The following is a 55,104-nucleotide window of genomic DNA, read 5'->3' as shown; positions in this document are numbered from 1 at the left end:
GACGGGTCAGGGAGAATGGCCAGAGGCTGTAGAGAGGACGGAGATGGACGATTTCAATCCGACGGCGGGCGCGCCCGAGACACTGGCGCCGGGGTTGCGCCGCATCGTCGCACCGAACCCCTCGGCCATGACCTATCGCGGCACGAACACCTACCTGCTGGGTGAGGGGCGCGTGACGCTGGTCGATCCCGGCCCCGACGACGAACGCCACCTTGCCGCGATCCTGGAAGCCCTGCGGCCCGGAGAGCGGATCGAGCGGATCCTCGTCACCCACAGCCATGTCGATCACTCCGCGCTCGCCGCGCGGCTGGCGGCGGAAGTGAGCGCCCCTGTCACCGCCTTCGGCGACAGCGCAGCGGGCCGGAGCGAAACGATGGAGGGGCTGGTCGCGGCGGGCATGTCCGATGGCGGTGAAGGGGCGGATCCGACCTTCGCCCCGGATGAGGAATTGGCCGACGGGGCGGAAATCCTTGCCGGCGGGCAGCCGCTCCGCGCGCTGCACACGCCCGGACATTTTGGCAATCACCTGAGTTTCCTGTGGGGCGGGTTCGTGTTGTCGGGCGATCAGGTGATGGGCTGGGCCACCTCCATCGTCTCGCCGCCGGATGGCGACATGGGGGCCTACATGGCCTCTCTCGACCGGCTGATGCCGCAGGCGGAGGCGGTGTTCCTGCCCGGCCACGGCGCACCGGTCACCGACGCCGCCGCGCGGATCGGCTGGCTCCGCGATCATCGCCGGATGCGGGAGCGGCAGATCCGCGCGGCGCTGGAGGCAGGCGAGAGCACCGCCCGCAGCATCGCCGCAACGATCTATACCGACACGCCCGCCCCCCTCATGCATGCGGCGGAGCGCAATGTCCTCGCCCATCTGATCGACCTTGCGGAGCGCGGCGTGGCCCGGCCGGAGGGCGCGATCAGGCCGGACACCGCCTTTCACCTCTCCCGGAAGTGACCACGAGGGCCGATTCGGGGAAATCTGCTTGACCTTTGCCCGGTCGGCCTGTTGAACCGGCCCTGATTCCAAAGGCACGACAGGTGGAAGTCCGTGATGGACGATCAGAACAAGAACCTCATCATCGCATCCGTCCTGAGCTTCATCGTGATCGTGGTGTGGTTTCTGCTGTTTCCGCCCGCCGATCAGGTGCAGCCGACCACGCCAGATGCGGTGACGCAACAGGTGGAAGGGGTGTTGCCCCCGCCGACAGCCCAACCCGGCACCACGCCGGGCGTCGCTCCCGGCACCGCACCCGGCACGTCCGCGCAGGCGACGCCGGAGACCGCGCCGCGGCTGGCGATCGAGACGCCCCGCCTTGCGGGCAGCGTCTCGCTGGTGGGGGGCCGGATCGACGATCTGGAACTGACCGGCTATCGTCAGACGCTGGACGAGACCAGCCCGTATGTGCGGCTGCTCTCCCCGATCGGCGCGCAGGGGGCATACTACGCGCTCTACGGCTGGGCGCCGGGCGGCACGCTCGACTATGCGCAGATGCCGGGACCGAACACGCCCTGGACGCTGGCCTCCGGCGACAGGCTGGGCGTCGGAGCGCCGGTGGAGCTTGTCTGGGACAACGGTCAGGGCCTCGTCTTCCATCAGAAGATGGCGATCGACGAGAACTACATGTTCACCGTCACCCAGTCGGTCGAGAACAATACCGGGGCGGAAGTGCGGCTTGCCCCTTACGGCATCGTCGCGCGCCACGGGCTGCCGGCCGATCTGCAGAACTTCTTCATCCTGCACGAAGGCGTCGTGCAGATGGCGGACGGCAAGCTGACCGAGATCAAATACAAGAAGATGGCCGACCTGCCCCGCTCCGACCGTGAAGGCGGTGCCCGGGCAGAAACGGTCGATGTCAGCGCCAACGGCTGGATCGGCTTTACCGACAAATACTGGATGACAACGCTGGTTCCCATGCCGGGGCAGAGCTTCACCGCCGTCGCCAAGTATTCCGATCAGTCGAGCGTCTATCAGACAGAGGCCCGCCTCCCCACGCTGACCATCGCGGCAGGGGAAACCGGCAGTTCCTCCACCATGCTCTTCGCCGGCGCGAAGGAGTGGGAAACGATCCGTCATTATCAGAATGACGTCGGCGTTGACCGCTTCATCGACGTGATCGACTGGGGCTGGTTCTTCTTCCTGACCAAGCCGATCTTCTGGCTGCTGCACTGGCTGCACGGTTTCATCGGCAACATGGGCTGGTCCATCATCGCGCTGACCTTCGTGCTGAAGGCGCTGGTGCTTCCGCTCGCCTACAAGTCCTACGTCTCCATGGCCCGGATGAAAGAGCTTCAGCCGGAGATGGAGAAGCTGAAGGAGCAGGTCGGCGACGACCGGATGAAGCTCCAGCAGGGGATGATGGCGCTCTACAAGGAGAAGAAGGTCAATCCGGCGGCGGGCTGTCTGCCCGTGCTGGTGCAGATCCCGATCTTCTTCTCGCTCTACAAGGTGATCTTCGTCACCATCGAGCTTCGCCATGCGCCCTGGATCGGCTGGATCCGCGACCTCTCGGCCCCGGACCCGTCGTCGCTCTACAACCTGTTCGGTCTCCTGCCTTGGGCGGCACCCATGCACGGGACCCTGATGGCGACGATCTTCCTCGGCATGCTGCCGATCTTCCTCGGCATCTCCATGTGGTTCCAGCAGAAGCTGAACCCGGCGCCGCCGGACCCGACGCAGGCGATGATCTTTGCCTGGATGCCCTGGGTGTTCATGTTCATGCTGGGATCCTTCGCGAGCGGTCTTGTGCTTTACTGGATCACCAACAACGTCATCACCTTCGTCCAGCAATATGCCATCATGCGCAGCCACGGGGCGAGAGTGGACCTGTTCGGGAACATAAAGGCGAGTTTCAGGCGAAAGAAACCCGCCACCCCCGTCGCGAACAAGTCGGCGAAACCGGCGGACAAGAAGCCCGCCAAGAAGTAGGACCGGTATATGGCGACCATCGCCCATCTCTACCGCCACCCCATCAAGGCTCACGGACGCGAAGAACTCGCGTCCGTTCTGCTTTCGGAGGCGGAGTGCCTTCCCTTCGACCGGCACTGGGCCGTGACCCACGGCATGTCCAAGTTCGATACCGGCGCTCCGAGGTGGATGCCCTGCGCGAACTTCGAACGCGGCGCGCGCACGCCTGCGCTGATGGCGATCACCGCGCGGTTCGATGAGACGACGGGGCGGCTCGCGCTCGACCATCCCGACCTTGGCCCGATCGACTTCGACCCCGTGACGGAGGCGGAACGCTTTCTCGACTGGGTGCGCCCGATCAGCCCGGAGCCTCCGATGCAGCCGGTGGCGCTCGTCTCCGCCGGACGGGGGATGACGGACAGCCAGCTCCCGACCGTGTCGCTGAAGAACCTCGCCTCCAATGCCGCCCTGTCGGCCCATATGGGCACGGACCTTTCCATTCACCGCTGGCGCGGCAACGTCTGGCTGGACGATCTGCCCGCGTGGGAAGAGGTGAACTGGATCGGGCGCGACCTCCGCATCGGTTCCGCCCGGCTCCGCGTCGTGGACCGCATCGGGCGGTGCAAGGCGACCACCGCCAACCCCGCCACGGGCAAGGTCGATGCCGATACGCTGAAAGGCCTCCGCGAGTTGGTGAGCGTGCAGGACTTCGGCGTCTATGCCGTGGTGCTGGAAGGCGGCACCGTCGGGCCGGGCGACCGCGTGGAACTGACCTGACCGCATTCTGATCGAGAGTTTCCCATGACCGACCTGACCTTTACCCTTGCCCCGGAGCCGGAAGACGCGGCGCGCGAACGCGGGCGTCTGCTTTTCGCCGGACCGGTGGATTTCCTGAAGGGCGTCGTCGCGATGGACGGGTTGCCCCCCGCCGACCGGCTGGAAGTGTGCTTTGCCGGGCGGTCCAACGTGGGCAAGTCCTCCCTCATCAATGCGCTGACCGGCCGCAAGGCGCTGGCGCGGGCCTCCAACACGCCGGGGAGGACGCAGGAGATCAACTATTTCACGGCGGGAGAGGATCACTACCTCGTCGATCTTCCCGGCTATGGCTTCGCCGAGGCGCCCGTCGCCACGGTAAGAAAGTGGCAGGCACTGCTGAAGGCCTATCTGTCGGGCCGCGCCACCCTCCGCCGCGCCTTCGTGCTGATCGACGCACGCCACGGCATCAAGGCGGTGGACGAGGAAATCCTGACGCTGCTCGACCGCTCCGCCGTGACCTTTCAGGTTGTGCTGACGAAGGTGGACAAGATCCTTGCCCCGGAGCGAGAAAAGGTGCTGGCCCAGGTGCGAAAGGCGCTCGCCAAACACCCTGCCGCCTACCCGGAGATCATCGTCACATCCTCTGAAAAGGGTGAGGGAATAGAAACGCTTCGCGCAATCATCGCGACGCTGGAGTAGCAAGACGCGGGTCTTGGCACGCTGCCACGAAACCACTAGGCAGGGCTCGAAGCCTACGGGAGACAGGAATGGTGAGGAAACAGGTGGTCCGCGATCCCATTGCAACCGCGCAGACGCTTTCGGAAGCGCTGCCCTACCTCCAGCGCTACAACGACGCCATCGTGGTGGTGAAGTTTGGCGGCAACGCCATGGGCGACGATGAGGCGATGGCGGAATTCGCGCGCGACATCGTGCTGATGCGGCAGGTGGGTGTGAACCCCGTCGTGGTGCATGGCGGCGGCCCGCAGATCAACGACCTGCTGAAGCGTCTGGGCATCGAATCCCGTTTCGTGCGGGGCAAGCGGGTGACGGACAAGGCCACCGTGGAAGTGGTGGAGATGGTGCTCTCCGGCCTCGTCAACAAGCGGATCGTGCAGGCGATCAATGACGAGGGCGGTCGCGCGGTGGGTCTGTCCGGCAAGGACGACGACCTGATGGTCTGCGTGGCCGATGACCCGGAACTGGGCTTCGTCGGCCGTCCAGTGGAGATGAACGTGCAGGTGCTCCAGGACCTGTTCGCCGCCGGGATCATCCCGGTGGTGGCTCCTGTCGCGACGGGCACCGACGACAACGAGACCTTCAACGTCAACGGTGATACAGCGGCGGGGGCGATCGCGGCGGCGCTGAAAGCGGATCGTCTGCTGCTGCTGACCGATGTATCGGGCGTCAAGGATGCGAACGGCAACGTCCTGACCCAGCTTTCGCCCGAGGATGTGAAGCGCATGACGGATGAGGGCGTGATCTCCGGCGGCATGATTCCCAAGACCCAGACCGCGCTGGAGGCCATCGAGGGCGGCGTCCGCGCGGCGGTGATTCTGGATGGGCGGCAACCCAATGCCTGCCTTCTGGAACTGTTCACCGAACACGGCGCGGGCACGCTGATCCGCTCTACGGAACCGCGCTTCAAGCCGCGTCGGCGGTGACAACCCGGGCCGAGGTGGCGGAGATCGCGGCCCGGCATCGGCTTGCGATCTTCGGCGGCTTTCGACCGCTGCCGGAGGACGGCCTGCCCGACGGGACCGGCACGCTGCTGCTGCTTGGCCCGGCAGAGCCCGGATTCTGGCGCCATGTGACGGCGGAACCGGAGTTCGGCGACGGTCGTCCCGATCCTCTGGACCGCTGGTCGCGGCGGGTCATCGGGCGGATGGCCTGCGATCTCCGGGCCAAGGCGTATTTCCCCTTCGGCGGGCCGCCATGGAAGCCGTTCACCCGCTGGGCGCTGCGCTCCGGGCGTGCCTTCACCTCTCCCGTCACCCTGCTTGTGCATGACACTGCGGGACTGATGGTGTCCTATCGCGGCGCGCTGGCGCTGCGGGAGCCTGTCGCGCTGCCGCCGCCCTCCCCCCGGCCCTGCGATGCCTGTGAGCGGCCGTGCCTCACCGCCTGTCCCGCACGCGCACTGACGGGAGAGGGCTATGATCTGGATCGCTGCCACGCCTATCTCGACACGAAGGAAGGGCAGGACAATCTTGCCAGCGGCTGCGCCGTCCGGCGCTCCTGCCCGCTGTCGCAAAGTTACGGCAGGCTCGCCGAGCAATCCGCCTATCACATGATGCAGTTCCATCCTTCCGCTTTTCCGCGGGCAGGATATGATCCCCAATCATGACGCTCCGCCTGATCCTCACCCGCCACGCAAAATCCAGTTGGGGAGACCCGACCGCCGCTGATTTCGACCGCAAGCTCAACAACCGGGGGCAGCAGGCGGCCACGGATATCGGGCAGTGGCTTGCCGAAACCGGCTATCTTCCGCAGCAGGTCCTCTGCTCCACCGCAATGCGCACCCGGCAGACATGGGAGCGGATGGCCCAGCATCTGCCGGAGCCGGAGGCGCTGCATCTTGTACCGGAACTCTATCATGCGGAGCCTGCGTTGCTTCTCTCCCTGCTCCGTCAGGCGGAAGCCCCGGTCGTCGCTTTGATCGGCCACAATCCCGGGATTGGCGAGTTTGCCCAGCGGATCGTTTCGGATCCGCCGGTGCATCGCGACTTCGGTCGTTACCCCACGGGCGCGACGCTGATCGTGGACTTTGAGGAGGACCGCTGGAAGGACATAGTGCCCCGCAGCGGTCGCACCGTGGATTTCGTCACGCCCCGTGATCTGGAGCGATAGCCGGGTTCATCGGCCTAGGATTCATCGGCCTAGGATTCAGTGGCCGAGGATCTGGCTAAGGAACAGCTTCGTCCGTTCCGACTGGGGATTGTTGAAGAACTCCGTCGGGTTGTTCTGCTCCACGATCTGCCCCTGATCCATGAAGATCACCCGGTCGGCCACTGCCTGCGCAAAGCCCATCTCATGGGTGACGCAGAGCATGGTCATCCCCTCGTTCGCTAGTTCGATCATGGTGTCCAGCACCTCCTTGATCATTTCCGGGTCGAGCGCTGAGGTCGGCTCGTCGAACAGCATGATCCGCGGCCGCATGCAGAGCGAGCGGGCGATGGCCACCCGCTGCTGCTGACCGCCCGAAAGCTGGCCGGGATACTTGCTCGCCTGCTCAGGGATCTTCACCTTGTGCAGGAAGTGCATCGCCGTCTCCTCCGCCTCCTTCTTCGGCACCTTGCGCACCCAGATCGGCGCGAGGGTGCAGTTCTCCAGAATGGTCAGGTGCGGAAACAGGTTGAAGTGCTGGAACACCATGCCGACTTCCGAGCGCACCTTGTCGATGTTCTTCAGGTCGTTGGTGAGTTCCGTGCCATCGACGATGATCTTGCCTGACTGATGCTCCTCCAGCCGGTTGATGCAGCGGATCAGCGTGGATTTGCCGGAGCCCGATGGGCCGGCAATCACGATCTTTTCCCCCTTCGCAACGGTCAGGTCGATGTCGCGCAGAACGTGAAACTGGCCGTACCACTTGTTCATCTTGACGATCTGGACGGCGATGTCGGACGCGGGCTGCCGCGCGGGCGTGGCGCACATGGGGTCTCTCCTAGCGGTGGTCCGTCTTCAGCCGCCGCTCCAGATACAGGGAGTAGCGCGACATGCCGAAGCAGAAGATGAAGAAGCAAAGGCCGATGAAGATGAACAGCTCCCAATAGATGCCGTTCCAGCTCTGGTTGGCCCGGATGGAGTTCGACAGCCCGATCGGATCGAGCAGACCGATGAAGACGACGAGCGTCGTATCCTTGAACAGCCCGATGAAGGTGTTGACGATGCCGGGGATGGAGATCTTCAGGGCCTGCGGCATGATGATGAGCCGCTGGGCCTGCCAGTAATCGAGCCCGAGGGCGTCCGCCGCCTCATACTGCCCGCGAGGCAGGGCCGCGAGCCCGCCCCGGATCACCTCCGCCATATAGGCGGCGGCGAAAAGCGTCACCATGATGACGACGCGCAGGATGATGTCGAAGTTCGTTCCGGGCGGCAGGAAGTAGTTCAGCAGCAGCGATGCCGTAAAAAGCAGCGTGATGAGCGGCACGCCACGAATGAACTCGATGAAGCCCACGCAGATCGTCTTGACGATGAACAGATCGGATTGCCGTCCCAGCGCGAGCAAGATGCCCAGCGGCAGCGAAAGCGCGATCCCCGTCACACCGATGATGATGGAGAGCATGAAGCCGCCGAAACTGTTGGAGGGCACATAGGTCAGCGTCAGAGGCAGAACGGAGGAAAGCCCCGCCACCACCCACTGCTGCGCGAACCCCCACCACAGCAGCGGCACCACGACCGCCGCCAGCAGACCTGTCGGCGTACTGAACCGCTCGCCCAGCCGGAAGGCAGGTATGACGAGCGCCAGCCCGGCCATCACCGCCAGCGGATACCACAGCGTCCCGCCCCACAGCAGCCAATAGGCGACCGCGGGATAGATCGGCGTGAAATACAGCAGCGCTCGCGGCATCCGATTGAAGAGGATCGGCGCGATGGCGACCAGGAGCAGCATCATCGCCAGCGTCGGTCGCCAGTAGAGCTGTCGCGGATAGAAGCCGAACAGAAGCTGGTTCCAGCGTTCGCTAATCACCGCAAAACAGGCACCGGTGACGCCGGGACCATAGCGTTCGGCGATGATTTGCCGGCACTCCGTCAGAGAGCTGCCGTGCCAGACGGAACGCGCCAGCCAGGGGCCGACCGCGGCGAGGATCAGGTAACAGATGTAAAGCGCGATCACCGTAAGGATGATGTTGACCGGGCCGGAGAACAGGTTCTCCCGCAGCCATTTCACCGCCCCCCGCTCCCGCGCGGGGGGATGCTCCGGCTCCAGCATATGCTTGCGGACGAAGGAAGTGTCGCTCATCCTATCGCTCCTTCAGCTTGACGGTGCTGTTGTAGAGGTTCATCGCGCCCGAGATCACCAGAGAGATCACGAGATAGATGAGCATCATGAGCATCATGGCCTCCAACTCCCGCCCCGTCTGATTGAGGGTGATCCCCCCTAAGGTGGAGCGAAGGTCCATGTAGCCGACGGCAAGTGCCAGAGAGGTGTTCTTGGTCAGGTTCAGATACTGGGAGATCAGCGGCGGAATGATAACCCGCAGCGCCTGCGGAAGGATCACGAGCCGCATCGTCCGCGACGGGCGCAGACCGAGGGCGGCTGCCGCTTCCGACTGGCCGCGTGGCACGGCCAGAATACCGCCGCGCACCGTCTCCGTGATGAAGGCGCCGGTATAGAGCGAAAGCGCGATCCACATGGCGATGAGCGAATCCCGCATGTAGATGCCGCCCTGAAAGTTGAACCCCTGCAGCGACGGCCGGTCTAGGTGAAAGCCGAGCGCGTAGAGCACGGCGACGAACGGCACCACGAAACCCAGCAGGCTCTTCCACCAGATGACAGGTCTGCGGCCCGTTGCGTTCTGCACCGTCTCCGCATTCCGGCTGAGCGCGCGGTGGATCAGCCAGCCGATGACCAGCGCCGCCAGCACGGCCAGAAAATTGAGGCTGATCGTGAACGGCCCGAGCGTAAGGGCGCCGAGGCTGCGGTCGAACATCGGCCCGGCGATATAGATGCCCCGGTTGGTGATTGCCATGGTGTCGAACAGCTTCATCGTCGCCGCCGGATTTTCGCCCCTGAAAGCGTTCGGCGCGGGCATGCTCTCGCTGAAAATGGCGAAGACCACGAGGATCCAGATCAGGAGCGGCACATTGCGGAAAATCTCCACATAGATCGCCGCCAGGCGGGAGACGAGCCAGTTGTTGGAAAGACGCAGTACGCCGCCGATGACGCCGATGACCGTCGCTGTCACGCAGCCCATCACCGCCAGCAGCAGCGTGTTCATCAGCCCGACCAGCAGGGCGCGGCCATGGGTGCTGTCGTTGGTATATTCGATCAGGCGCTGGTTGATGTCGTAACCCGCGCGGACATTGAGAAAGCCGAAGTTGAAATCCTTGCCGAGCGCCCGGAGGTTGTCGACCGCGTTGTGGACAAGCCACGCAGCCCCCGCCATGAACGCCATGAGGAAAATGATCTGTATCGTCAGCGCGCGGTAACGCGTGTCGTAGAGCAGCATGCTCAGACGAAACGTCCCTCGCGGCGGCTGTTCTGTGGTCGTCACCATATTATGGGCTGTCTCCCTGGATTTTGGCCCGGCGCTCTTCGGCGTCGTGGTCCTCAAATCGAAAGGGGCGCCTCCGGTTCCGGAAGCGCCCCCACCGAGATCAGCGGAACGGCGGAGAGTATTGCAGGCCGCCCTGCGTCCATTGCGCGTTCAGCCCGCGCGCAAGGCCGATCGGCGTCGACTCGCCCAGGTGTTTCTCGAAGATCTCGCCGTAGTTGCCCTCGGCCTTGATGGCGCGGTAGGCCCACTGATTGTCCAGCCCGAACATCGCGCCGAGGTTGCCTTCGGTACCGAGCAGCCGGTTGATCTCCGGGTTGTCGCCCGCCGCTTTCGACAGCTCGTCGATATTGGCGGAGGTCACGCCGTATTCCTCGGCCGCGACGAGGGCGTTCTGCGTCCAGCGCACGATGTCGGCCCATTGATCATCGCCCTGCCGCACCAGCAGCGCCAGCGGTTCCTTGGAGATGATCTCGGGCAGGATGATGTGATTTTCCGGGTCAGGGAACGTTCCCCGCATCGCGGCAAGGCCGGAGGCATCCGTCGTATAGACGTCGCAGTTGCCGGCGAGATAGGCCTGCTGGCCTTCGGCCTGCGTCTCGATCGGCTTGGCCTCATAGGTCATGTTGTTGGTCTTGAAATAGTCGGCGAGGTTCAGTTCCGTCGTGGTCCCGGTCTGGATGCAGACGCGCGCGCCGCCCAGTTCCTTGGCCGAGGTCACGCCCATGTCCTTGCGGATGAGGAAGCCCTGTCCGTCGTAGTAGTTGGTGCCGGTGAAGGTGAACTTCAGGTCCACATCGCGCGAGAAGGTCCAGGTGGTGACGCGGGCCAGCACGTCGATCTCCCCGGAAGCCAGCGCGGTGAAGCGGGTCTGGCCGGTGGTCGGGACGAACTTCACCTTCATCGGATCGCCAAGCACCGCGGCAGCCACGGCACGGCAGAACGCCACGTCGAAACCTTGCCAGACGCCGTTCGCATCCGGGGCGGCAAAGCCCGCAAGGCCGGTGTTCGTTCCGCAATTCAGTTCGCCGCGCGACTTCACATCGTCAAGCGTCGCGGCGGAAGCGGCGCCAGCGAGCCCGATCCCTGCCAGCCCGATCCCTGCCAGCGCGCCGAGAAATACCTTCGTTTTCATGGATTACCTTTCCTGATGGTCAGCCCCTTGCGGAGCACTGGCCCCGGAATTCCTCCCGGTGTCCGACGGCGTTGCGAGAACCGCCGCCCAGCAGGCAAATCTTGCGCGGGACGTCCTGAAAACGTCAATAGGATCGTCGTTTACGGACGATGTGCCGCGAGTGGACATCAAACTCACGGTTAAAATGCTTAAAAAATGTGCGAAAAGTTTAATCAGCCTGACGGTAGAGGCTCAGGAATCGGGCGGCATCCAGGAAATCGGTGCGCCGTCGCGCGGCCTGCGCTTCCGCCTGCGCGTCCCTGCCCCAGATCTCGGCCTGCCAGTCTTCATCGAGGCGCGACAGATCCCATGCTTCCTCCGGGGCGAGCCGTCCTTCCGCCACCGCCAACCCGAGGATGAGAGAGCCGCTGAGCGCCACGAGATCATGGAGCGCAGTAAGCTCGAACGGATCGAGCGCCGCCACGCGCGCCTCCAGCCGGGCGAGCGTCGCCTGCGGCTGCGCGTTGAACATTACGCCGACCGTCACGGACAGCGGCGCCGCCAGTGCTTCCTCCGCCCAGAGGAGCAGCGGATCCCAGCGATCGGCCTGCCGCGCCACCAGTTCCGCCGGCGCTTCCGCCCGGTAGGCCAGCAGGTCCGTTCCGCCGTAGTCGCCGACGATCTCCGCCACCGCGTCCCGTTGGCCCGTCACCTTGTCGATCGCGGAATTGGCCATCCGCGTCAGCGGCATCGTCTCCGGCGCGACATGCTCCCGCTGGGCCTCCCATTCGGCGGCAAGCGCCTCGGCAAGCGCCCGGCTCTGCACACGGAGCGGCTGGCGCGCGGGTGTCCGCAGGGGCCGGTCATCCAGCGTGACGCCGTAGCCATCGCCCTCCGCCCGAACGGATGTGGCCTTCCAGAAACGCTTCGGCCGCCACTCGCTCATGCCGCCACCCCTCTCCGCTCCAGCGCATGCGCGAGTTCGGCATAATCGCTCACGATCAGGCCCGCCCCGGCGGCGCGCAGCCGGTCGGGACTGTGATACCCCCAGGTGACACCGATGGCCGGAACGCCCGCGGCAGCGCCCATCTCCATGTCGAAGCTCGTATCGCCGATCATCACCGCCTGTTCCGGCGCAACGCCGGCTGCTGCCAGGGCGGCCTCCAGCATGGCGGGATGCGGCTTTGACGGATGGTCGTCCGCGACCTGCGTCGTCAGAAAATGCCGGGTGAGGCCGTGCCCCGCCAGCAGCTTGTCCAGCCCCCGCCGCGCCTTGCCCGTGGCAATGCCGAGCAGCGTGTGATCTTCCGCCGCAAGCCCGTCCAGCACTGCGCGCGCGCCGGGATAGAGGGGGGAGACACCGGGCGCATCGTCGCCGTGAAACACGCCGCGATACCCCTCGACCATCCGTGTCACATCGGCCCCGGGTGCCAGCCGCGCCAGCGCGACCGGAAGCGACAGGCCGACGATGGAGAGCGCCTGCTCCCGCGCGGGCATGGGACGCTCGACCGCCGCCATGGCGGCAGCGATACCGGCAAGGATGGCCTGCTGGCTGTCCACCAGCGTGCCGTCCACGTCGAAGACGACGAGGCGGAGCGCGGTCATTCCTCCTCCTCCGCAAAGGGGTCGGCAGGCACGTCTCCTTCCGCCCACTGGAAGGTCTTCCAGGTGCGCTGCATATGCTCGGGCAGCGGGGCCGTCACGGTGATGCGCTTGCCCGTCACCGGATGGTCGAAGGACAGCGAACGGGCGTGGAGATGCAGCTTCCGGCTGATATCCCCGCCAAGCTGCGACCCCCAGCCATCGCCGAGGTTCTCCTGCCCCGAGCCGCCATACTTGCCGTCGCCCACGATGGGATGGCCGATCTCCGCCATATGGGCGCGAAGCTGATGCGTCCGTCCGGTGATCGGCACGAGCGCGACCCAGGAGGCACGGGTGCCGAGGCTCTCCAGCACGGCATAATCGGTGGTCGCGCGCTTTGCGCCCTCCGTTTCCTGCACCTTGGAGGGATGGATGGCGATCATCCGCTCCCCCTCACCCCGCCCGCCGTGACCCGGCGCCTTGATCAGCCCGTAGCGGATCGTGCCCTTGCGAGGGGCGGGAACGCCCGCCACCGCCGCCCAGTAGATCTTGCGCGTCGCGCGGGAGCGGAAGGCTTCCGACAGGTCTCGCACTGCCCGGTTGGTGCGTGCGAGCAGCAGCACGCCGGAGGTGTCCTTGTCCAGCCGGTGCACGAGCTTCGGCTTCTCCGGCAGACCGAACTTCAACGCCTCCGCCAGAGCATCGACATGCCGGTCGGCCAGGCCGGAGCCGCCTTGACTCGGTAGGCCCGGCGGCTTGTTGATGGCGATGATGTGGTCGTCCTTGTAGAGCACGGCGCGGCGGATCATCTCCTCGTCGCTTTCGCTGACGCGGGGTTCCGGGGCGCGGCGCTCGGCAGGCGGGGCCTCGGGAATCGGCGGCACGCGGACAACCATGCCGGCGGCAACGCGGCTCGACGCCTTCACCCGGCCCCCGTCCACGCGGATCTGGCCCGTCCGCGCCATCTTCTCGATGGTCCCCTGGTTCAGTGTGGGGAAGTGGCGCTTCAGCCAGCGGTCCAGCCGCTGCTCGCCCTCATCCTCCGCGACGGTAAAGAGTTTCACGCTCATGACATCATGCTCCGCGCAAGGGTCGCGCCTGCGAGAACGGCAAGAAGCGACAGGATGAGAGAACCCGCAACATAGCCCGCGGCGGAGAGCGCCCGCCCTTCTTCCCAGAGCGTCAGCGTCTCCAGCGAGAAGGCGGAGAAGGTGGTGAACCCGCCCAGAAGGCCGGTCAGCAGCAGGGGCCGCAGATGCGCCGCGATCGACATGGCCAACATCCCCATCACGAAGGATCCGGCGATGTTGACGAGCATCGTGCCCAGCGGAAAGCCCGGCACCACGCGGGCCATGCCCAGCGTTGCCGCATAGCGCAGCACTGACCCCGCCGCGCCGCCAAGCGCCACCTGAAGAAAGCTCGTCCAGTTCATCGCGGACCCTTCGCGCGTGGGCCAGCCCGTGTCAACCTTCAGCCCGTGTCAACCTTCAGCCGGTATCAACCTTCTCCGCGCTTCTCGCGCAGGCGGGCGAAATACTCCAGCCGCTTCTTCAACTCCCGTTCGTAGCCCCGCTCCACCGGCTGATAGAGCACGGGACGCCGTACGCCGTCGGGGAAGTAGTTCTGGCCGGAGAAGGCATCCTCCTGATCGTGGTCATAGGCATAGCCCGCGCCATAGCCCTGCTCCTTCATCAGCCGGGTCGGGGCGTTCAGGATATGCTTGGGCGGCGGTTCGGAGCCGGTCTTGCGGGCGAGGCCGCGCGCCTCCTTGTAGGCCACGTAACCCGCGTTCGACTTGGGGGCGAGCGCGAGATAGACGAGCGCCTGCGCTAGCGCCAGTTCCCCCTCCGGCGAGCCCAGACGCTCATAGATTTCCCACGCATGAAGGCAGACCGTCTGCGCCTGCGGGTCGGCAAGGCCGATATCCTCCACCGCCATCCGGGTGATGCGGCGGGCGAGGTAGCGCGGATCCTCCCCGCCCTCCAGCATCCGCCCGAACCAGTAGAGCGCGGCATCCGGGTCCGATCCCCGGACGGATTTGTGCAGCGCGGAGATCAGGTTGTAATGCTCGTCACCCGACTTGTCGTATTTCGCCGCCCGCCGCATCAGCCGCTGGCCGAGCTGGCCGGGATCGAGCGGTTCCTTGACCCGCCAGGCCATGACCTGCTCGATCAGGTTCAGCAAGGCGCGGCCGTCGCCATCCGCCATCTCCAGCAGGGCATCCCGCGCCTCCGGGCGGAGTGGCAGCGGGCGGCCCAGTTCCTTCTCCGCCCGCTGGGCGAGGCGCTCCAGATCGGCCAGTGTCAGCCGCTCCAGCACCATGACCTGCGCCCGTGACAGCAGCGCCGCGTTCAGCTCGAAGGACGGGTTCTCCGTCGTGGCTCCGACAAGCAGGATCGTGCCATCCTCCATATAAGGGAGGAAGCTGTCCTGCTGCGCCTTGTTGAAGCGGTGGATCTCGTCAACGAACAGCAGCGTCCCCTGCCCGTTCTGGCGGCGAAGCTTAGCGGCCTCGAACACCTTGCGAAGCTCCGGCACACCGCTGAAGATCGCGCTGATCTGAACGAAGGCCATCTCCGTCGCATCCGCCAGCAGCCGCGCGATGGTCGTCTTGCCAACGCCGGGCGGCCCCCACAGGATCAGGGAGGACAGGCTGCCGGAGGCCAGCATCGCGCCGAGCGGCCCCTCCGGCGCCAGCAGCGCCCCCTGCCCGATGACCTCCGAAATCTCGCGGGGCCGTAGCCGGTCGGCCAGCGGGCGCGGAGCCGAGGTTGCCGCCGCCGGCGTCTCCGGGGTGTCGAACAGGTCGCTCATCCCTCAGCTCCGAAAGCGGAGGAGCGCGCGCCGCCCCTCCCGCTCATATTCGATCTGCCAGCGGCTCACCCGCTCCGCATTGGCAGCGCGCAGATCGGCGGTCGTCGCGATCTGTGTCCCATTCACGCTGCGTACGATGTCGCCGGGGCGCAGCCCGAGACCGAGTGTCTGCTGCCCGACATCGGTGATGACCACGCCGGCAAGCCCGTCGGGAAGCGCCATCTCACTCGTCACGGCGGGGTTGAGATTGGCGACCGTATAGCCTTGAAACGGCCCGCTGGTGAGGGCGACCACCTCCCGCGCCGGGGTATCCGGCGGCGGGATCAGCCGGACGCGGGTCGTCTCCTGTCGATCCTGATGGAGATAGGTGACCTCCGTCTCCGCGCCCACACCCCGCACGGACATACGGAAAATCATTTCGGCCGGCGTGTTGACCGGCACGCCGTCAAGCTGAAGGATCACGTCCCCCGTGGACAGGCCAGCCTCTGCGAAAGGGCTGCCGGGGGCGAAATCCAGAATGGCCAGGCCCTGGGGCGCGCTCTGTCCAAAGCTCTCCGCCATACCCGCATCCACCGCCTGCCCGGCGATCCCGGCCCAAGGGCGTTCGAACCGGGTCCGCCCCGCTTCCGCCTGCGTGACGACCGCGTGCACCAGATTGGCGGGAATCGCGAAACCGATGCCGCTCGACGCACCGGAGGGGCTGAGAATCGCCGTGTTTATCCCAACGAGCCGCCCCGCCACGTCCACCAGCGCGCCCCCGGAGTTGCCGGGATTGATCGGTGCGTCGGTCTGAATGAAATAGCCCCGCCCCCCGCCGATGCCGAGGTTGGAGCGGGCGAGACCGGAGACGATGCCGCTGGACACCGTCTGCCCGACGCCGAACGGATTGCCGATGGCCAGCACAAGCTCCCCCACCTCCACCTCATCGGAGTCGCGGAGCGCGAGTGCGGGAAGGCCGCTCGCTTCCTTCAGCCTCAGCACGGCGAGGTCGGTCTCCTCATCCGCCAGCAGCACTTCCGCATCGAACTCCCGCCGGTCGGTCAGCACGACGCGGATCTGGCTGGCCTCCTTCACGACGTGGAAGTTCGACACGATGATCCCGTCCGCCGTCAGAATCACACCGGACCCCAGTGAACTCTGCACACGCGGTACCTCCCGCCCGAAGTTGCGGAAGATGTCGGCAAAGAACGGATCGATTCCGAAAGGCGTCTCCCGCTGGGAGACGACCCGCTGCGTATAGATATTCACGACCGAGGGGGTCGTGGCCTTGACCACCGGCGCGAAGCTCATCGTGATTTCCGCCGGACTCGCCGGAACCGTCTGTGCCGCGAGCGGCTGGACGGCGAGCAACAGGGCGAACGGGGCAGCAATCATGCGCATCGGGCAATCTCCGGGCTGAGGAGCTTGATATGGAGCAGCGGGCGGGCAGGTTCAACGCGGCGCAGCGGCCCGTTGGCCAGCGCCCGCCCCCACCCGATGCTCCCGCGCCTCAATGCAGCTTGCCGGCGAAGTTGATGAAGATACACTGGTTCTCGACCCCGTCGATCATGCTGGCAGGACCGGCCGCCTCCATGTCCAGGGCGCAGCGCGCGGCCCAACGCGGCCAGCTCGACGACAAAAGCCCGATGGTCCTCGTGGCCCCCAGCTCTCGCGCGGCGCGGTTCATGCCCGCCACCATCAGCGCATGGACCCGGCGCCGTGCCGCCATCGGCACTGTGTGGCAGACGAAACCGCGCGACACCTCCCAGACATGCGGATCCACAGGGGCTTCGTGATAGAGCAGGTCAGAGGGTATGGACCCCAGCAATCCGCGCTGCGCGTCGCGGATCATGTAGCTGTAGATGCCGCATTTCGCCGTGGTCGGGGTCAGGCGCATGCCGCCCACCACCCGTCCCAGATCGTGAATGGCGATCCAGCGGGAGGCCGGGGTATCGTATTGGTCATATTCCATGCCCATGGCTTCGGGCAGGTTCCATTTGTTCTGGACGATGAAGGACTGGTGGCGGGCGCGCAGCAGATTTGCGAACAGTTCGCCGTGTTTGTGCAGGTTCTCAAAGGAAAGCGTGGTGATCTGCATGGTCGTCTCCGTGGGTTGGGGTAAAGAAATCCGAACCCGCGGCGACGACCCGTTGCCTTCCTAGAGCAGCCTGTAATCCTTCGCGCGCTGAATCGCCTCGGCCGTGGTGCGCGCCAACAGGCGCTGGCGGGCGGAATTCAACCGCGCTTTCAAGGCGCTTTCGGAGATGTTCAGCTTCGCCGCCGCCGCCGCATGGCGGTCTCCGGCGGCGATGAGGCGCAGGGCTTCTATCTGAGCGGGGGTGAGACTTTCCGGCGGCTCGGTGATCGCATGGATATGGCTCACCAGTTCGGCCGCCTTCGCGATCTCTGCATCCGTGAACTCTCGATCGTTCCGTGCGATACCGGCGATTGTCCGCGAGCTTATGGGCCCACAGGCGACGCAGGCGCCGAAACCAAGGCCATAACGCGCCGCTTCCGCCATGATGCCGAACGGATCGATGGTGATCTCGCTCCACCGCGTCGTGCCTTCGGTTGAAAACCCCCAGGCGACAAGCGGATCCCGCAGCGTATAGGCCTGCTCCGTGTACCGATCCGTCCAGTCCTGCGGAAAGGTACGGAACATGAGCATGGGTGCGCCGAATCTGATGTGCAGCGCGACGTAATACCCCACCGGCGCAAGGCGGGCGAGATTGCGAAGTTCGAGCTCGAGGCCTACCGTCAAGGACATGTCTTTTTAGACAAGTTGCCCCCTGCGCCGTCAACTTTAAATTGTGGATCCATCGACCACCGGTCGAAAGGTGTTTCAATGCGATCCATAAGCCCAGACCTCTTTGCAAAACTCATGCGCCTTCCCGCGAATGACCGTTTCGATCTTCTCGAATTCATCGGGGCAACGCCGATGGAAGAGTTGGATCTCGACGAACTGATAGAACAGATCACAACACAGGTCTCAGATATCTCTTCATATGCGAATGATGCATATCAATAATTAATAGACTGAGTAAAAAAGAAAATACCCCGCTCGACGGCGGGGTACCTTAATTCTTGAGAAGAGCCGATATTATTCGGCGTCGGCGAACTCTGCCTCGACGCGCGCCTTGTCGGCAGCGCCCTTGGCAGCGGGATCGCGATCGACGAATTCGATGATCGCCATCGGCGCCATGTCACCGTAGCGGAAGCCCGCCTTCATGATACGGACGTAGCCGCCCTGGCGCTCTTTGTAGCGCGGACCAAGCACGTCGAACAGTTTCGCGACATAAGCGTCTTGCTTGAGCTGCGCGGCAGCCTGGCGGCGGGCGTGCAGATCCCCACGCTTGGCGAGCGTGATGAGCTTCTCGATGATCGGACGCAGTTCCTTGGCTTTCGGAAGCGTCGTCTTGATCTGCTCGTGCTCGATGAGCGAGCCGGACATGTTGGCGAAGAGCGCCTTGCGGTGCTCGTGCGTGCGGTTCAGGCGGCGGTATCCGCGGGCGTGACGCATGGTCTTACTCCTTTTGCTTTGTCCGGCGCGGATGCGAACCGCGCTCTCCTTGGGGCGGAATTGCCCATGATTTCCCCGGCAGTCCGGGCATTCGGGGCGCCTCTAGCGAAACGCCCCGCAAAGGTCAATCAGAACTGATCTTCAAACCGCTTGGCGAGGTCTTCGATGTTTTCCGGCGGCCAGTCCTCGACTTCCATGCCGAGGTGCAGACCCATGACGGACAGCACTTCCTTGATCTCGTTGAGCGACTTGCGGCCGAAGTTCGGCGTCCGAAGCATCTCAGCTTCCGTCTTCTGGATCAGGTCGCCGATATAGACGATGTTGTCGTTCTTCAGGCAGTTGGCCGAGCGGACCGACAGTTCGAGTTCGTCCACCTTCTTCAGCAGCAGCGGGTTGAACTCCAGCCCGTCTTCCGCATCCTGACGCGTGGCCGATTCCGGCTCTTCGAAGTTGACGAAGACGGTGAGCTGGTCCTGCAGGATCCGCGCGGCGAAAGCCACCGCATCGTCCGGCGTGACGGAGCCATCCGTTTCGATCTTCATGGTCAGCTTGTCATAGTCAAGCACCTGACCCTCGCGGGTAGGCGTGACCTCATAGGCCACCTTCTTCACCGGCGAGTAGATCGCATCGATCGGAATGAGCCCGATCGGCGCGTCTTCCGGCCGGTTCTTGTCCGCCGCGACATAGCCCTTGCCCGTGTTCACGGTCAGTTCCATGAACAGGTTCGCGCCGTCGTCCAGATGGCAGATGACATGCTCCTTGTTCAGCACCTCGATGCCGTTCGATTCGGAGATGTCGCCGCCGGTCACGATGCCCGGACCCTTGGCGGAGATGGTCAGGCGCTTCGGCCCTTCCACTTCCATCTTAAGCGCGACGCCCTTCAGGTTGAGGACGATGTCCGTGACATCCTCCCGCACGCCCGAGATCGAGGAGAACTCGTGCAGCACGTTGTCGATCTGGATCGCGGTGATCGCAGCACCCTGAAGCGAGGACATCAACACACGACGCAGCGCGTTGCCGAGGGTCAGACCGAACCCACGCTCCAGCGGCTCGGCAACCACCGTCGCCTGACGGGAGGCGTCGGGGCCAGCCTTGACCTCGAGTTGGGTCGGCTTGATGAGTTCCTGCCAGTTCTTGTGGATCATGCAATTGCCTCCATACCTGTCCCGCGGCGCATGAACCGGTTGCCGCAGAACGCCCGAGGTTCAGAATGACGCACTCGGGCCGCGCGAATTTTCGCGCGACCCGAGCAGAATTTTCGGTTCCTCAGACCCGGCGGCGCTTCGGCGGACGGCAGCCGTTGTGCGCGAGCGGCGTCACATCGCGGATCGAGGTGATGTTGAACCCGACGGCGGCCAGCGCGCGGAGCGCCGATTCACGGCCGGAGCCGGGGCCTTGCACTTCGACTTCCAGGGTGCGGACGCCATGTTCCTGCGCCTTGCGGCCAGCGTCTTCCGCAGCCATCTGCGCCGCATAGGGCGTGGATTTCCGCGAGCCCTTGAAGCCCATCGTGCCGGCGGACGACCAGGCGATCGCATTGCCCTGCACGTCGGAGATCAGGATCTTGGTGTTGTTGAACGAGGAGTTCACGTGAGCAACGCCAGCGGCGATGTTCTTGCGCTCCTTGCGCTTGATACGGGTCTTGTCGCGAGCCATGATACCCTCCCCTTACTTCTTCTTGCCGGCGATCGGCTTCGCCGGGCCCTTGCGGGTGCGGGCGTTGGTGTGCGTCCGCTGACCGCGGACCGGGAGGTTGCGACGATGGCGCAGGCCGCGGTAGGCACCGAGATCCATCAGACGCTTGATGTTCATCTGAACTTCGCGGCGCAGATCGCCTTCGACGGTCAGGTTGGCGTCGATGTATTCGCGGATCGCAAGCACTTCGGCGTCGGAAAGATCATTCACGCGGCGCGACGGGTCGATGCCGACGGCCTGCACGACTTCATCGGCGATCTTCGGGCCGATACCGTGGATATAGGTCAGCGCGATCGGAACGCGCTTACCCGTGGGGATGTTTACACCAGCAATACGTGCCACTAGGGCTTCCTTTTCTGTTGCGGTTCCGTAATGCCGGAACCTTTTTTCACAACGCGGGTTTTGCGGTCTGAACCGATCCCCACACGCTCTGACCCGAGGGCGGAGCAGACCGAAGCCCGCCCGTCAGGACGATTCTCTTGCGAGAGGCTGTGATCTATGGGCTTTGACGCCTGAGGTCAAGAGGCGTCAATGGCAGTTTAGCCCTTGTCAAGCACCTTGCGGACCGCTTCGGAAACTGCTTCCGGCTCATCAAGGCCATCGACGGGAGAGAGCATCTCCTTGGCGTAGTAGTACCCGATCAGCGGCGAGGTCTTCTTATAGTACTCCATCAACCGCTTGGTCAGGCTCGCCTCGTTGTCATCGGCCCGGCGACGAAGATCGGTGGAGCCGCAGACATCGCAGACGCCGGCCACTTTCGTGGGCTTGGTGACGTCGTGATACACTTCTCCGCAATTGCCGCAGGTGAACCGGCCGGTGATCCGCGACACCAGCGCCGCGTCATCCACCTGCATCTCGATCACCGCGTCGAGGGACTGCCCCACGCGGTCGAGCATCGCGCCAAGCGCATTGGCCTGCGGCAGCGTCCGAGGGAAACCGTCGAAGATGAACCCGGAGCCTTCGGTGCCAGTGATCCGCTCCTCGATAAGACCGATCACGATCTCATCGGTCACGAGCTGGCCACTGTCCATGACTTCGGCGACCTTGCGGCCCATTTCCGTCCCAGAGTGCCGCGCTTCCCGCAGCATATCCCCGGTCGAAAGCTGGACCATGCCACGCTCCTCCACGAGACGGCGGGCCTGAGTGCCCTTCCCCGCCCCCGGCGGCCCTAGCAGTATGACGTTCATCGCCGGATCGTTCCCCCTTTACGCGCCGCGCCGTTGCGTCTTTTGCCGCGCAACTGGCTCTTCTCGATCAGCCCTTCATACTGGTGCGCCAACAGGTGCGACTGGACCTGAGAGATCGTGTCCATGGTCACCGAGACGACAATCAGCACGGACGTGCCGCCGAAGTAGAAGGGGATACCCATCTGGAACCTCAGGATCTCCGGCAGCAGGACCACGGCCACGAGATAGGCCGAGCCGAGCACAAGGATCCGGTTCACCACGTAGTTCAGATATTCCTCGGTCTTCTTGCCGGGCCGGATGCCCGGAATGAAGCCGTTCTGGTTCTTCAGATTGTCGGCGACATCGTCCGTCTTGAAGGCGACGTTCGCTGTATAGAAGTAAGCGAAGAACACGATCATCGCCGCGAAGAACAGCATGTAGAGAGGCTGACCCGGCCCGAAGTAGGCCAGCAGCCACGACATAACCGGTCCGGTCTGCCCGCCGGAGAAGGTGGCGATCGTCGTCGGCAGCAGCAGCAGCGAGGAGGCGAAGATCGCCGGGATGACGCCCGCCGGGTTCACCTTGATCGGCAGGTGCGAGGAGCCGCCGTCATAGACCTTCATCCCCACCTGACGGCGCGGATACTGGATGTGGATCTTGCGAAGCGCTCGTTCCATGAACACCACGAAGGCGACGACCAGCACGACCATCAGCAGCACGCCGATGATCACGGCAGGCGAGACCGCACCGGAGCGCCCCTGGCTCAGGAACCGCGCGAGCGCCGCGGGAACCTCGGCGATGATGCCGACGAAGATGATGAGCGAGATACCGTTTCCGATGCCGCGTGCGGTGATCTGCTCACCCAGCCACATCAGGAACATCGTGCCTCCGACCAGCGTGATCACGCAGGCCACACGGAAGAACATCCCCGGATCGGCGACAAGACCCCCCGCCTCAAGGCTGACCGCCAGGCCCCAGGCCTGAAAGATCGCCAGCGCGACGGTGCCGTAGCGGGTGTATTGGTTGATCTTCTTCCGTCCCGCCTCTCCCTCTTTCTTCAGGCCCTGAAGAGAGGGGATCATCGCGACGAGAAGCTGCACGATGATGGAGGCGGAGATATAGGGCATGATGCCGAGCGCAAAGACCCCCATCCGCCCGAGCGCGCCGCCGGTGAACATCGTCAGGATGCCACCCAGCCCGGTCTGCGCCTGCTCCATGAAATTGCGCAGCGCTGCTGCGTCAATGCCCGGAACGGGGATGTAGGTGCCGAGCCGGTAAACGATCAGCAACCCGATGGTGAAGAAGATGCGGTGGCGCAGGTCGGTCGCCTTGCCGAGGGTTCCCCAGCTCAGGTTCGCGGCCATTTGCTCAGCAGCAGATGCCATGCCCAGACTCTTTCCGAGACCACGTCTCTTTCATGGACAGCGCCGCCGGCCCGTTGACCGGTCCGGCGGCGCGGAAAAGCTCGTCGCAGGTGTATGCGGCGCGGGCGCCGCATACAACGCCTTATTCGGCGGCGGCGACAGCAACTTTCAGGGAGCCGCCGGCTTTCTCAACCGCCTCGATGGCCGATTGGGACGCGCCGGACACTTCGAGCGCGAGTTTCGCCGTCACGTCGCCCTTCGCCAGAACCCGGATACCGTCGAGCTTGCGGCGCACCAGACCGGAGGTCACGAGGACGTCTTCCGTGATCGGCTGCGCGGCGTCGAGCTTGCCGGCATCAACGAATTTCTGGATCAGGCCGAGGTTGACGACCGCGTAGGCCTTCGCATTCGGCTTGGTGAAGCCCCGCTTCGGCAGGCGCCGGTAGAGCGGCATCTGGCCACCCTCGTAGCCGTTCAGCGCAACGCCCGAGCGGGATTTCTGACCCTTGATACCGCGACCGGCGGTCTTGCCCTTGCCGGAGCCGGGACCACGCGCGACGCGTTTCTTCTTGCGGGCCGCGCCTTCGTTGTCGCGGAGTTCGTTCAGTTTCATATCGCTTCTCCTTACCGGAATCGCCCCCGAAGCGACTTGGGCGAACACGGCATATGGGTGATTCAGAAAAGGCCCATCACGGACCACCGGCGGCATATACCGGTTGCGAAGGGGTGGATCAAGGCACTTCGCGCTTCCGCCGCGGGATTGTTCACCCGCAACGGCACCGGCCGGCCCCAAAAGCAGAACGCCCCGGTCCTGCGACCGGGGCGTTCTGGCGGCTGACGACTGAGGTCAGCCCTTTTCTTCGACGATCTGCACGAGGTGCGGGATCGAGTTCACCATGCCGCGGATGGAGGGCGTATCCTCCAGCTCACGGGTGCGGTGCATCTTGTTGAGGCCAAGCCCGATCAGCGTACGCTGCTGGCTGGCCGGACGGCGGATCGGGGAGCCGATCTGCTTCACAACGATGGTTTTCGCCATTGTTCCGCTCCTTACGCTTCTGCCGCTTCGGCTTCGGCGCGCTTCAGGATGTCGCCCACTTTCTTGCCGCGACGCTGCGCGACCGAACGGGGGCTGGCTTCCTTCTGCAGACCGTCGATGGTGGCCCGGATCATGTTGTAGGGGTTTTGCGACCCCAGCGACTTCGCCACGACATCCTGGAGGCCCAGCATCTCGAACACGGCGCGCATCGGCCCGCCCGCGATGATCCCGGTACCCGGAGCGGCGGTCCGCATCACGACCTTGCCAGCGCCGTGACGGCCCTCGATGTCATGGTGCAGGGTGCGGCCTTCGCGCAGCGGCACGCGGATCAGGCTGCGTTTCGCCTGCTCGGTGGCCTTGCGGATGGCTTCCGGCACTTCCTTGGCCTTGCCCTTGCCGAAGCCGACACGGCCCCGCTGGTCGCCGACCACCACGAGAGCGGCGAAGCCGAAGCGCTTGCCCCCTTTGACGGTCTTGGACACACGGTTGATCGCGACCAGACGGTCGGCGAATTCCGGGTTTTCCTCGCGTTCGCGACGATCCCGGCGGTTCTCACGTTCTGCCATACGGCATTCCTTCTTTCAGGGGGCATGATGGCCCGGCTGATTCAATCCAGGTCGGTGCGGCGGGCCGCATCTCCGGATCATCGAGGCGACGCGTCAGGCGCCGCCTTCACTTCCGTCAGACATACGCCGTGCCCTGAAGGCACGGCGTACCATTTCCGGTCCCTCCCGCGGTGGCGGGAGACGACATCAGAACTTCAGGCCGCCCTCACGGGCCGCGTCGGCAAGCGCCTTGATCTTGCCGTGGAACAGGAAACCGCCGCGGTCGAAGTAAACTTCTTCCACACCGGCTTTCTTGGCCCGCTCGGCAATCGTCGCACCGATCTTGCCTGCCGCTTCGACGTTGTTCTTGCCGAAGAGCCCCAGATCCTTTTCGAGGGTCGAGGCAGCCGCCACGGTCACGCCCTTCACGTCGTCGATCAGCTGAACGCTGATGTTCTTCGACGAGCGGTGGACCGACAGGCGCAGACGCCCATTGGCCTGGGCCCGCAGTTTGTTCCGGACGCGCAGGCGGCGCTTCAGGAACAGCTCTCGCTTTGTGTTCGCCATCTGTTGCGTCCTTACTTCTTCTTGCCTTCCTTACGGAAGATGTACTCGTCTTTGTACTTGATCCCCTTGCCCTTGTAGGGCTCCGGGGAACGCCATTCGCGGATATTGGCCGCGACCTGACCGACGAGCTGCTGATCCATGCCTTCGACAACGATCTCCGTCTGTTTCGGAGCGGTGATCGTCACGCCTTGCGGCACTTCGAAGTTCACTTCGTGGCTGTAGCCCAGCGAGAGCTTCAGGACGTTGCCGGTCATCGCGGCGCGGTAACCCACGCCGTTGATTTCCAGTTCCTTCTTGAAGCCCGTGGTCACGCCCTGCACGAGGTTCGACACCATCGTGCGGGACATGCCCCACTGCGCGCGCGCCCGCTTGGACAGGCCGCGCGGCTGGACTTTCACCAAGTTGTCTTCGACCGTGATCGACACATCGTCGGTCGCGGTGAAGCTGCGCGTGCCCTTCGGGCCCTTCACTTCGATCGTCTGACCGGAAACGGAGGCGGTAACCCCCTTCGGCAGCTCGACCGGTTTTTTCCCAATACGAGACATTGCCTACTCCTCAGAACACAGTGCAGAGCACTTCGCCGCCAACATTGGCGGTGCGCGCAGCCGTATCCGACATCACGCCCTTGGGCGTCGAGACGATCGACACGCCGAGGCCATTACGCGGAGACGGCAGATCGTTCACCGCCATGTACACCCGCCGACCCGGCTTCGACACCCGCTTCAGTTCGCGGATGACCGGGGTGCCCTCGAAGTACTTCAGGCTGATCACCAGCTCGTCGAGACCTTTTTCGGTCGTCGCGCGCTCGTAACCCCGGATGTAGCCCTCGTCGCGGAGCACGTCGAGCACCCAGGCGCGGAGCTTGGAGGCAGGCGTGCTGACGGTGGATTTGCCACGCATCTGCGCGTTGCGGATACGGGTCAGCATATCGCCGATAGGATCGTTCACAGACATCGCGACCTCCTTACCAGCTCGATTTCACCATGCCCGGGATCTGGCCGAAGGAGGCCAGTTCGCGGAGCATGATCCGGGACATTTTCAGCTTGCGGTAGTAGGCCTTCGGGCGACCCGTCAGCTGGCAGCGGTTGTGAAGCCGCGTGGCCGAGGAGTTGCGCGGAAGTTCCGCAAGTTTCAGCGAAGCCTTGAAGCGCTGCTCCATCGGCAGCTCCTCATTGGCGATGACGGTCTTCAGAGCCGCGCGCTTGGAGGCGTATTGCGCCACCAGCTTCTCGCGCTTCTTCTGACGTTCGACCATGGATTTCTTGGCCATGTGTTTCAGTCTCCTCGCGCGATCAGCTGTTGAAGGGCATGCTGAATTGCTTCAGCAGCGCCTTCGCTTCCGCGTCGGTCGCCGCGGTGGTGCAGATGATGATGTCCATGCCGAGAACCTCATCGACCTTGTCGAAGTTGATCTCGGGGAACACGATGTGCTCCTTCAGGCCCATGGCGTAGTTGCCACGGCCGTCGAAGGACGAACCCTTCACGCCGCGGAAGTCGCGAACGCGGGGAAGCGCGATCGTGATCAGGCGGTCGAGGAATTCGTACATCCGGTCGCCACGGAGGGTCACCTTGGTGCCGAGCGGCATTTCCTCACGGACGCGGAAGCCGGCGATCGACTTCTTGGCATGCGTGATGACAGCCTTCTGACCGGCGATGAGCGACAGCTCCTCGGCGGCCTGCTTGACCTTCTTGGTGTCCTTGACGGCTTCGCCGACGCCCATGTTCAGCACGATCTTGTCGAGCCGAGGGATCTGCATGTCGTTCTTGTAGGAGAATTCCTCCTTCAGAGCGGCACGCACCGTTTCCTTGTAGAGCGTCTTGAGGCGCGGGGTGTAGTTCGCAGCGTCAAGCATCAGATCGCCTCCCCGGTGGTCTTGGCGAAGCGCACCTTCTTGCCGTCTTCGAAGCGGAAGCCGACGCGGGTAGCCTTGCCGTTGGTGTCCAGCAGCGCGAGGTTGGAGAGTTGGATCGGAGCCGCTTTCGGGATCCGTCCGCCCTGGCTTGCCTGCGACTGGCGGGTGTGGCGGATGACGATGTTCACGCCATCGACAACGGCCTTGTTCTCTTTGGGGAGAACCTGGGTGATCTCACCCTGTTTGCCCTTGTCCTTGCCGGTGAGCACGACGACCTTGTCGCCCTTTTTCAGCTTGGCGGCCATCACAGCACCTCCGGCGCGAGGCTGATGATTTTCATGAAGTTCTTCGCGCGAAGCTCACGCACCACCGGCCCGAAGATACGCGTACCGACCGGTTCACCCTGGTTGTTCAGGATGACGGCCGCATTGCGGTCAAAACGGATGGAGGTGCCGTCTTCACGGCGGACTTCCTTGGCGGTGCGAACGACGACGGCCTTGCGAACGTCACCTTTCTTCACGCGACCGCGCGGAATGGCTTCCTTGACCGACACCACGATGATGTCGCCCACGGAGGCATACCGCCGATGCGAGCCGCCCAGAACCTTGATGCACTGCACCCGGCGAGCGCCGGAGTTGTCAGCGACATCCAGATTGGTCTGCATCTGGATCATTGGGTTACTCCCGACCTTTGGGGACGGTTATCAGCCGCCGCCCCAGGGTTTCGATGTATCTGGCTCAGGCCTGAGCGTCGCTCACGACCGTCCAGCGTTTCGTCTTCGAAATCGGCGCGCATTCCTCGATACGAACGCTGTCGCCGACCTTGAACTGGTTCTCCGCGTCATGGGCGCGGTATTTCTTCGACTTCCGAACCGTCTTCTTCATCACGGGGTGCGTGAAGCGGCGCTCGACCAGGACGGTGATCGTCTGATCGTTCTTGTCAGAGGTGACGGTGCCTTGCAGGATACGTTTGGGCATCTCGTGATCCTCAGTTCGCCGCCGCAGCAGCGGCTTTCTGGTTCAGAATGGTCTTCACGCGCGCGGCGTCACGGCGGACCTGCCGGATGCGGGCGGTGTTTTCGAGCTGGCCGGTCGCCTTCTGGAAACGGAGGTTGAACGCCTCCTTCTTCAGTGCGACCAGCTCGTCCCGGAGTTGGTCCGGGGTCTTGCTGCTGAGTTCTTGGGCGCTCATCGCCTTTTTCCTTTCACAATCACCGGACGGCCCCTTCTGCAAGGGTGACCTGCAACCCGGTGGATCAATGAGGTACCGACGATTCCGGGAACCCCGGACTCGCGGATGCGGCTTCCTACAGGAAGAAGGCGGTGGGGGCAAGGAAAAGTTATGCCAGCCGGTCCAGCATCGCCCGGATGGCGTGCGCGACGAGCCCCGGCTGCTCCATATGCACCATGTGCCCGGCATAAGGGATCAACGCCAACGCCGCACCAGGTATCGCCTCGGCGAGGGCAACCGTCTCCTGCCGGGAGACGAGTTCGTCCGCGTCGCCGTTCAGGATCAGCACCGGCAGCGCGATCCGCTCGATGCCCACCGGGTAATTCCCCGGACCACCGTCCAGCCACAACGCCTTGACCAGATCGAAGAGCCGCTCGAAATCGGGCGTGGGGTTTTCCGCCTCATAGCTGGCGACATCTTCCGGGAAGCGGTTGCGCCAGAATTCTGCGGTGAGCGGCAGGAAAAACTTCGCCGCGGCCTCTGGCGGAGGCGGCGCGACACTGCCGCCGATGCTCACAACCCCCGCCAGCGACAGTCCGCGAGCCGCGAGCTCCAATGCGATCACCCCACCATCGCTATGCCCGATGACCAGGGGTCGCTCCAGCCCAAGCGCCGAGATCACCGCCGCGGCATCGTCGGCAAGGCGCTGATAGGTGAGCCTGCCCTGCCCCAGCGAGGACGCGCCATGTCCGCGCGTATCCATCAGCAAACACCGCGCCTTTGGGAATTCCGCCGCCAGAGGCGCCATCTCCCGCAGCGCGCCGAGACCCCCGTGAAGGAACAGCATCGCCCTTCCCTCAGGAGCACCGCGCTCTGCGATATGCAGGAGCGCCCCGCCGGATGACACCCGATGTTCCATCAGCCCCCCCAATGCAAAAGGCCCCCCGCTCGGGGAGGCCCTTCACTTAATGCAGTGGCGAAGTCTTACCAGTCTTCGCGGGCGATGACGCGGGTCGTGACCGGGAGCTTCATCGCGCCGAGGCGGAGCGCCTCGCGGGCGATCGTCTCGTTCACGCCGTCGATCTCGAACATGATCCGGCCGGGTTTAACGCGGGCGGCCCAGAAATCGACGGAGCCCTTGCCTTTACCCATCCGCACTTCGGTCGGCTTCGAGGTGACCGGAACGTCCGGGAAAATCCGGATCCAGACCCGGCCCTGACGTTTCATATGGCGGGTGATCGCGCGGCGGGCCGCTTCGATCTGGCGGGCGGTGACCCGCTCCGGCTCGGTCGCTTTCAGGCCGAAGGAGCCGAAGTTCAGCAGGAAGCCGCCCTTCGCCTCGCCGTGGATACGGCCCTTGTGCTGTTTGCGGAACTTTGTCCGTTTAGGTTGCAGCATCTCGTTCTACTCCTCAGCGGTCGCCACGCTCACGGCGCGGACCACGCGGGGCGGGACCATCCTGGGACTCGATCGCGCGGCGGTCGTGCGCCTGCGGGTCGTGCTCCATGATCTCGCCTTTGAAGATCCACACCTTCACCCCGATGATGCCGTAAGGCGTCGTGGCTTCGGACGTCGCATAGTCGATATCGGCGCGCAGCGTATGCAGCGGCACGCGGCCCTCGCGGTACCATTCGGTCCGTGCGATCTCGGCGCCGCCAAGACGGCCCCCGACGTTCACGCGGATGCCCAAGGCACCCATGCGCATCGCGTTCTGCACGGCGCGCTTCATGGCGCGACGGAAGGACACGCGACGCTCCATCTGCTGGGCGATCGACTCGGCCACCAGTTGCGCATCAAGCTCCGGCTTGCGCACTTCAACGATGTTGAGGTGCAGTTCGGACGCGGTGAACTTCGAGAGCTTCTTGCGAAGAACCTCGATGTCGGCGCCCTTCTTGCCGATGATGACGCCCGGACGCGCGGTGTAGATCGTGACGCGGCACTTCTTGTGCGGACGCTCGATCACCACCTTGGAGATGCCGGCAGCCTTGCATTCCTTGTGGATGAATTCCCGCATCCTGATGTCTTCAAGAAGCAGGTTGCCGTAGTCCTTGGTGTCAGCGAACCAGCGGCTGTCCCAGGTGCGGTTGACCTGGAGGCGCATCCCAATCGGGTTGACCTTCTGACCCATTACGCTTGCTCCTCGACTTGCCGCACCTTGATGGTCAGCTCGGAAAACGGATTCACGATCTTGCCGAACCGGCCACGGGCGCGCGGGCGACCGCGTTTCAGGACCATGTTCTTGCCGACGAAGGCTTCCGCGACGACCAGTTCGTCCACGTCGAGCCCGTGGTTGTTCTCGGCGTTGGCGATGGCCGACTGAAGGCACTTCCGCACGTCGATGGCGATGCGCTTGTGCGAGAAGGTGAGGTCGGCCAGAGCCTTGTCCACCTTCTTGCCGCGAATGAGCGCCGCGACGAGATTCAGTTTCTGCGGCGAGGTGCGAAGCATGCGCAGCTTCGCCATCGCCTCATTTTCCGCCACGCGGCGCGGATTCTTTTCCTGACCCATGGCTTACTTCCTTTTGGCTTTCTTGTCGGCCGCGTGACCGTAATAGGTCCGCGTCGGCGAGTATTCACCGAATTTCTGGCCGATCATCTCCTCGGTGACGTTCACCGGGATGTGTTTCTGACCATTGTAGACACCGAAGGTCAGCCCCACGAACTGGGGAAGAATGGTCGAACGACGCGACCAGATCTTGATGACTTCCGACCGCCCGGACTCGCGGGACTTTTCCGCCTTGCGAAGCACATAGGCGTCGACGAAGGGGCCTTTCCAGAGAGAACGTGACATGGCTCAGCGCCCCTTTTTCTTCGCATGCCGCGACCGGACGATATATTTGTCCGTCGCCTTGTTGCTGCGGGTCTTCTTGCCCTTGGTGTCCTTGCCCCACGGGGTAACCGGGGTCCGGCCACCGGAGGTGCGGCCCTCACCACCACCATGCGGGTGGTCGATCGGGTTCATCGCAACACCGCGGACCGACGGACGGATGCCGAGGTGGCGGTTCCGACCGGCTTTACCGAGGTTTTGGTTCGAGTTGTCAGGGTTCGACACGGCGCCAACGGTGGCCATGCATTCCTGACGGACCATGCGCAGCTCGCCCGAGGAGAGGCGGATCTGGGCATAGCCGCCGTCCCGGCCGACGAACTGGGCATAGGTGCCGGCGGCGCGTGCGATCTGACCGCCCTTGCCGGGCTTCAGTTCGACGTTGTGCACGATCGTGCCGAGCGGCATGCCGGAGAACGGCATCGCGTTGCCCGGCTTCACATCGGTCTTGGCGCCGGCCACGACCTTGTCACCCACGGCAAGACGCTGGGGCGCGAGGATGTAGGCCTGTTCGCCGTCTTCATATTTGACGAGCGCGATGAACGCGGTGCGGTTCGGGTCATATTCGATCCGCTCGACGACAGCCGCCACATCGAACTTCGTCCGCTTGAAGTCCACGATACGATAGAGACGCTTCGCGCCCCCGCCCTTGCGGCGCATCGTGATCCGTCCGGTGTTGTTCCGGCCGCCGTTCTTCGTCAGACCCTCGGTGAGAGACTTGACGGGGCGTCCTTTCCAAAGCTCCGAACGGTCGATCAGAACCAGCCCACGCTGGCCAGGCGTCGTCGGCTTATACGACTTGAGTGCCATGCTTTCTGTCTTCCGTCTGCTTGCGGGCGCGGCCGAATGCCGTGGCCCGGAGGTTATAGGGCTCCGAAGATCCCCGCTGAGTGCACTTTCGGCAATGAAAGCAGCGCTTCTGCTGAAAGCGCGTGGCCCCGGAAGAGTCCGGGGCCACGAGATTCGTGCGGCTACGTATCAGACGCCCGGCTCAGAGGCCAGTGGAAACGTCGATCGTGTTGCCTTCTTCCAGCGTCACATAGGCCTTCTTGATGTCCGAGCGGACGCCGGTGCGGCCGCGGAACTTCTTGACCTTGCCTTTGGTGATGGTGGTGTTCACCGCCTTCACCTTGACGCCGAAGACCGTCTCGACGGCTTCCTTGATCTCGGGCTTGGACGCGTCGCGCCGCACCTCGAAGACCACCGCATTCGCCTCGGAGGCGAGGGTCGCCTTCTCGGTGATGATCGGCTTGCGAATCACGTCGTAGTGTTCGGGTTTCACGCTCATTTCAGGCGAGCCTCCAGAGCTTCGACACCCGCCTTCGTGATCACGAGCGTGTCACGCTTCAGGATGTCATAGACGTTCGCCCCGATGGTCGGCAGGATATCGATGCCTTCGATGTTCCGCGCCGCCTTGGCGAAGTTCTCGTTGACCTCTGCGCCGTCGATGATGAGCACGCGCTTCCAGCCGAGATCCTTCGCGGCCTTGGCGAGTTGCGCGGTCTTGGCTTCCACCAGTTCCGCGGAGTCGATCACCACCAGCTTGCCATCCTTCGCCTTCGCCGAAAGCGCGTGCTTGAGGCCAAGCGCGCGGAATTTCTTCGGCAGGTCGAAGGCGTGGCTGCGGGGCGTCGGGCCCTTGTAGACACCACCGTGACGGAAGATCGGCGCCTTGCGGGAGCCGTGGCGTGCGCCGCCGGTGCCCTTCTGGCGATAGATCTTCTTCGTCGAATACGACACGTCGGATTTGCCCAGCACCGAGTGGGTGCCGGCCTGGGCCTTCGCCCGCTGCCAGTTCACCACCCGGTGAAGGATGTCGGCGCGGGGCTCGAGGCCGAAGATCTCGTCGGCGAGATCGATCGACCCGGCGGACCCGGCGTCCAGCTTGATCACGTCGAGTTTCATTCCTCGTTCCCCTTCGAGTCAGAGGCCTTGGCTTCGATCTCGGCCGCCTCGATGGCAGCCTGTTCAGCCTCGGCCGCGGCCAGACGGGCGGCTTCCTCTTCGGCAGCCGCCGCAGCGGCAGCTTCCTCGGCAGCGCGGCGCGCGGCCTCGGCATGCGACTTCAGCGCGGCCGGGAGAATGACATTCTCCGGCACCGGCTTCTTGACCGCGTCCTTCACCGTGACCCAGCCGCCAGCCGAACCAGGCACGGCGCCCTTGACCATGATGAGACCACGCTCGCTGTCGGTCCTGATGACCTGCAGGTTCTGCGTCGTCACCCGGACGGCCCCAAGATGGCCAGCCATCTTCTTGCCCTTGAACACCTTGCCGGGGTCCTGGCACTGGCCGGTCGACCCGTGCGAACGGTGGCTGATCGACACACCGTGCGAGGCGCGCAGACCACCGAAGTTGTGCCGCTTCATCGCACCGGCAAAACCCTTGCCGATAGAGGTGCCGGCGATGTCCACGAACTGACCCGCGAAGTAGTGGTCAGCCGTGATTTCCTCGCCAACCTCGATCAGGTTGTCGGGGCTCACGCGGAATTCGGCCACCTTGCGCTTCGGCGCCACGTTCGCTTTCGCGAAATGGCCCCGCATCGCAGCGGTCGTGCGTTTCGCCTTGGCCGCGCCCGCGCCGAGCTGAACGGCGGTGTAGCCGTCCTTGTCAGCGGTGCGCTGCGCCACGACCTGAAGACCATCGAGTTGCAGAACCGTCACCGGAACCTGCTTCCCGTCCTCCAGGAACAGCCGGGTCATGCCCAGCTTCTTTGCGATCACTCCAGAGCGCATCTTTCGTGCTCCCTCAAACCTTGATCTCGACGTCCACGCCGGCGGCGAGGTCGAGCTTCATCAGCGCGTCCACCGTCTGCGGGGTCGGGTCCACGATGTCGAGGAGCCGCTTGTGCGTGCGGATCTCCCACTGATCGCGGGATTTCTTGTCGATATGGGGCCCACGGAGAACCGTGAACTTCTCGATCTTGTTCGGCAGCGGGATCGGGCCCCGTACCGTTGCGCCGGTCCGTTTGGCCGTGTTCACGATTTCCTGCGTCGAGGCATCCAGGACGCGGTAATCGAAGGCCTTCAGCCGGATACGGATGTTCGTACCTTGCATTTTCATTCCCTCAGGGTTGCGGGCGTGGGGCGGAGCCCCGCCCTCAGCCTTTCGATTACTCGATGATCTTGGAGACGACGCCGGCGCCGACGGTGCGGCCGCCTTCACGGATGGCGAAGCGGAGCTTCTCTTCCATGGCGATCGGCGCGATCAGCTCGACCTCGAACTTCAGGTTGTCGCCCGGCATCACCATCTCCGTGCCTTCCGGCAGCTTGACGGTCCCGGTCACGTCCGTGGTCCGGAAGTAGAACTGCGGACGGTAGTTCGCGAAGAACGGCGTGTGACGGCCCCCTTCCTCTTTCGTGAGGATGTAGGCTTCCGCCTCGAACTTCGTGTGCGGCTTCACCGAGCCCGGCTTGCAGAGCACCTGGCCCCGCTCAACGCCTTCCCGGTCAACGCCGCGCAGCAGCGCCCCGATGTTGTCGCCGGCTTCCCCGCGGTCCAGCAGCTTGCGGAACATCTCAACGCCCGTGCAGGTCGATTTCTTCGTCGGGCGGATGCCCACGATCTCGACCTCGTCACCCACGTTGATCACGCCGCGTTCCACACGACCCGTCACAACCGTGCCCCGGCCCGAGATCGAGAACACGTCCTCGATCGGCATCAGGAACGGCTGGTCCACCGCACGCTCCGGCGTCGGGATGTACGCGTCCACCGCTGCGAGCAGCGCGCGGATCGAATCCTCGCCGATCTCCTTGTCGCGGCCTTCCAGCGCCGCAAGCGCCGAGCCCTTCACGATCGGGATGTCGTCGCCCGGGTACTCGTAGGACGACAGAAGCTCGCGCACTTCCATCTCCACCAGCTCCAGAAGCTCCGCATCGTCAACCTGGTCGACCTTGTTCAGGTAAACGACCATGTAGGGAATGCCCACCTGACGGCCGAGCAGGATGTGCTCCCGCGTCTGCGGCATCGGGCCGTCGGCCGCGTTCACCACCAGGATCGCGCCATCCATCTGCGCCGCACCCGTGATCATGTTCTTCACGTAGTCCGCGTGGCCGGGGCAGTCCACGTGCGCATAGTGGCGCGCGTCCGTCTCGTATTCCACGTGGGCCGTCGAGATCGTGATCCCGCGCGCCTTCTCTTCCGGCGCCGCGTCGATCTGGTCATAGGCCTTGAAGTCGCCGAAATACTTCGTGATCGCCGCCGTCAGCGTCGTCTTCCCGTGGTCAACGTGGCCGATCGTGCCAATGTTGACGTGCGGTTTCGTCCGTTCAAACTTTGCCTTTGCCATGATGGCCTCCTGTTTCGTGTCACCGGATCGCGGATGCGCTCACGGCGGAATGGGTTCGGGTGGCGGGGACCGCCACCCCGCCGATCAGGCGTATTTCTTCTGGATCTCGTCCGAGATGTTCTGCGGCACGGCTTCGTAATGATCGAAGATCATCGTGAAGACGGCGCGACCCGAGGACATCGAGCGCAGCGTGTTGATGTAGCCGAACATGTTGGCCAGCGGCACCATCGAGTTGATCACGTTGGCATTGCCGCGGCTTTCCTGCCCCGTCACCATCCCCCGGCGCGAGGTCAGGTCGCCGATGATGCCGCCGGTGTATTCTTCCGGGGTCACCACCTCAACCTTCATGATCGGCTCCAGCAGCTTTGCGCCGGCCTTCTTCAGGCCTTCGCGCATCGCCGCACGGGACGCGATCTCGAACGCGAGGACCGAGGAGTCGACGTCGTGGAACGCACCGTCGATCAGCGCGACCTTGAAGTCGATCACCGGGAAGCCCGCCAGCGGACCGGAGTCCATGACCGACTTGATGCCCTTTTCGACGCCGGGGATGTATTCCTTCGGCACCGCACCGCCCACGATCTTCGCTTCGAACGAGTAGCCCTCGCCCGGCTCGGTCGGGGTGATGACGAGCTTCACGCGCGCGAACTGGCCGGTACCACCGGTCTGTTTCTTGTGCGTGTAGTCGATCTCCGCCTCGCGGGAGATGGTCTCCCGGTAAGCCACCTGCGGCGCGCCGATGTTCGCCTCGACCTTGAACTCGCGACGCATGCGGTCAACGAGGATGTCGAGGTGAAGCTCGCCCATGCCCTTCATGATCGTCTGGCCGGACTCGAAGTTGGTCTCGACGCGGAAGGACGGGTCTTCGGCGGACAGGCGAGCGAGCGCGAGGCCCATCTTCTCCTGGTCGGCCTTCGACTTCGGCTCCACCGCAATCTCGATCACCGGCTCCGGGAAGGTCATGGTTTCAAGAACCACCGGTTTCGCCGGATCACAGAGCGTGTCGCCCGTCGTCGTGTCCTTCAGCCCCGCCAGAGCGATGATGTCGCCTGCATAGGCTTCATCGATCTCTTCGCGGTTGATGGCGTGCATCATCATCATCCGGCCAACGCGCTCGCGCTTGCCCTTCGTCGCGTTCAGCATCTGGTCGCCCTTTTTGAGGACGCCGGAATAGAGGCGCGTGAAGGTCAGCGACCCGACGAAGGGGTCGTTCATGATCTTGAACGCCAGAGCCGAGAACGGCTCCTCGTCGGAGGCGTGACGCTCGATGTTCCGGGTTTCCGTCTCGTCGCCCGGGGCGAAGCCGACATAGGCCGGAACGTCGAGCGGGCTCGGCAGATAGTCGACCACCGCGTTCAGCATCGGCTGGACGCCCTTGTTCTTGAAGGACGAGCCGGCGAGGATCGGCACGAAGGTCATGGAGAGGCAGCCCTTGCGGATCAGTTTCCGCAGGGTGTCGACGTCGGGCTCCTCACCTTCGAGGTAGGCCTCCATCGCCGCATCGTCCATTTCCACCGCGAGCTCGATGAGCTTGCCGCGCCATTCGTCCGCGACATCCTTCAGCTCGTCACGGATCGGCTGACGGGTCCAGGACGCGCCAAGATCCTCACCTTTCCAGGTCCACTCTTCCTGAGTGACCAGGTCGATGATGCCTTCGAGCTTGTCTTCCGCACCGATGGGGAGCGCGACCGGGGCCGGGGTGGCGCCGGTGCGATCCTTGATCATCTGCACGCACTTGAAGAAGTCCGCGCCGATCTTGTCCATCTTGTTGACATAGACGATCCGCGGAACCTTGTAGCGGTCGGCCTGACGCCACACCGTCTCGGTCTGCGGCTCGACGCCAGCGTTCGCGTCCAGAAGGCACACGGCCCCGTCGAGCACCGCGAGCGAGCGCTCCACCTCGATGGTGAAGTCGACGTGGCCGGGGGTGTCGATGATGTTGAACCGGTACTTCGGCCCCTCATGGGTGCCGTCCTCGGTCCGCTGCCAGAAGGTCGTGGTCGCAGCAGAGGTGATCGTGATCCCCCGTTCCTGCTCCTGTTCCATCCAGTCCATCGTCGCGGCGCCGTCATGCACCTCGCCGATCTTGTGGCTCTTGCCCGTGTAATAGAGGATGCGCTCCGTCGTCGTGGTTTTACCCGCGTCGATGTGAGCCATGATCCCGAAGTTACGGTAGAGCTCGAGGGGATATTCGCGTGCCATGGTCGGTGCTCCTGCCGCTTACCAGCGGTAGTGGCTGAACGCCTTGTTCGCGTCGGCCATCTTGTGGGTGTCTTCGCGCTTCTTCACCGCGGTGCCACGGTTGTTCGCAGCATCCAGAAGCTCGCCGGCGAGGCGCTCTTCCATGGTGTTTTCGTTGCGCTTGCGGGCAGCCGTGATGAGCCAGCGGATCGCCAGCGCTTCACGGCGCTCGATGCGGACTTCCACCGGAACCTGGTAGGTCGCACCGCCCACACGGCGGGAACGGACCTCGACGGCCGGCTTCACGTTGTCCAGCGCCTCGTGGAACACTTCGACCGGGGCGCGTTTCACGCGGCCCTCGACGCGGTCGAGTGCGTTGTAGACGATGGCTTCCGCGACCGACTTCTTGCCGTCGATCATCAGGTTGTTCATGAATTTGGTCAGCACGGTGTCGCCGAACTTGGCGTCCGGCAGAACTTCGCGCTTCTCGGCAGCGTGACGACGGGACATGCCCAGATCTCCTTACTTCGGACGCTTCGCGCCGTATTTCGAACGGCGTTGACGACGGTCCTTGACGCCTTGCGTGTCGAGCACGCCGCGCAGGATGTGATAGCGGACGCCCGGAAGGTCTTTCACCCGGCCGCCACGGATCAGGACCACCGAGTGCTCCTGAAGGTTGTGCTTTTCGCCCGGAATGTAGCTGATCACCTCGAAACCGTTGGTCAGCCGCACTTTGGCGACCTTCCGCATGGCCGAGTTCGGCTTCTTCGGCGTCGTCGTGTAGACGCGCGTGCAGACGCCGCGCTTTTGCGGGCAGGATTGGAGGTGCTGCGACTTAGAGCGCTGCACCTTGGGCTGCCGCGGCTTGCGGATCAGCTGTTGGATAGTCGGCATTCCGGTTCCCCGTGTTGCATCCGTTCTCGTCATCGGCGTCGCGCCTGTCCGCAAACGCCAAAACCGCATTCGTTCCCCTTCGCGGGGAACGACGCGGTGGAATTCCAGAGGATCGGGGCTTTCGCCCGGATCATGACCACATCAGTTTATGAGCAGGGGCAGCAGAAGACGCACTTCGCCACCCGGGTGACGCGCCGTATATGGGGAGTCGGGGGGGATGTCAACAGGCGTCCCGGCCCGAACGCCGCGTCGCAAGGGGGTCAGTCGGCCGCCACGCTCCCCGAAAGCCGCGATGCCGCGCGCTCCGCCACATGCTCGCGATAGATGGTGAACAGTCCCGCGGCAATGACGATTCCCGCCCCCGCAAGGGTCAGCGGATCGGGCCAGACGCCGAAGAACGCAAGCCCGAGGAGCAGCGACCACACCATCCCCGTGTAGCGGAACGGACCCACGACAGAGAGGTCGCCGAGCCGTATCGCCCCGATGCTGAGCACATAGCCCAAGGACACCGCCACGGAAGCCGTGATGATCCGCAGGATGTCCACGGCCGCCAACGGCCTCCACTCGCCCGCCACCGCCGCGCCTATGCCGGAGAAGACGACCAGCACCACCCCCATGGTGAGGGCCGCCGTCATCGACGGAACAGCAGGGGAGAGCTTCCGCGTGCACAGTTCCCGCAGGATGACCGTCACCACGCAGGCGGAGACGTAAAGCGCACCGGGAGAGAATCCCTCCGGCCCCGGCCTGACGATGAGCAGCATCCCGAGGAAGCCCACCAGAATCGCCCCCAGCCGCCGCCAGCCGATCGGCTCCTTGAGAAAGATCGCCGCCGCCAGGGTAAGGAACAGCGGGACAGACTGCAGGATCGCCGTGGCATTGGGCAATGGAATGCGCGACAGACCTTCCAGATACAGCACCGCGCTGACCGCTTCCGCGAAACTCCGGGCGAGGCAGAGCGTCCAGTCCCGGCGTGACAGGTCGAACCGCGGCGGCGCAAAGAACCCGGATGCAACCGCAAGCAGCAGCAGAACGGCCAACCCCCGCAGAAACTGTGCCTGAAAGAGCGGCACGTGCCCGAGGATGGCCTTCATCAGCGCATCGTTCACCGTGAAGGCGCCCACTGCTGCAATCATCAGCAGCGCGCCGCGCATATTGGCCGTCCTCGGCATCGGATAAGCCTTCAACCCCCCGGAACCCGTCGGTAATAACCCGTCGGCCCTCAAGACGCCTTAGCACGGTGCGCAGGAGGCGACTGCGTATTTGCGTCATTCTATGTCGCATTTGAAGCAAGCCAGCGAAAATGCTGAGCGAGGAGGCTTCGGCCCCCGTCCCCGTCATCAGGCCGGAACTTCTGCGAAGAGTCCGCCGCGGGCATCCGCGGAGGAAATGGGCCGGGTTTCGCCGGATATTTGGGTATCGCCGGGCGGAAATGGCCTTTTGACCGAAGCAGGGAGAGCCTCTCGGCAGGACCGGAGGCACCCTGCCCCGCGAAAGAAGATGGGCTTACAGGTTTCTGAAAAACGCTCTCTCCGTCCGTTGGAGCGGAAATCCTTCGGGATCCAGAAAATCCGGCCGGAAATAGGCACATGGCGGATCATTCCGAGGCCGATTTCCCGATCGGCGGAACGGAGGCCTGACACTCCAGAACTTTCGGCAGCCTTCAAAGCGAAGAAAGGAAAGCGCGATGCATTGCGGAATTATGCGCATTGGTGCGGAAGAGCGGTCTCTCAGCCAGGATCGGCCGCGCTCTCCTGAAACAGCAGTGCCGTGCAACACCACGCACCTTCTCCCAAGCACACCAGCCCCCCCACAGATCGGCCCAACGAGCGCATCTGCGCAGAGCCATCCCCCTAGCGGAAACGGGCCGACCGCGTGCGCCGGACCGACCTCCACTGCAGCGCCCGGAAAACCGGTCGCCCTCCTCAAAAGCAAAACGCCCCGCTGGAGCGGGGCGTTTCACATTCTTGCCGAGGATCAATCCCGGTTTTCGGTGGTTTCCACCAGACCGGCATCGTTCTCCAGATCGACCACATCCAGCGGCGCCGCAAGCTGCACGGCCTGTTCGGCTTCCGCCCGCTTCTGATCGATGACCTTCTGGTCGCGATCCGTCGCGATGCGGCGTACCCGGCTGGTCGCGCCACCCGTCCCGGCCGGGATGAGCCGGCCGACGATGACGTTCTCCTTCAGCCCGACGAGCTTGTCGCGCTTGCCTTGCACCGCCGCCTCGGTCAGCACCCGCGTCGTCTCCTGGAAGGAAGCGGCGGAGATGAAGCTGCGCGTCTGCAGCGAGGCCTTGGTGATGCCGAGCAGGATGGGCTCCGCCTGCGCCGGACGCAGGCCCTGGGCCTCCGCCTTGGCGTTGGTTTCGTCCAGCTCCTGCTTGTCGACATGCTCGCCCTTGAGCAGCGTCGTCTCGCCGGAGTCGAGGATCTCCCATTTCTGCAGCATCTGGCGAACGATCACCTCGATGTGCTTGTCGTTGATCTTCACGCCCTGCAGGCGATAGACGTCCTGCACCTCGTCGATCAGGTAGTTGGCCAGCGCCTCGATCCCCTGAATCCGCAGGATGTCATGCGGAGCCGGGTTGCCGTCCATGATGTAGTCACCCTTCTGCACGAAGTCGCCTTCCTGCACCGGGATGTGCTTGCCTTTCGGCACCATGTATTCAACGGCCTGGAGCGTCTCGTCCACCGGTTCGATGGCGATGCGGCGCTTGTTCTTGTAGTCCTTGCCGAAGCGCACATAGCCATCCAGTTCGGCGATGATCGCGTGATCCTTCGGACGACGGGCCTCGAACAGTTCCGCCACGCGGGGAAGACCCCCGGTGATGTCCTTGGTCTTGGCGCCTTCGCGCGGGATCCGCGCCACCACGTCACCGGCCTTCACGTCCTGCCCGTCCTCGACCGACAGAATCGCGTCCACCGACATCGGATAGGAGATCGGGTGGCCCTGCTCATTGCGGACAGGTTCGCCGGTCTCGGCATCCATGACGATGATCTCGGGCTTCAGCTCGTTGCCTTTCGGCGCCGACCGCCAGTCCGAGACGATCTTCTGGGTCATGCCGGTTGCATCGTCCGTCTCCTCGCGCACCGAGATGCCCGAGACGAGATCGACGAACTTCGCCTGACCGGCCTTCTCCGCGATGATCGGCAGGGTGTAGGGGTCCCATTCGAAGAGCTTGTTGCCGCGCTTGACGGACTGGCCCTCCTTCACGAACACCTTCGACCCGTAGAGCAGCTTGTGCGAGGCCCGTTCCACGCCGTTCTCGTCGATGATGGCGAGCGACATGTTCCGGCCCATCACGATCTGCTCGCCCGAGGCGTTGGCAAGAAGGTTCGGGTTGCGGAACTCGATCACGCCTTCCTGCGACGATTCGAGGAACGATTGCTGGCCGCCCTGCGCGATGCCGCCGATGTGGAAGGTCCGCATCGTCAGCTGCGTGCCGGGTTCACCGATGGACTGCGCCGCGATGATGCCGACGGCCTCACCGACGTTCACCATCGTGCCCCGGGCAAGGTCGCGCCCGTAGCAGGTGGCGCAGACACCCTCCTCCGCCTCACAGGTGAGCGGGCTGCGGATCTTGACCGTGGGCACGCCCAGCGTCTCGACCGCATCGGCCTTGCGCTCGTCGATCAGCTCGCCGAGGCTCACGATCACCTCGTCGGTGCCGGGGACATAGACATCCTCGGCAGCGACGCGGCCCAGCACACGTTCGCCCAGCGACGCCACCACCTCACCGTCGTTCACCGCGGCGGAAGCCGTGATGTAACGGTCGGTGCCGCAGTCGTTCGACCGGACGATGCAGTCCTGCGCCACGTCCACCAGACGACGGGTCAGGTAGCCGGAGTTCGCGGTCTTGAGCGCGGTATCCGCCAGACCCTTCCGGGCGCCGTGCGTCGAGTTGAAGTATTCAAGAACGGTCAGACCTTCCTTGAAATTCGAGATGATCGGCGTCTCGATGATCTCACCCGACGGCTTGGCCATCAGGCCGCGCATCCCGCCGAGCTGCTTCATCTGGGCAGGCGAACCCCGCGCCCCGGAGTGGGACATCATGTAGACCGAGTTCGGCTCCATCTCCCGGCCCATGTCGTCCTTACGGACGGCCGAGATCTCGCCCATCATCGCACCGGCGACGGCGTCGGAACATTTCGACCAGGCATCGACGACCTTGTTGTACTTCTCACCCTGGGTGATCAGGCCGTCCATGTACTGCTGTTCGAATTCCTTCACCTGCTCCTGCGTGTTCTCCACGATCTCCCATTTCTTGACCGGGATGACCATGTCGTCCTTGCCGAAGGAGATGCCGGCCTTGAAGGCCTCGCGGAAGCCAAGCCCCATGATCTGGTCGCAGAAGATCACCGATTCCTTCTGGCCGCAGTAGCGGTAGACGGTGTCGATGACGTTCTGGACATCCTTCTTGCGGAGCAGGCGGTTCACCAGTTCGAACGGCGCCTTGGCGTTGAGCGGCAGCAGGTTGCCGAGGCGAAGACGGCCCGGGGTCGTCTCGTAGCGTTTGACGATCTCGTTGCCTTCGCCGTCGATCTGCTTGATCCGCGCGATGATCTTGGCGTGCAGATGCACCTCACCCGCGGCGAGCGCGTGCTCCACCTCCTCGATGGCGGTGAAGGCCATGCCTTCGCCCTTCATGCCCTCACGCTGCATGGTCGTGTAGTAGAGACCAAGCACCATGTCCTGCGACGGCACGATGATCGGCGCGCCGTTCGCAGGCGACAGCACGTTGTTCGTGGACATCATCAGGACGCGGGCCTCAAGCTGGGCTTCCAGCGAGAGGGGAACGTGAACGGCCATCTGGTCGCCGTCGAAGTCGGCGTTGAACGCGGAGCAGACCAGCGGGTGAAGCTGGATCGCCTTGCCTTCGATCAGGATCGGCTCGAAGGCCTGAATGCCCAGACGGTGCAGCGTCGGCGCGCGGTTCAGCAGTACGGGGTGTTCGCGGATGACTTCATCCAGAATATCCCAGACCTCCGGGCGCTCCTTCTCGACCAGCTTCTTCGCCTGCTTGACGGTGGAGGACAGACCCTTCGCCTCAAGCCGCGAGTAGATGAACGGCTTGAACAGTTCGAGCGCCATCTTCTTCGGCAGGCCGCATTGGTGCAGCTTCAGCTCCGGCCCGGTCACGATGACCGAACGGCCGGAGAAGTCCACCCGCTTGCCCAGAAGGTTCTGACGGAACCGGCCCTGTTTCCCCTTCAACATGTCGGAGAGCGATTTCAGCGGGCGCTTGTTGGTACCCGTGATCACGCGGCCCCGGCGGCCGTTGTCGAACAGCGCGTCCACGGCTTCCTGAAGCATCCGCTTTTCGTTGCGCACGATGATGTCGGGCGCACGGAGTTCGATCAGCCGCTTCAGACGGTTGTTCCGGTTGATGACCCGGCGGTAGAGGTCGTTCAGGTCGGACGTGGCGAACCGGCCGCCGTCCAGCGGGACCAGCGGGCGCAGCTCCGGCGGGATCACCGGCAGCACTGTCAGGATCATCCACTCGGGACGGTTGCCCGACTCGAGGAACGACTCGACGATCTTCAGCCGCTTGATGATCTTCTTCGGCTTCAGTTCGCCCGTGGCTTCCTTCAACTCCTCGCGGAGCTGATCGGCGGTGGAAGCAAGGTCGATCGCGGCCAGCATCTCACGGATCGCTTCGGCGCCGATATTCGCCGTGAACGCATCCGCGCCATACTGATCCTGCGCGTCGAGGAACTCCTCCTCCGTCATGAGCTGACCGTAGGTGAGATCGGTCAGACCCGGCTCGATGACGACATAGTTCTCGAAGTAGAGGATCCGCTCCAGATCCCGGAGCGTCATGTCGAGCATGAGGCCGATGCGGGAGGGCAGCGACTTCAGGAACCAGATGTGGGCGACCGGCGCGGCGAGCTCGATATGGCCCATCCGCTCGCGGCGCACCTTCTGGAGCGTCACTTCCACACCGCATTTCTCGCAGACGACGCCGCGATACTTCATGCGCTTGTATTTGCCGCACAGGCATTCGTAGTCCTTGATCGGGCCAAAAATGCGCGCGCAGAACAGACCGTCACGCTCGGGTTTGAACGTGCGGTAGTTGATGGTTTCGGGCTTCTTGATCTCACCGTAGGACCAAGAAAGAATCCGCTCGGGCGAGGCCAGCGAGATCTTGATCTCGTCGAACTGTTTCGGCGCCGCGAGCGGGTTGAACGGATTGGTGGTGAGTTCCTGGTTCATGCCAAGTCCTTAAAACTGGGGTGGGTGAGGAGGGCGAAGGCCGCCCTCACTCTTCCTCCGCATCCAGGAGTTCCATGTTGAGGCCGAGGCCCCGGACTTCTTTCACGAGCACGTTGAAGCTCTCGGGAACGCCGGCCTCGAAGTTGTCTTCACCCTTGACGATGGACTCATAGACCTTGGTCCGCCCCGCCACGTCATCCGACTTGACGGTGAGCATTTCCTGCAACGTGTAGGCCGCACCGTAGGCTTCGAGCGCCCAGACCTCCATCTCGCCGAGCCGCTGGCCGCCGAACTGGGCCTTGCCGCCCAGCGGTTGCTGCGTGACGAGGCTGTAAGGCCCGGTGGAACGCGCGTGCAGCTTGTCGTCGACGAGGTGGTGAAGCTTCAGCATGTACTTCACGCCGACCGTCACCGGCCGGGCGAACTGCTCGCCGGAGCGACCGTCGAACACGATGGACTGGCCGGACTTGTCGAAGCCTGCCCGGACCAGCGCGTCGTTGACGTCCGCTTCCTTCGCCCCGTCGAAGACCGGGGTCGCGATCGGAACGCCGCGGGTCACATTGCCCGCCGCCTCCAGAAGCGCGGCCTCGTCCATGCCGGAGAAAGCGTCTTCATAGGTCTCGTCGCCGTAGGCGAAGCGCACGGCTTCCTTGACCGGGGTCAGATCGCCGTTCCGGCGATACTCGCGCAGCGCCTCGTCGATCTGGAGGCCCAGACCACGCGCAGCCCAACCCATGTGGGTTTCGAGGATCTGACCGACGTTCATCCGCGACGGCACGCCCAGCGGGTTCAGCACGAAGTCCACCGGAGTCCCGTCGGCGAGGAAGGGCATGTCCTCCATCGGCACGACCTTGGAGATGACGCCCTTGTTGCCGTGACGGCCGGCCATCTTGTCGCCCGGTTGCAGCTTGCGCTTCACCGCCACGAACACCTTGACCGACTTCATCACGCCAGGCGCCAGATCGTCGCCGCGGCGGACCTTTTCCACCTTGTCTTCGAACCGGTTCTCCAGCGCGCGTTTCTGCACATCGAACTGGTCGTTGAGCGCCTCGACCTCCTTGGCCTCCGCGTCATCGGCGAGCGCGAGCTGCCACCACTGGCCGCGCGACAGCGTGCCCAGCAGTTCTTCGGTGATTTCCGAACCCGGCTTCACGCCCTTTGGACCCTTCACCGCGGCCTTGCCGAGGATCAGTTGCCGCAGGCGGGCGTAGAAGTTGCGCTCGAGAATCTCCAGCTCGTCGTCCCGGTCGCGGGACAGGCGCTCGATTTCCTCACGCTCGATCTGAAGCGACCGCTCGTCCTTGTCGACGCCGTGACGGTTGAAGACCCGCACTTCCACGATGGTCCCGTAGGCCCCCGGCGGCAGGCGGAGCGAGGTATCCCGCACGTCCGACGCCTTTTCCCCGAAGATGGCGCGGAGCAGTTTCTCCTCCGGCGTCATCGGGCTTTCGCCCTTCGGGGTGATCTTGCCGACGAGAATGTCCCCCGGCCCCACTTCGGCGCCGATATAGACGATGCCCGCCTCGTCGAGGTTGCGCAGCGCTTCCTCACCGACGTTCGGGATGTCGCGGGTGATCTCCTCCGGCCCGAGCTTGGTGTCACGCGCGGCGACCTCGTATTCCTCGATATGGATCGAGGTGTAGACGTCGTCACGGAGAATCCGCTCGGAGATCAGGATCGAGTCCTCATAGTTGTAGCCGTTCCAGGGCATGAACGCGACGACGATGTTCCGGCCAAGCGCCAGTTCACCCATGTCGGTGGACGGGCCGTCGGCGATCACCTCGTTCCGCGCCACCGTATCGCCCACCTTCACCAGCGGACGCTGGTTGATGCAGGACGACTGGTTTGACCGCTTGAACTTGCGCAGACGGTAGATGTCCACGCCCGGCTCGCCCGGTTCCAGAAGTTCGGTCGCCCGGACGACGATACGTGTCGCGTCCACCTGGTCGATGACACCGCCGCGGCGGGCCATGATCGCGGCGCCGGAATCGCGGGCCACGGTGCTCTCGATCCCGGTGCCGACGAACGGCGCTTCCGACCGCAGGAGCGGCACGGCCTGACGCTGCATGTTGGAGCCCATCAGCGCGCGGTTGGCGTCGTCGTTCTCAAGGAACGGGATCAGCGCCGCGGCCACCGAAACGAGCTGCTTCGGCGACACGTCGATGAGATCGACGGCCTCCACCGGGTTGAGCATGAACTCGCCCGCCTTGCGGGTGGAGATCAGCTCATCCACGAAGCGCCCGTCTTCGTCGAGGCTCGCGTTCGCCTGAGCGACGGTGTGGCGCATCTCCTCGGTGGCGGAGATGTAGACCACATCATCCGTCACCTGACCTTCCTTCACCTTGCGGTAAGGGGTCTCGATGAAACCATACTTGTTGACGCGGGCAAAGGTGGCGAGGCTGTTGATCAGACCGATGTTCTGGCCTTCCGGCGTCTCGATCGGGCACATCCGGCCGTAGTGCGTCGGGTGAACGTCACGCACCTCGAAGCCCGCGCGCTCACGCGTCAGACCGCCCGGCCCGAGCGCGGAGAGACGACGCTTGTGCGTGACTTCCGAGAGCGGGTTGGTCTGGTCCATGAACTGGCTGAGCTGCGAGGAGCCGAAGAATTCCCGCACCGCCGCAGCCGCCGGCTTCGCGTTGATGAGATCCTGCGGCATCACCGTGTCGATCTCGACGGAGGACATGCGCTCCTTGATCGCGCGCTCCATGCGGAGCAGCCCGACGCGGTACTGGTTCTCCATCAGCTCGCCGACGGAACGCACCCGGCGGTTGCCGAGGTGGTCGATGTCGTCGATCTCACCCTTGCCGTCGCGCAGTTCCACGAGACCGCGGATACAGGCGATGATGTCCTCCTTGCGCAGCGTGCGCTGCGTGTCGGGGGCATTGAGGGCGAGGCGCATGTTCATCTTCACGCGGCCCACGGCGGACAGGTCGTAGCGCTCGCTGTCGAAGAACAGCGTGTCGAAAAGCACGGAAGCGGCTTCGACGGTCGGCGGCTCGCCCGGACGCATGACGCGGTAGATGTCCATGAGCGCGGTATCGCGGTTCATGTTCTTGTCCGCGGCCATCGTGTTGCGGATGTAGGGGCCGACATTGATGTTGTCGATGTCCAGCACCGGGATCTCGGTGATCCCGTTGTCCAGCAGCACTTTCAGGCTGCCGCCCTTCACTTCGCCGTCGCGGTCGTATTCGAGCGTGATCTCGTCCCCGGCCTCGACATAGATCGCGCCGGTTTCCTCGTTGATGATATCCTTCGCCACATAGCGGCCGACAATGGAATCGTAGGGAACCAGAAGCTCGGTGACCTTGCCCTCGTCGGTCAGCTTCTTGACCATGCGCGGGGTCATCTTGTCCCCGGCCTTGCAGATGATCTCGCCGGTGTCGGCATCCACGAGGTCGAAGGTCGGACGGGTGCCGCGCACGCGCTCGGGGAAGAATTTCGTCACCCAGCCGCGGTTCTTCTCCAGCCGGTAGCCCACCACGTCGTAGAAGGCGTCCATGATGCCTTCCTGATCCATGCCGAGGGCATAGAGCAGCGTCGTCACCGGCAGCTTCCGGCGACGGTCGATACGCGCGAAGACGATATCCTTGGCGTCGAATTCGAAGTCCAGCCAGGAGCCGCGATAGGGAATGATCCGGCAGGCGAAGAGCAGTTTGCCCGAGGAATGCGTCTTGCCCTTGTCATGGTCGAAGAACACGCCCGGAGAGCGGTGCATCTGCGACACGATGACACGTTCGGTCCCGTTCACGATGAACGTCCCGTTCGACGTCATCAGGGGCATGTCGCCCATGTAGACGTCCTGTTCCTTGATGTCCTTGACCGACTTCGCGCCAGTCGTCTCATCGACATCGAACACGATGAGGCGGAGCGTGACCTTCAGCGGAGCTGAGAAGGTCATGTCGCGCTGCTGGCATTCCTCAACGTCGTATTTCGGCTTCTCGAGATCGTATTTCACGAATTCGAGAACGGCGGTCTCGTTGAAATCCTTGATCGGAAAGACGGACTGGAAGACACCCTGGATGCCTTCACCGTCCAGCGCCTTGGGGCCATCCCCGGAGCGAAGGAACAGGTCATAGGAAGATTTCTGAACCTCGATGAGGTTCGGCATCTCCAGAACTTCGCGGATTTTGCCGTAGTAGCGGCGGATGCGCTTCTGGCCAACGTAATGCGCCATGCTCGTCGTCACCTTTCTATCTGCGGATCCACGGCCGTCGGGGCACCGGCGCGGACCGCTCTAGAAACAGGGGGCCAAGAGTTCCATTCATGCGGCCGTCCCACCGACCGCTCCCGAACCCTTTGCCGCGCCCTGGGAAAGACCCCTTGAAGGCCCTTGCCAAGACGCGATTGGCTGGAGAGGGAAAACCCTCTCCAGCCGCACGAAACCGTCAGGCGCAGGATGCGCCCGGCACGATTACTTGAGCTCGACCTTGGCGCCAGCCGCTTCGAGCTTCTTCTTGATTTCCTCGGCTTCCGCTTTCGGCGCAGCTTCTTTCACCGCTTTGCCGCCAGCTTCCACGAGGTCTTTGGCTTCTTTCAGGCCAAGACCGGTGATGGCGCGGACTTCTTTGATCACGTTGATCTTGTTCGCGCCGGCATCGACGAGGATCACGTCGAAATCGGTCTTTTCTTCTTCCGCAGCGGCAGCACCGCCAGCGGCCGGACCGGCAACCATCACCGCGCCGCCAGCAGCGGGCTCGATGCCGTATTCGTCCTTCAGGATGGTTTTCAGTTCTTGAGCCTGCAGCAGCGTGAGGTTCACGATTTGCTCGGCAAGGGCTTTCAGATCGGCCATTTCTCTGTTCCGTTCCAAGTTAGATGGGTTCCAACGTGCGGGTGTTCAACCCCACGAAGGCCATAGGTTGCTCAGGCGGCTTCCCGCTCCTCCAGGGTGGAGAGGATGCCCGCGATGTTCGATGCAGGTGCGCCAATCGCGCCGGCGATGTTGGAAGCCGGAGCGCCGATGCAGGACACGATCTGAGCAATGAGCTCTTCACGCGACGGCATGGACGCCACGGCCTTGACACCGGCCGGATCGAGGGCCGTGCTGCCCATGGAACCACCAAGAATGACGAATTTCTCCGTCGTCTTGGCGTATTCGTCAGCCACCTTCGCCGCAGCGACGGGGTCTTCGGAATAGGTGAGCACGGTCATGCCCTTGAGGAGGTCACCCAGGCTTTCGTTGGGCTTGCCCTCAAGGGCGATCTTGGCGAGCCTGTTCTTGGCAACGCGGATGGAGCCTCCGACCGTGCGCATGCGCGCCCGGAGGTCCTGCATCTGGGCAACCGTGAGACCTTCGTAGCGGGCAACCACCACGACGCCAGAGCTTTCGAAGATCTGGCCGAGTTCCTCGACCACTTTCTCTTTCTGGGCTCTATCCACAGTTCCACTCCAAGTTTGGGGGTTTCCCCCCGGCTCAGTTCTGCCTGCTTGCGCAGGCGTCGGGTCCGCGATGGTCCCGAGAGATCGCCCGGGGAAAGCCCCGGAATTCGCTCGTTCCCCATCTCAGGCAGGATATTAAGACCCGTTCGGATCACCCGCCGTCTCGGACAGGACAGGGCCTTGGGACTGCTCCCGGTGGCCCTGCCGTTCACCGGGCCGAAGCCCGGGAATTCTTGTCAGGCCTCGGCCGTGGCGGAGGTCAGATCGACAGACACGCCCGGCCCCATCGTGGAGGAAACCGACACCTTCTTGAGGTAGGTTCCCTTGGCACCGGCAGGCTTGGCACGGTTCACCGCGCCAACGAAGGCACGCAGGTTTTCGGCCAGCTTCGCCGGCTCGAAGGACACCTTGCCGATACCGGCATGGACGACGCCCGCCTTCTCGACCTTGAACTGCACTTCACCGCCCTTGGCAGCGGCCACGGCATTCGCCACATCCATCGTCACCGTCCCGACCTTCGGGTTCGGCATCAGGTTGCGCGGGCCGAGGATCTTGCCGAGGCGACCGACCAGCGGCATCATGTCCGGCGTCGCGATGCAACGGTCGAACTCGATCTTGCCGGACTGGATCGTCTCCATCAGGTCTTCGGCACCGACGATATCCGCACCGGCAGCCTTGGCCTCGTCGGCCTTGGCGCCACGGGCGAACACTGCGACGCGGACGGTCTTGCCCGTACCGTTCGGCAGCTGGACGACACCACGGACCATCTGGTCGGCGTGACGCGGATCAACTCCGAGGTTCAGCGCGATCTCGACTGTCTCGTCGAATTTCGCAGTGGCCGCCTGCTTGACCAGCGACAACGCATCCTCAACCGAGAGGTTCGCCTTGCCGTCGAAGAGTTCCCGCGCATTGGCGGTGCGTTTTGCGAGCTTCGCCATGGCTTACCCTTTCACCTCGATACCGATCGACTTCGCGGAGCCGAGGATGATCTGCATCGCGGCTTCGACGTCGTTCGCCGAGAGGTCTTTCATCTTCGCTTCCGCGATCTGGCGGATCTGCGCGACGGTCACGGTACCGGCCACTTCGCGGCCCGGCTTCACCGACCCCTTGGGACGGTTCCGCTTGCCGACCGGCTTCAGGCCAGCCGCCTTCTTGAGATAGAAGGACGCCGGAGACGTCTTCATCTCGAAGGAGAACGACTTGTCCGCGTAGTAGGTGATGACGGTCGGGATCGGCGACCCTTGCTCCATCTCCTGCGTGCGGGCGTTAAATTCTTTGCAGAACGCCATGATGTTGATGCCGCGCTGACCGAGCGCGGGACCAATCGGCGGGGACGGGTTGGCTTGCCCCGCCTTCACTTGCAGCTTGAGCTGCCCGACAACTTTCTTGGCCATATGGCCTCTCCTCTTTTCACAGCCCGGCAAGCGGGCGGTTTAGTGGTCCGGCGCTCTCACGCCTCCCACGGGATCGCTCAGGCGACCTTGGCCACCTGAGTGAATTCCAGCTCCACCGGCGTCGGCCGGCCGAAGATCGAGACGGTGACCTTGAGGCGGTTGGCCGCCTCGTCCACTTCCTCGACCATGCCGGCAAAGCCCTCGAAGGGCCCGTCCGACACCTTGACCTGCTCGCCGACCTCGAACCGGATGAGGTTGCGCGGCTGCGCCTCGCCCTCCTCCACCCGGTTCAGGATGGTATTCACTTCGGAGTCCCGCATGGGCATCGGCTTGCCCTGCGGACCCAGGAACCCGGTGACACGGTTGATCGAGGTGATCAGATGGTAACCACGGTTCGACATTTCCATATGCACAAGCACATAGCCCGGCATGAAGCGCCGCTCCGAAGTCACCTTCTTGCCGCGGCGAATTTCGATCACTTCCTCGGTCGGGACCAGAACCTCGTCGATCTGATCTTCGAGGCCAGCGTCGGCGACCGACTGCTTGATCTGCTCGGCGATCTTCTTCTCGAAGTTCGAGAGGACGCTCACCGAATACCAACGCTTCGCCATGCCGCGATACCCTTCCTGTGTCTGCTTCCAGAACAAAAAACAGCGCGCACGCCGAATCGCTGCACGCCGCCTGCGCCCTGGAACTGCGATCTACTACCCGCGCGCGGCCGCGAGCGCAAGTCATTCCGCAAAAGAACAAGCCCCGCCGATGGACGGGGCCTGTCGGTTTCAGCGGTTCATAAAGCCGATCAGGCTTTGCGGCGGCGGGCGAGAGCGCCGAGGCCGAGGACGCCGGCGACCAGCAGGCCACCCGCGGCCGGAAGCGGAACCGGTGCCGGCACCGGAAGTTCTTCCTCAGCCTGTTGCGTCGCGGTGAACGCGAGCGCGATGGAGACGTTGGACGTCGCGCCGTTGGACAGGAAGGCGACCGAGAACGTTTCGCTCGTGGTCAGATCCGGCAGGTCGCCGCCAGCGGACCAGAAGGATCCCTGGTCGCCATAGGTGTTGAACACCGTCGAGTAGTCGCCGGACACGCTGGTGCCGAAGGTCACCTGCTCCAGCGACGTGCGTTGACCGAGCGCGGAGATGCCGAAGTCGAACGTGTAGGTCGTGTTCGGCGTAACCACGAAGACCAGTTCGTCGCCGACGCTCAGCGTCTGGAACCCGGAGGTGTAGGGGCCTTCGGAGTTGACGTCGATATAGTACGTCGCCGCGGACGCGGCGAACGGAAGGGCCGAAATGGCCACAGCTGCGAGAAGCGCTTTCATATTTTTATCCTTGCCAAAATCACATGCACTCCGTGCGGACAGCCCGCTTGCGCACCGTTTCGCCTGGGGGAGCGACGTACGCGCACGAAGATACACAAGGCAGAGAGGTGCCTTACAAATAGCTAAAACTCAAGAAATATCTCTTTAAGCGCGAGGATTCAGAGACAATGCAGCGTAAGGGCGATCAGGTCTTTCCGCAGATGCACAACAATGACCATGCAGGCGCGGCGACTGTGCATCAGTGCGCGAAAAACGCCCTATTGGGCAAAGAATCCCAGCAGCCATGTCAGACCATAGCGGATCGCCAGATCTATGAGGAAGAAGAAGACTGCCGCAACTGCCGCAAGCACGAACACCATCGTCGTGGTCAGCAGCACTTCGCGGCGGGTCGGCCAGACGACCTTACCGACTTCGGTGCGGACCTGCTGGATGAACTGGAGCGGGTTGGCCTTTGCCATTGCGGTTCCTTCGGGCTGGACGCGGTGCAGATACGCCCTCCCCACACAGAATACAAGTAAGAAGGGGTTGCGTTTGCACCCGGGGCGGGGAGAGTGCGCCTCATTCTGAGGAATGGAGAGATTTCATGGCGACCACAGTGGACGCAATCCTGTCGGAAACCGGGGTGGGGAGATTCCAGAAACGGCTCTTCGGCATCTTCGGGCTGGTGTGGGCAGCAGATGCGATGCAGGTGCTCTCCATCGGCTTCAGCGCCCCTTCCATCGCGGCGAGCTTCGGGCTGACGGTGCCACAGGCGCTCCAGACGGGGACGCTGTTCTTCCTGGGCATGTTCATCGGAGCGGCGCTGTTCGGGCGAATCGCCGACAAGATCGGGCGGCGCCGGGTGCTGATCGTGACCGTGGCCTGCGATGCGGTATTCGGGCTGGCCTCTGTCTTTGCGCCCAACTTCGAACTGCTGCTGATCGCCCGGTTCCTGACCGGCATGGCGGTGGGCGGCACCCTGCCCGTCGATTACGCGATGATGGCGGAATTCCTGCCGCCGAAGAACCGGGGCCGGTGGCTGGTCTATCTGGAGGGCTTCTGGGCTGTCGGCACGGTCATCGTGGCGTTGACGGCGTGGATCGCCTCCTCCTTCGGGGTGGCCGAGGCATGGCGCTGGATTTTCGCGATCGCCGCCATTCCGGCGCTGATCGGCTTCTGGCTGCGGCTCTGGGTGCCGGAATCGCCGCTCTACCTGCTGCGCACCGGCCAACAGGAGCAGGTGCGTGAGGTACTGAACAAGGTCCGCGCAGCAAACGGCGCCGCCCCCCTGCCCCGCGACATGGCGATCACCCTGCCCGGCAGCACCGAAGGCGGCAGCATCTTCGCCCCCGCCCTCCGGTCGCGGACCATCGGGGTGCTGCTGCTGTGGTTCCTCGTCTCGATCTCCTACTACGGGGTGTTTACCTGGATACCCGCGCAGCTCGCCACCGGCGGTTTCGGCTTCGTCCGGGGTTATGGCTTCCTGGTGCTGGTGGCGCTGGCGCAGATCCCCGGCTATGCGCTTGCCGCTTACGGGGTGGAGGCCTGGGGGCGGAAGCCGACACTCATCCTGTTCCTGCTGCTGAGCGCGCTTGGCTGCCTGCTGTTCACCGTGGCCGGAACCTCGACCCTCGTCGCGACCTCGCTGCTGCTCATGAGCTTTGCGCTGCTGGGAACGTGGGGCGCCCTCTATGCATTCACGCCCGAACTCTATCCGACCTCCGTCCGTGCGACGGGGATGGGGGCTGCGGGGGCAATGGCGCGGCTTGGCGGCATCTGCGCTCCAACGGTCGTGGGGCTGGTGATTTCCTACAGCTTCGGCGTCACCGTGGGGCTGTTCGCCGCGCTGCTGGTATTGGGCGCGGTCGCCGCCCTTATGATCAACGCGGAAACGCGTAATCAGGCGCTCACCTGAGCGCCTCACCCTCTGTCCCGCGATGCTGGAAACGACTGGCAGGGGCAGGGGGACTCGAACCCACGACCCTCGGTTTTGGAGACCGATGCTCTACCAACTGAGCTATACCCCTGTGCCGTAGGGCGGTTGCTAAGGCAGCGGCCAGGGGAAAGCAAGCGTGAAATCGCACTCTGCCGAAACGTCGGGTCATGGGCGAAAGCCCCATCGGGAGCGCGCCGTTCGATCCGCGCATTCCGGCCCGCGAAAGCGCTGACTGGTCACGCGGGCGATGCACCGGATCCGAATGGGTGAGCGGGATTGAAGCGCGCGGCAGGCACTTTCTGCGCCGCACTTCGACCGGCCCCAAACGGCAAAGGCGCCACCCCTTTCGGAGCGGCGCCCTTTGGCGGGAGGCGTGGGGCGGAGCCCCGCCCTCAGCCTTTCGATTACTCGATGATCTTGGAGAC

The 55,104-nt window shown here is 64.0% G+C and carries 62 protein-coding genes and 1 tRNA gene; 8 read left to right on the top strand and 55 right to left on the bottom strand.

Annotated features, from left to right (window positions below; genetic code table 11):
- Positions 1-43: 43 nt before the first annotated feature.
- The 7 genes from RT513_RS11905 (at position 44) to RT513_RS11875 (ending at position 6,505) form a co-directional block, all read left to right on the top strand.
- Positions 44-952: an MBL fold metallo-hydrolase gene (locus RT513_RS11905; protein ID WP_290688443.1), complete on the top strand. Its 909-nt coding sequence runs from the start codon at positions 44-46 to the stop codon at positions 950-952.
- Between the two features lie 96 nt (positions 953-1,048).
- Positions 1,049-2,923 carry a membrane protein insertase YidC gene (gene yidC, locus RT513_RS11900; protein ID WP_088216859.1) on the top strand — a complete coding sequence of 625 codons (1,875 nt, stop codon included), beginning with the start codon at positions 1,049-1,051 and terminating at the stop codon, positions 2,921-2,923.
- Between the two features lie 9 nt (positions 2,924-2,932).
- Entirely contained in the window at positions 2,933-3,679 is a 747-nt protein-coding gene (locus tag RT513_RS11895; protein WP_290688446.1) for an MOSC domain-containing protein, read from the top strand.
- 24 nt (positions 3,680-3,703) lie between these two features.
- Positions 3,704-4,357, top strand: a complete 654-nt coding sequence (yihA, locus tag RT513_RS11890; RefSeq protein WP_290688448.1) for a ribosome biogenesis GTP-binding protein YihA/YsxC — start codon at positions 3,704-3,706, stop codon at positions 4,355-4,357.
- An 83-nt stretch (positions 4,358-4,440) separates the two neighbouring features.
- On the top strand, positions 4,441-5,319 hold the full coding sequence (gene argB, locus RT513_RS11885; protein ID WP_290688501.1) for an acetylglutamate kinase: 879 nt from the start codon (positions 4,441-4,443) through the stop codon (positions 5,317-5,319).
- A complete protein-coding gene (locus RT513_RS11880) occupies positions 5,316-6,002 on the top strand; it encodes a ferredoxin (protein WP_290688450.1) in 687 nt (228 codons plus the stop codon). The genes argB and RT513_RS11880 overlap by 4 nt, the downstream gene beginning before the upstream one ends.
- Positions 5,999-6,505, top strand: coding sequence for a SixA phosphatase family protein (locus tag RT513_RS11875; protein WP_290688452.1), 507 nt, complete (start codon positions 5,999-6,001; stop codon positions 6,503-6,505). The genes RT513_RS11880 and RT513_RS11875 overlap by 4 nt, the downstream gene beginning before the upstream one ends.
- Before the next feature lie 36 nt (positions 6,506-6,541).
- On the opposite strand, the gene RT513_RS11870 is transcribed toward RT513_RS11875, so the two are convergent.
- The 54 genes from RT513_RS11870 to secE form a co-directional block, all read right to left on the bottom strand.
- Positions 6,542-7,309, bottom strand: a complete 768-nt coding sequence (locus RT513_RS11870) for an amino acid ABC transporter ATP-binding protein (RefSeq protein ID WP_088216855.1) — start codon at positions 7,307-7,309, stop codon at positions 6,542-6,544.
- A gap of 10 nt (positions 7,310-7,319) precedes the next feature.
- Positions 7,320-8,618, bottom strand: a complete 1,299-nt coding sequence (locus tag RT513_RS11865; RefSeq protein WP_290688454.1) for an amino acid ABC transporter permease — start codon at positions 8,616-8,618, stop codon at positions 7,320-7,322.
- A 1-nt stretch (position 8,619) separates the two neighbouring features.
- Positions 8,620-9,873, bottom strand: coding sequence for an amino acid ABC transporter permease (locus RT513_RS11860; protein ID WP_409518412.1), 1,254 nt, complete (start codon positions 9,871-9,873; stop codon positions 8,620-8,622).
- Positions 9,874-9,976: 103 nt separating this feature from the next.
- Positions 9,977-11,008, bottom strand: a complete 1,032-nt coding sequence (locus RT513_RS11855) for an amino acid ABC transporter substrate-binding protein (RefSeq protein WP_290688458.1) — start codon at positions 11,006-11,008, stop codon at positions 9,977-9,979.
- Positions 11,009-11,216: 208 nt separating this feature from the next.
- Positions 11,217-11,933 (bottom strand): ATP12 family chaperone protein, encoded by a 717-nt coding sequence (locus RT513_RS11850; protein WP_290688460.1) that lies wholly within the window; start codon positions 11,931-11,933, stop codon positions 11,217-11,219.
- The gene (locus RT513_RS11845; RefSeq protein ID WP_290688462.1) at positions 11,930-12,592 is read right to left on the bottom strand and encodes an HAD-IA family hydrolase; all 663 of its coding nucleotides are present in this window, start codon (positions 12,590-12,592) and stop codon (positions 11,930-11,932) included. Before RT513_RS11845 ends, RT513_RS11850 begins: the two co-directional genes overlap by 4 nt.
- Positions 12,589-13,638, bottom strand: coding sequence for an RluA family pseudouridine synthase (locus RT513_RS11840; RefSeq protein WP_290688464.1), 1,050 nt, complete (start codon positions 13,636-13,638; stop codon positions 12,589-12,591). Before RT513_RS11840 ends, RT513_RS11845 begins: the two co-directional genes overlap by 4 nt.
- Entirely contained in the window at positions 13,635-14,000 is a 366-nt protein-coding gene (gene crcB / locus RT513_RS11835; RefSeq protein ID WP_290688466.1) for a fluoride efflux transporter CrcB, read from the bottom strand. The genes RT513_RS11840 and crcB overlap by 4 nt, the downstream gene beginning before the upstream one ends.
- A gap of 65 nt (positions 14,001-14,065) precedes the next feature.
- Positions 14,066-15,382: a replication-associated recombination protein A gene (locus tag RT513_RS11830; protein WP_088216847.1), complete on the bottom strand. Its 1,317-nt coding sequence runs from the start codon at positions 15,380-15,382 to the stop codon at positions 14,066-14,068.
- A gap of 3 nt (positions 15,383-15,385) precedes the next feature.
- Positions 15,386-16,762 (bottom strand): trypsin-like peptidase domain-containing protein, encoded by a 1,377-nt coding sequence (locus tag RT513_RS11825; RefSeq protein ID WP_290688468.1) that lies wholly within the window; start codon positions 16,760-16,762, stop codon positions 15,386-15,388.
- Between the two features lie 109 nt (positions 16,763-16,871).
- Positions 16,872-17,459: an acyl-homoserine-lactone synthase gene (locus RT513_RS11820; protein ID WP_088216845.1), complete on the bottom strand. Its 588-nt coding sequence runs from the start codon at positions 17,457-17,459 to the stop codon at positions 16,872-16,874.
- A 60-nt stretch (positions 17,460-17,519) separates the two neighbouring features.
- Entirely contained in the window at positions 17,520-18,128 is a 609-nt protein-coding gene (locus tag RT513_RS11815) for a helix-turn-helix transcriptional regulator (protein WP_088216844.1), read from the bottom strand.
- A 333-nt stretch (positions 18,129-18,461) separates the two neighbouring features.
- On the bottom strand, positions 18,462-18,881 hold the full coding sequence (gene rplQ / locus RT513_RS11810; RefSeq protein ID WP_035714241.1) for a 50S ribosomal protein L17: 420 nt from the start codon (positions 18,879-18,881) through the stop codon (positions 18,462-18,464).
- A gap of 128 nt (positions 18,882-19,009) precedes the next feature.
- Positions 19,010-20,026 carry a DNA-directed RNA polymerase subunit alpha gene (locus tag RT513_RS11805; RefSeq protein WP_290688472.1) on the bottom strand — a complete coding sequence of 339 codons (1,017 nt, stop codon included), beginning with the start codon at positions 20,024-20,026 and terminating at the stop codon, positions 19,010-19,012.
- Between the two features lie 121 nt (positions 20,027-20,147).
- Positions 20,148-20,537 carry a 30S ribosomal protein S11 gene (gene rpsK / locus RT513_RS11800; protein ID WP_035714246.1) on the bottom strand — a complete coding sequence of 130 codons (390 nt, stop codon included), beginning with the start codon at positions 20,535-20,537 and terminating at the stop codon, positions 20,148-20,150.
- Between the two features lie 12 nt (positions 20,538-20,549).
- Positions 20,550-20,918 (bottom strand): 30S ribosomal protein S13, encoded by a 369-nt coding sequence (gene rpsM, locus RT513_RS11795; RefSeq protein ID WP_035745954.1) that lies wholly within the window; start codon positions 20,916-20,918, stop codon positions 20,550-20,552.
- A 197-nt stretch (positions 20,919-21,115) separates the two neighbouring features.
- On the bottom strand, positions 21,116-21,763 hold the full coding sequence (locus RT513_RS11790) for an adenylate kinase (protein WP_290688476.1): 648 nt from the start codon (positions 21,761-21,763) through the stop codon (positions 21,116-21,118).
- Entirely contained in the window at positions 21,760-23,127 is a 1,368-nt protein-coding gene (gene secY / locus RT513_RS11785) for a preprotein translocase subunit SecY (RefSeq protein ID WP_088216842.1), read from the bottom strand. The genes RT513_RS11790 and secY overlap by 4 nt, the downstream gene beginning before the upstream one ends.
- A 121-nt stretch (positions 23,128-23,248) precedes the next feature.
- Entirely contained in the window at positions 23,249-23,719 is a 471-nt protein-coding gene (rplO, locus tag RT513_RS11780; protein WP_290688479.1) for a 50S ribosomal protein L15, read from the bottom strand.
- Positions 23,720-23,953: 234 nt separating this feature from the next.
- Entirely contained in the window at positions 23,954-24,142 is a 189-nt protein-coding gene (gene rpmD, locus RT513_RS11775; protein ID WP_035745958.1) for a 50S ribosomal protein L30, read from the bottom strand.
- Between the two features lie 11 nt (positions 24,143-24,153).
- Positions 24,154-24,708: a 30S ribosomal protein S5 gene (gene rpsE / locus RT513_RS11770; RefSeq protein WP_035714260.1), complete on the bottom strand. Its 555-nt coding sequence runs from the start codon at positions 24,706-24,708 to the stop codon at positions 24,154-24,156.
- 186 nt (positions 24,709-24,894) lie between these two features.
- The gene (gene rplR, locus RT513_RS11765; RefSeq protein WP_290688482.1) at positions 24,895-25,254 is read right to left on the bottom strand and encodes a 50S ribosomal protein L18; all 360 of its coding nucleotides are present in this window, start codon (positions 25,252-25,254) and stop codon (positions 24,895-24,897) included.
- A gap of 11 nt (positions 25,255-25,265) precedes the next feature.
- Entirely contained in the window at positions 25,266-25,799 is a 534-nt protein-coding gene (gene rplF / locus RT513_RS11760; protein WP_035745961.1) for a 50S ribosomal protein L6, read from the bottom strand.
- A 10-nt stretch (positions 25,800-25,809) separates the two neighbouring features.
- Positions 25,810-26,208: a 30S ribosomal protein S8 gene (gene rpsH / locus RT513_RS11755; RefSeq protein WP_035714266.1), complete on the bottom strand. Its 399-nt coding sequence runs from the start codon at positions 26,206-26,208 to the stop codon at positions 25,810-25,812.
- A 10-nt stretch (positions 26,209-26,218) separates the two neighbouring features.
- Positions 26,219-26,524, bottom strand: a complete 306-nt coding sequence (rpsN, locus tag RT513_RS11750) for a 30S ribosomal protein S14 (RefSeq protein ID WP_035714268.1) — start codon at positions 26,522-26,524, stop codon at positions 26,219-26,221.
- Between the two features lie 22 nt (positions 26,525-26,546).
- Positions 26,547-27,107 (bottom strand): 50S ribosomal protein L5, encoded by a 561-nt coding sequence (rplE, locus tag RT513_RS11745; RefSeq protein WP_088216839.1) that lies wholly within the window; start codon positions 27,105-27,107, stop codon positions 26,547-26,549.
- A complete protein-coding gene (gene rplX, locus RT513_RS11740) occupies positions 27,107-27,412 on the bottom strand; it encodes a 50S ribosomal protein L24 (protein WP_035714272.1) in 306 nt (101 codons plus the stop codon). Before rplX ends, rplE begins: the two co-directional genes overlap by 1 nt.
- A complete protein-coding gene (gene rplN / locus RT513_RS11735; protein ID WP_035714274.1) occupies positions 27,412-27,780 on the bottom strand; it encodes a 50S ribosomal protein L14 in 369 nt (122 codons plus the stop codon). The genes rplX and rplN overlap by 1 nt, the downstream gene beginning before the upstream one ends.
- A gap of 64 nt (positions 27,781-27,844) precedes the next feature.
- Positions 27,845-28,084: a 30S ribosomal protein S17 gene (rpsQ, locus tag RT513_RS11730; RefSeq protein WP_035714277.1), complete on the bottom strand. Its 240-nt coding sequence runs from the start codon at positions 28,082-28,084 to the stop codon at positions 27,845-27,847.
- Positions 28,085-28,094: 10 nt separating this feature from the next.
- A complete protein-coding gene (rpmC, locus tag RT513_RS11725) occupies positions 28,095-28,298 on the bottom strand; it encodes a 50S ribosomal protein L29 (RefSeq protein WP_035745966.1) in 204 nt (67 codons plus the stop codon).
- 148 nt (positions 28,299-28,446) lie between these two features.
- Entirely contained in the window at positions 28,447-29,196 is a 750-nt protein-coding gene (locus RT513_RS11720; protein ID WP_290688491.1) for an alpha/beta fold hydrolase, read from the bottom strand.
- 65 nt (positions 29,197-29,261) lie between these two features.
- Positions 29,262-29,675: a 50S ribosomal protein L16 gene (gene rplP / locus RT513_RS11715; protein ID WP_088216837.1), complete on the bottom strand. Its 414-nt coding sequence runs from the start codon at positions 29,673-29,675 to the stop codon at positions 29,262-29,264.
- A gap of 13 nt (positions 29,676-29,688) precedes the next feature.
- Positions 29,689-30,405: a 30S ribosomal protein S3 gene (gene rpsC, locus RT513_RS11710; protein ID WP_088216836.1), complete on the bottom strand. Its 717-nt coding sequence runs from the start codon at positions 30,403-30,405 to the stop codon at positions 29,689-29,691.
- Positions 30,405-30,785 (bottom strand): 50S ribosomal protein L22, encoded by a 381-nt coding sequence (gene rplV / locus RT513_RS11705; RefSeq protein ID WP_290688495.1) that lies wholly within the window; start codon positions 30,783-30,785, stop codon positions 30,405-30,407. Before rplV ends, rpsC begins: the two co-directional genes overlap by 1 nt.
- Positions 30,786-30,788: 3 nt before the next feature.
- Positions 30,789-31,067 carry a 30S ribosomal protein S19 gene (gene rpsS / locus RT513_RS11700; protein WP_088216834.1) on the bottom strand — a complete coding sequence of 93 codons (279 nt, stop codon included), beginning with the start codon at positions 31,065-31,067 and terminating at the stop codon, positions 30,789-30,791.
- Positions 31,068-31,070: 3 nt separating this feature from the next.
- A complete protein-coding gene (rplB, locus tag RT513_RS11695; RefSeq protein ID WP_088216833.1) occupies positions 31,071-31,910 on the bottom strand; it encodes a 50S ribosomal protein L2 in 840 nt (279 codons plus the stop codon).
- 181 nt (positions 31,911-32,091) lie between these two features.
- Positions 32,092-32,388 (bottom strand): 50S ribosomal protein L23, encoded by a 297-nt coding sequence (locus RT513_RS11690; protein WP_035714295.1) that lies wholly within the window; start codon positions 32,386-32,388, stop codon positions 32,092-32,094.
- A complete protein-coding gene (gene rplD, locus RT513_RS11685; RefSeq protein ID WP_088216832.1) occupies positions 32,385-33,005 on the bottom strand; it encodes a 50S ribosomal protein L4 in 621 nt (206 codons plus the stop codon). Before rplD ends, RT513_RS11690 begins: the two co-directional genes overlap by 4 nt.
- Positions 33,002-33,832, bottom strand: coding sequence for a 50S ribosomal protein L3 (rplC, locus tag RT513_RS11680; RefSeq protein ID WP_035745973.1), 831 nt, complete (start codon positions 33,830-33,832; stop codon positions 33,002-33,004). The genes rplD and rplC overlap by 4 nt, the downstream gene beginning before the upstream one ends.
- Before the next feature lie 13 nt (positions 33,833-33,845).
- Positions 33,846-34,154: a 30S ribosomal protein S10 gene (gene rpsJ / locus RT513_RS11675; protein ID WP_035714301.1), complete on the bottom strand. Its 309-nt coding sequence runs from the start codon at positions 34,152-34,154 to the stop codon at positions 33,846-33,848.
- 55 nt (positions 34,155-34,209) lie between these two features.
- Entirely contained in the window at positions 34,210-35,385 is a 1,176-nt protein-coding gene (tuf, locus tag RT513_RS11670; RefSeq protein WP_088217013.1) for an elongation factor Tu, read from the bottom strand.
- Positions 35,386-35,469: 84 nt separating this feature from the next.
- Positions 35,470-37,584 carry an elongation factor G gene (fusA, locus tag RT513_RS11665; protein ID WP_290687266.1) on the bottom strand — a complete coding sequence of 705 codons (2,115 nt, stop codon included), beginning with the start codon at positions 37,582-37,584 and terminating at the stop codon, positions 35,470-35,472.
- 18 nt (positions 37,585-37,602) lie between these two features.
- Entirely contained in the window at positions 37,603-38,073 is a 471-nt protein-coding gene (rpsG, locus tag RT513_RS11660; protein WP_035747201.1) for a 30S ribosomal protein S7, read from the bottom strand.
- Positions 38,074-38,085: 12 nt separating this feature from the next.
- Positions 38,086-38,457 carry a 30S ribosomal protein S12 gene (gene rpsL, locus RT513_RS11655; RefSeq protein ID WP_010399029.1) on the bottom strand — a complete coding sequence of 124 codons (372 nt, stop codon included), beginning with the start codon at positions 38,455-38,457 and terminating at the stop codon, positions 38,086-38,088.
- A gap of 260 nt (positions 38,458-38,717) precedes the next feature.
- Positions 38,718-39,608 (bottom strand): DMT family transporter, encoded by an 891-nt coding sequence (locus RT513_RS11650; RefSeq protein WP_290687265.1) that lies wholly within the window; start codon positions 39,606-39,608, stop codon positions 38,718-38,720.
- A gap of 823 nt (positions 39,609-40,431) precedes the next feature.
- Complete coding sequence (gene rpoC, locus RT513_RS11645) at positions 40,432-44,670, bottom strand: DNA-directed RNA polymerase subunit beta' (RefSeq protein WP_088213555.1); 4,239 nt, start codon at positions 44,668-44,670, stop codon at positions 40,432-40,434.
- 46 nt (positions 44,671-44,716) lie between these two features.
- Positions 44,717-48,847 carry a DNA-directed RNA polymerase subunit beta gene (rpoB, locus tag RT513_RS11640; protein WP_088213556.1) on the bottom strand — a complete coding sequence of 1,377 codons (4,131 nt, stop codon included), beginning with the start codon at positions 48,845-48,847 and terminating at the stop codon, positions 44,717-44,719.
- Between the two features lie 237 nt (positions 48,848-49,084).
- Positions 49,085-49,465 carry a 50S ribosomal protein L7/L12 gene (gene rplL, locus RT513_RS11635; protein ID WP_035715091.1) on the bottom strand — a complete coding sequence of 127 codons (381 nt, stop codon included), beginning with the start codon at positions 49,463-49,465 and terminating at the stop codon, positions 49,085-49,087.
- A gap of 71 nt (positions 49,466-49,536) precedes the next feature.
- On the bottom strand, positions 49,537-50,052 hold the full coding sequence (gene rplJ, locus RT513_RS11630) for a 50S ribosomal protein L10 (RefSeq protein WP_290687261.1): 516 nt from the start codon (positions 50,050-50,052) through the stop codon (positions 49,537-49,539).
- A gap of 236 nt (positions 50,053-50,288) precedes the next feature.
- Positions 50,289-50,990 carry a 50S ribosomal protein L1 gene (rplA, locus tag RT513_RS11625; RefSeq protein ID WP_088213557.1) on the bottom strand — a complete coding sequence of 234 codons (702 nt, stop codon included), beginning with the start codon at positions 50,988-50,990 and terminating at the stop codon, positions 50,289-50,291.
- 3 nt (positions 50,991-50,993) lie between these two features.
- The gene (gene rplK, locus RT513_RS11620) at positions 50,994-51,446 is read right to left on the bottom strand and encodes a 50S ribosomal protein L11 (protein WP_035747209.1); all 453 of its coding nucleotides are present in this window, start codon (positions 51,444-51,446) and stop codon (positions 50,994-50,996) included.
- A 77-nt stretch (positions 51,447-51,523) separates the two neighbouring features.
- On the bottom strand, positions 51,524-52,057 hold the full coding sequence (gene nusG / locus RT513_RS11615) for a transcription termination/antitermination protein NusG (protein WP_088213558.1): 534 nt from the start codon (positions 52,055-52,057) through the stop codon (positions 51,524-51,526).
- A 188-nt stretch (positions 52,058-52,245) separates the two neighbouring features.
- On the bottom strand, positions 52,246-52,764 hold the full coding sequence (locus RT513_RS11610) for a VPLPA-CTERM sorting domain-containing protein (RefSeq protein ID WP_088213559.1): 519 nt from the start codon (positions 52,762-52,764) through the stop codon (positions 52,246-52,248).
- Positions 52,765-53,021: 257 nt separating this feature from the next.
- The gene (secE, locus tag RT513_RS11605; RefSeq protein WP_035747215.1) at positions 53,022-53,222 is read right to left on the bottom strand and encodes a preprotein translocase subunit SecE; all 201 of its coding nucleotides are present in this window, start codon (positions 53,220-53,222) and stop codon (positions 53,022-53,024) included.
- Between the two features lie 125 nt (positions 53,223-53,347).
- Here secE and RT513_RS11600 point away from each other — a divergent pair, with 125 nt between their 5' ends.
- The gene (locus RT513_RS11600; protein WP_088213560.1) at positions 53,348-54,658 is read left to right on the top strand and encodes an MFS transporter; all 1,311 of its coding nucleotides are present in this window, start codon (positions 53,348-53,350) and stop codon (positions 54,656-54,658) included.
- A 36-nt stretch (positions 54,659-54,694) separates the two neighbouring features.
- Here RT513_RS11600 and RT513_RS11595 read toward each other — a convergent pair.
- A tRNA-Trp gene (locus tag RT513_RS11595) sits at positions 54,695-54,770 on the bottom strand.
- Positions 54,771-55,104: the final 334 nt, after the last annotated feature.

This window comes from Haematobacter sp. (genome assembly GCF_032102465.1).
Lineage (GTDB): Bacteria > Pseudomonadota > Alphaproteobacteria > Rhodobacterales > Rhodobacteraceae > Haematobacter.
This window is presented reverse-complemented; position numbering and strand designations above follow the sequence as displayed.

Bases quoted from the DNA above. Each gene is read 5' to 3' on its own strand.
- RT513_RS11905 (WP_290688443.1), top strand. From the start codon at position 44: ATGGACGATTTCAATCCGACGGCGGGCGCGCCCGAGACACTGGCGCCG.
- yidC (WP_088216859.1), top strand. From the start codon at position 1,049: ATGGACGATCAGAACAAGAACCTCATCATCGCATCCGTCCTGAGCTTC.
- RT513_RS11895 (WP_290688446.1), top strand. From the start codon at position 2,933: ATGGCGACCATCGCCCATCTCTACCGCCACCCCATCAAGGCTCACGGA.
- yihA (WP_290688448.1), top strand. From the start codon at position 3,704: ATGACCGACCTGACCTTTACCCTTGCCCCGGAGCCGGAAGACGCGGCG.
- RT513_RS11875 (WP_290688452.1), top strand. From the start codon at position 5,999: ATGACGCTCCGCCTGATCCTCACCCGCCACGCAAAATCCAGTTGGGGA.
- RT513_RS11870 (WP_088216855.1), bottom strand. From the start codon at position 7,309: ATGTGCGCCACGCCCGCGCGGCAGCCCGCGTCCGACATCGCCGTCCAG.
- RT513_RS11865 (WP_290688454.1), bottom strand. From the start codon at position 8,618: ATGAGCGACACTTCCTTCGTCCGCAAGCATATGCTGGAGCCGGAGCAT.
- RT513_RS11855 (WP_290688458.1), bottom strand. From the start codon at position 11,008: ATGAAAACGAAGGTATTTCTCGGCGCGCTGGCAGGGATCGGGCTGGCA.
- RT513_RS11850 (WP_290688460.1), bottom strand. From the start codon at position 11,933: ATGAGCGAGTGGCGGCCGAAGCGTTTCTGGAAGGCCACATCCGTTCGG.
- RT513_RS11845 (WP_290688462.1), bottom strand. From the start codon at position 12,592: ATGACCGCGCTCCGCCTCGTCGTCTTCGACGTGGACGGCACGCTGGTG.
- RT513_RS11840 (WP_290688464.1), bottom strand. From the start codon at position 13,638: ATGAGCGTGAAACTCTTTACCGTCGCGGAGGATGAGGGCGAGCAGCGG.
- crcB (WP_290688466.1), bottom strand. From the start codon at position 14,000: ATGAACTGGACGAGCTTTCTTCAGGTGGCGCTTGGCGGCGCGGCGGGG.
- RT513_RS11830 (WP_088216847.1), bottom strand. From the start codon at position 15,382: ATGAGCGACCTGTTCGACACCCCGGAGACGCCGGCGGCGGCAACCTCG.
- RT513_RS11825 (WP_290688468.1), bottom strand. From the start codon at position 16,762: ATGCGCATGATTGCTGCCCCGTTCGCCCTGTTGCTCGCCGTCCAGCCG.
- RT513_RS11820 (WP_088216845.1), bottom strand. From the start codon at position 17,459: ATGCAGATCACCACGCTTTCCTTTGAGAACCTGCACAAACACGGCGAA.
- RT513_RS11815 (WP_088216844.1), bottom strand. From the start codon at position 18,128: ATGTCCTTGACGGTAGGCCTCGAGCTCGAACTTCGCAATCTCGCCCGC.
- rplQ (WP_035714241.1), bottom strand. From the start codon at position 18,881: ATGCGTCACGCCCGCGGATACCGCCGCCTGAACCGCACGCACGAGCAC.
- RT513_RS11805 (WP_290688472.1), bottom strand. From the start codon at position 20,026: ATGATCCACAAGAACTGGCAGGAACTCATCAAGCCGACCCAACTCGAG.
- rpsK (WP_035714246.1), bottom strand. From the start codon at position 20,537: ATGGCTCGCGACAAGACCCGTATCAAGCGCAAGGAGCGCAAGAACATC.
- RT513_RS11790 (WP_290688476.1), bottom strand. From the start codon at position 21,763: ATGAACGTCATACTGCTAGGGCCGCCGGGGGCGGGGAAGGGCACTCAG.
- secY (WP_088216842.1), bottom strand. From the start codon at position 23,127: ATGGCATCTGCTGCTGAGCAAATGGCCGCGAACCTGAGCTGGGGAACC.
- rplO (WP_290688479.1), bottom strand. From the start codon at position 23,719: ATGAAACTGAACGAACTCCGCGACAACGAAGGCGCGGCCCGCAAGAAG.
- rpmD (WP_035745958.1), bottom strand. From the start codon at position 24,142: ATGGCGAAAACCATCGTTGTGAAGCAGATCGGCTCCCCGATCCGCCGT.
- rpsE (WP_035714260.1), bottom strand. From the start codon at position 24,708: ATGGCAGAACGTGAGAACCGCCGGGATCGTCGCGAACGCGAGGAAAAC.
- rplR (WP_290688482.1), bottom strand. From the start codon at position 25,254: ATGGCGAACACAAAGCGAGAGCTGTTCCTGAAGCGCCGCCTGCGCGTC.
- rplF (WP_035745961.1), bottom strand. From the start codon at position 25,799: ATGTCTCGTATTGGGAAAAAACCGGTCGAGCTGCCGAAGGGGGTTACC.
- rpsH (WP_035714266.1), bottom strand. From the start codon at position 26,208: ATGTCTGTGAACGATCCTATCGGCGATATGCTGACCCGTATCCGCAAC.
- rpsN (WP_035714268.1), bottom strand. From the start codon at position 26,524: ATGGCCAAGAAATCCATGGTCGAACGTCAGAAGAAGCGCGAGAAGCTG.
- rplE (WP_088216839.1), bottom strand. From the start codon at position 27,107: ATGCTTGACGCTGCGAACTACACCCCGCGCCTCAAGACGCTCTACAAG.
- rplX (WP_035714272.1), bottom strand. From the start codon at position 27,412: ATGGCCGCCAAGCTGAAAAAGGGCGACAAGGTCGTCGTGCTCACCGGC.
- rplN (WP_035714274.1), bottom strand. From the start codon at position 27,780: ATGATCCAGATGCAGACCAATCTGGATGTCGCTGACAACTCCGGCGCT.
- rpsQ (WP_035714277.1), bottom strand. From the start codon at position 28,084: ATGCCCAAACGTATCCTGCAAGGCACCGTCACCTCTGACAAGAACGAT.
- rpmC (WP_035745966.1), bottom strand. From the start codon at position 28,298: ATGAGCGCCCAAGAACTCAGCAGCAAGACCCCGGACCAACTCCGGGAC.
- RT513_RS11720 (WP_290688491.1), bottom strand. From the start codon at position 29,196: ATGGAACATCGGGTGTCATCCGGCGGGGCGCTCCTGCATATCGCAGAG.
- rplP (WP_088216837.1), bottom strand. From the start codon at position 29,675: ATGCTGCAACCTAAACGGACAAAGTTCCGCAAACAGCACAAGGGCCGT.
- rpsC (WP_088216836.1), bottom strand. From the start codon at position 30,405: ATGGGTCAGAAGGTCAACCCGATTGGGATGCGCCTCCAGGTCAACCGC.
- rplV (WP_290688495.1), bottom strand. From the start codon at position 30,785: ATGGGTCAGGAAAAGAATCCGCGCCGCGTGGCGGAAAATGAGGCGATG.
- rpsS (WP_088216834.1), bottom strand. From the start codon at position 31,067: ATGTCACGTTCTCTCTGGAAAGGCCCCTTCGTCGACGCCTATGTGCTT.
- rplB (WP_088216833.1), bottom strand. From the start codon at position 31,910: ATGGCACTCAAGTCGTATAAGCCGACGACGCCTGGCCAGCGTGGGCTG.
- RT513_RS11690 (WP_035714295.1), bottom strand. From the start codon at position 32,388: ATGAGCGTGAAACCCGAACACTACGACGTGATTCGCAAGCCGATCATC.
- rplD (WP_088216832.1), bottom strand. From the start codon at position 33,005: ATGAAACTCGACGTGATCAAGCTGGACGCCGGGTCCGCCGGGTCGATC.
- rplC (WP_035745973.1), bottom strand. From the start codon at position 33,832: ATGCGCTCTGGAGTGATCGCAAAGAAGCTGGGCATGACCCGGCTGTTC.
- rpsJ (WP_035714301.1), bottom strand. From the start codon at position 34,154: ATGCAAGGTACGAACATCCGTATCCGGCTGAAGGCCTTCGATTACCGC.
- tuf (WP_088217013.1), bottom strand. From the start codon at position 35,385: ATGGCAAAGGCAAAGTTTGAACGGACGAAACCGCACGTCAACATTGGC.
- fusA (WP_290687266.1), bottom strand. From the start codon at position 37,584: ATGGCACGCGAATATCCCCTCGAGCTCTACCGTAACTTCGGGATCATG.
- rpsG (WP_035747201.1), bottom strand. From the start codon at position 38,073: ATGTCCCGTCGTCACGCTGCCGAGAAGCGCGAAGTTCTGCCGGACGCC.
- rpsL (WP_010399029.1), bottom strand. From the start codon at position 38,457: ATGCCGACTATCCAACAGCTGATCCGCAAGCCGCGGCAGCCCAAGGTG.
- RT513_RS11650 (WP_290687265.1), bottom strand. From the start codon at position 39,608: ATGCGCGGCGCGCTGCTGATGATTGCAGCAGTGGGCGCCTTCACGGTG.
- rpoC (WP_088213555.1), bottom strand. From the start codon at position 44,670: ATGAACCAGGAACTCACCACCAATCCGTTCAACCCGCTCGCGGCGCCG.
- rpoB (WP_088213556.1), bottom strand. From the start codon at position 48,847: ATGGCGCATTACGTTGGCCAGAAGCGCATCCGCCGCTACTACGGCAAA.
- rplL (WP_035715091.1), bottom strand. From the start codon at position 49,465: ATGGCCGATCTGAAAGCCCTTGCCGAGCAAATCGTGAACCTCACGCTG.
- rplA (WP_088213557.1), bottom strand. From the start codon at position 50,990: ATGGCGAAGCTCGCAAAACGCACCGCCAATGCGCGGGAACTCTTCGAC.
- rplK (WP_035747209.1), bottom strand. From the start codon at position 51,446: ATGGCCAAGAAAGTTGTCGGGCAGCTCAAGCTGCAAGTGAAGGCGGGG.
- nusG (WP_088213558.1), bottom strand. From the start codon at position 52,057: ATGGCGAAGCGTTGGTATTCGGTGAGCGTCCTCTCGAACTTCGAGAAG.
- RT513_RS11610 (WP_088213559.1), bottom strand. From the start codon at position 52,764: ATGAAAGCGCTTCTCGCAGCTGTGGCCATTTCGGCCCTTCCGTTCGCC.
- secE (WP_035747215.1), bottom strand. From the start codon at position 53,222: ATGGCAAAGGCCAACCCGCTCCAGTTCATCCAGCAGGTCCGCACCGAA.
- RT513_RS11600 (WP_088213560.1), top strand. From the start codon at position 53,348: ATGGCGACCACAGTGGACGCAATCCTGTCGGAAACCGGGGTGGGGAGA.